This is a genomic window from Streptomyces tibetensis, from assembly GCF_040647715.1.
GTDB classification, from domain to species: Bacteria; Actinomycetota; Actinomycetes; order Streptomycetales; family Streptomycetaceae; genus Streptomyces; species Streptomyces tibetensis_A.
Window position 1 is genome coordinate 500,643 of sequence record NZ_JBEZCR010000003.1, and the last position, 57,325, is coordinate 557,967.

The 57,325-nt window shown below is 70.9% G+C and carries 49 protein-coding genes, 1 tRNA gene and 1 pseudogene (2 of these 51 only partly in view); 26 read left to right on the forward strand and 25 right to left on the reverse strand.

Annotation, left to right across the window (positions count from 1 at the left end; all coding sequences use genetic code 11):
* The 5 genes from AB0B29_RS10990 to AB0B29_RS11010 form a co-directional block, all read left to right on the forward strand.
* On the forward strand, positions 1-1,103 hold the 3' portion of the coding sequence (locus AB0B29_RS10990) for a HEAT repeat domain-containing protein (RefSeq protein WP_362236893.1). 163 nt of this gene lie to the left of the window's left edge; the window shows 1,103 of its 1,266 coding nt (coding positions 164-1,266); the start codon falls outside the window, past its left edge; it ends in the stop codon at positions 1,101-1,103.
* A 70-nt stretch (positions 1,104-1,173) separates the two neighbouring features.
* Positions 1,174-2,985, forward strand: coding sequence for an ABC-F family ATP-binding cassette domain-containing protein (locus tag AB0B29_RS10995; RefSeq protein WP_362236895.1), 1,812 nt, complete (start codon positions 1,174-1,176; stop codon positions 2,983-2,985).
* 192 nt (positions 2,986-3,177) lie between these two features.
* Positions 3,178-4,974 (forward strand): outer membrane protein assembly factor BamB family protein, encoded by a 1,797-nt coding sequence (locus tag AB0B29_RS11000; RefSeq protein WP_362236897.1) that lies wholly within the window; start codon positions 3,178-3,180, stop codon positions 4,972-4,974.
* A gap of 58 nt (positions 4,975-5,032) precedes the next feature.
* Positions 5,033-6,832 carry an outer membrane protein assembly factor BamB family protein gene (locus AB0B29_RS11005; protein WP_362236900.1) on the forward strand — a complete coding sequence of 600 codons (1,800 nt, stop codon included), beginning with the start codon at positions 5,033-5,035 and terminating at the stop codon, positions 6,830-6,832.
* A 225-nt stretch (positions 6,833-7,057) separates the two neighbouring features.
* Positions 7,058-7,738 (forward strand): helix-turn-helix transcriptional regulator, encoded by a 681-nt coding sequence (locus AB0B29_RS11010; RefSeq protein ID WP_104780177.1) that lies wholly within the window; start codon positions 7,058-7,060, stop codon positions 7,736-7,738.
* 23 nt (positions 7,739-7,761) lie between these two features.
* Here the strand turns inward: AB0B29_RS11010 and AB0B29_RS11015 are convergent, their stop codons facing one another.
* A complete protein-coding gene (locus AB0B29_RS11015) occupies positions 7,762-8,079 on the reverse strand; it encodes a hypothetical protein (protein WP_362236903.1) in 318 nt (105 codons plus the stop codon).
* Positions 8,080-8,106: 27 nt separating this feature from the next.
* Positions 8,107-9,786, reverse strand: a complete 1,680-nt coding sequence (locus AB0B29_RS11020) for a sodium:solute symporter family protein (RefSeq protein WP_362236905.1) — start codon at positions 9,784-9,786, stop codon at positions 8,107-8,109.
* A gap of 164 nt (positions 9,787-9,950) precedes the next feature.
* Between AB0B29_RS11020 and galT the strand changes: the two genes are divergently transcribed.
* From galT to galK, 3 genes are read left to right on the forward strand one after another with little or no spacing between them, the layout of a single operon-like run.
* Entirely contained in the window at positions 9,951-11,012 is a 1,062-nt protein-coding gene (gene galT / locus AB0B29_RS11025) for a galactose-1-phosphate uridylyltransferase (protein ID WP_362236907.1), read from the forward strand.
* The gene (gene galE, locus AB0B29_RS11030) at positions 11,009-11,971 is read left to right on the forward strand and encodes a UDP-glucose 4-epimerase GalE (RefSeq protein WP_362236910.1); all 963 of its coding nucleotides are present in this window, start codon (positions 11,009-11,011) and stop codon (positions 11,969-11,971) included. The genes galT and galE overlap by 4 nt, the downstream gene beginning before the upstream one ends.
* 28 nt (positions 11,972-11,999) lie before the next feature.
* Positions 12,000-13,163 carry a galactokinase gene (gene galK, locus AB0B29_RS11035; protein ID WP_362236912.1) on the forward strand — a complete coding sequence of 388 codons (1,164 nt, stop codon included), beginning with the start codon at positions 12,000-12,002 and terminating at the stop codon, positions 13,161-13,163.
* 204 nt (positions 13,164-13,367) lie between these two features.
* Here galK and AB0B29_RS11040 read toward each other — a convergent pair whose 3' ends face one another.
* The 3 genes from AB0B29_RS11040 to AB0B29_RS11050 form a co-directional block, all read right to left on the reverse strand.
* A complete protein-coding gene (locus AB0B29_RS11040; protein WP_362236915.1) occupies positions 13,368-13,637 on the reverse strand; it encodes a hypothetical protein in 270 nt (89 codons plus the stop codon).
* 204 nt (positions 13,638-13,841) lie between these two features.
* The gene (locus AB0B29_RS11045; protein WP_362236918.1) at positions 13,842-14,210 is read right to left on the reverse strand and encodes a hypothetical protein; all 369 of its coding nucleotides are present in this window, start codon (positions 14,208-14,210) and stop codon (positions 13,842-13,844) included.
* A gap of 122 nt (positions 14,211-14,332) precedes the next feature.
* Positions 14,333-14,788, reverse strand: a complete 456-nt coding sequence (locus tag AB0B29_RS11050) for a GNAT family N-acetyltransferase (RefSeq protein WP_362236921.1) — start codon at positions 14,786-14,788, stop codon at positions 14,333-14,335.
* Positions 14,789-15,096: 308 nt separating this feature from the next.
* Between AB0B29_RS11050 and AB0B29_RS11055 the strand changes: the two genes are divergently transcribed.
* On the forward strand, positions 15,097-15,864 hold the full coding sequence (locus tag AB0B29_RS11055) for a response regulator transcription factor (protein WP_362236924.1): 768 nt from the start codon (positions 15,097-15,099) through the stop codon (positions 15,862-15,864).
* Here the strand turns inward: AB0B29_RS11055 and tamR are convergent.
* Positions 15,823-16,320 (reverse strand): MarR family transcriptional regulator TamR, encoded by a 498-nt coding sequence (gene tamR, locus AB0B29_RS11060; protein ID WP_104780304.1) that lies wholly within the window; start codon positions 16,318-16,320, stop codon positions 15,823-15,825. The two genes, AB0B29_RS11055 and tamR, sit on opposite strands and share 42 nt — an antisense overlap.
* A gap of 126 nt (positions 16,321-16,446) precedes the next feature.
* Here tamR and AB0B29_RS11065 point away from each other — a divergent pair, with 126 nt between their 5' ends.
* Together AB0B29_RS11065 and AB0B29_RS11070 are read left to right on the forward strand one after the other, a co-directional pair.
* Positions 16,447-17,268, forward strand: coding sequence for a trans-aconitate 2-methyltransferase (locus AB0B29_RS11065; RefSeq protein WP_362236926.1), 822 nt, complete (start codon positions 16,447-16,449; stop codon positions 17,266-17,268).
* Positions 17,265-17,624, forward strand: a complete 360-nt coding sequence (locus AB0B29_RS11070; RefSeq protein ID WP_362236929.1) for a glyoxalase — start codon at positions 17,265-17,267, stop codon at positions 17,622-17,624. The genes AB0B29_RS11065 and AB0B29_RS11070 overlap by 4 nt, the downstream gene beginning before the upstream one ends.
* Here the strand turns inward: AB0B29_RS11070 and AB0B29_RS11075 are convergent.
* On the reverse strand, positions 17,621-18,298 hold the full coding sequence (locus tag AB0B29_RS11075) for a TetR/AcrR family transcriptional regulator (RefSeq protein ID WP_362236931.1): 678 nt from the start codon (positions 18,296-18,298) through the stop codon (positions 17,621-17,623). The genes AB0B29_RS11070 and AB0B29_RS11075 overlap by 4 nt on opposite strands.
* Positions 18,295-19,308, reverse strand: coding sequence for an acyl-CoA desaturase (locus AB0B29_RS11080; protein ID WP_362236934.1), 1,014 nt, complete (start codon positions 19,306-19,308; stop codon positions 18,295-18,297). The genes AB0B29_RS11075 and AB0B29_RS11080 overlap by 4 nt, the downstream gene beginning before the upstream one ends.
* Positions 19,309-19,601: 293 nt before the next feature.
* Between AB0B29_RS11080 and ppc the strand changes: the two genes are divergently transcribed.
* Positions 19,602-22,334 (forward strand): phosphoenolpyruvate carboxylase, encoded by a 2,733-nt coding sequence (gene ppc / locus AB0B29_RS11085; protein WP_362236937.1) that lies wholly within the window; start codon positions 19,602-19,604, stop codon positions 22,332-22,334.
* A gap of 64 nt (positions 22,335-22,398) precedes the next feature.
* Here the strand turns inward: ppc and AB0B29_RS11090 are convergent, their stop codons facing one another.
* The 8 genes from AB0B29_RS11090 to AB0B29_RS11125 all read right to left on the reverse strand — a co-directional run bounded on the left by AB0B29_RS11090 (position 22,399) and on the right by AB0B29_RS11125 (position 28,905).
* Positions 22,399-23,115, reverse strand: a complete 717-nt coding sequence (locus AB0B29_RS11090; protein ID WP_362236940.1) for an LPXTG cell wall anchor domain-containing protein — start codon at positions 23,113-23,115, stop codon at positions 22,399-22,401.
* Positions 23,116-23,253: 138 nt separating this feature from the next.
* Positions 23,254-23,745: a hypothetical protein gene (locus AB0B29_RS11095; protein ID WP_362236942.1), complete on the reverse strand. Its 492-nt coding sequence runs from the start codon at positions 23,743-23,745 to the stop codon at positions 23,254-23,256.
* A 54-nt stretch (positions 23,746-23,799) separates the two neighbouring features.
* The gene (gene pth / locus AB0B29_RS11100) at positions 23,800-24,402 is read right to left on the reverse strand and encodes an aminoacyl-tRNA hydrolase (RefSeq protein ID WP_362236945.1); all 603 of its coding nucleotides are present in this window, start codon (positions 24,400-24,402) and stop codon (positions 23,800-23,802) included.
* Between the two features lie 74 nt (positions 24,403-24,476).
* Positions 24,477-25,073, reverse strand: coding sequence for a 50S ribosomal protein L25/general stress protein Ctc (locus tag AB0B29_RS11105; protein WP_362236948.1), 597 nt, complete (start codon positions 25,071-25,073; stop codon positions 24,477-24,479).
* 187 nt (positions 25,074-25,260) lie between these two features.
* The gene (locus AB0B29_RS11110) at positions 25,261-26,241 is read right to left on the reverse strand and encodes a ribose-phosphate diphosphokinase (protein ID WP_362236950.1); all 981 of its coding nucleotides are present in this window, start codon (positions 26,239-26,241) and stop codon (positions 25,261-25,263) included.
* A 135-nt stretch (positions 26,242-26,376) separates the two neighbouring features.
* Entirely contained in the window at positions 26,377-27,825 is a 1,449-nt protein-coding gene (gene glmU / locus AB0B29_RS11115) for a bifunctional UDP-N-acetylglucosamine diphosphorylase/glucosamine-1-phosphate N-acetyltransferase GlmU (RefSeq protein ID WP_362236953.1), read from the reverse strand.
* 123 nt (positions 27,826-27,948) lie between these two features.
* Positions 27,949-28,020: transfer RNA gene (locus AB0B29_RS11120), tRNA-Gln, on the reverse strand.
* A 12-nt stretch (positions 28,021-28,032) separates the two neighbouring features.
* Complete coding sequence (locus AB0B29_RS11125) at positions 28,033-28,905, reverse strand: hypothetical protein (RefSeq protein WP_362236956.1); 873 nt, start codon at positions 28,903-28,905, stop codon at positions 28,033-28,035.
* Positions 28,906-29,073: 168 nt separating this feature from the next.
* On the opposite strand from AB0B29_RS11125, the gene AB0B29_RS11130 reads away from it, so the two are divergent.
* Positions 29,074-30,402, forward strand: coding sequence for a sensor histidine kinase (locus tag AB0B29_RS11130; protein WP_362236958.1), 1,329 nt, complete (start codon positions 29,074-29,076; stop codon positions 30,400-30,402).
* A 16-nt stretch (positions 30,403-30,418) separates the two neighbouring features.
* Here the strand turns inward: AB0B29_RS11130 and AB0B29_RS11135 are convergent, their stop codons facing one another.
* Entirely contained in the window at positions 30,419-30,913 is a 495-nt protein-coding gene (locus AB0B29_RS11135) for an SUKH-3 domain-containing protein (protein WP_362236961.1), read from the reverse strand.
* Between the two features lie 93 nt (positions 30,914-31,006).
* On the reverse strand, positions 31,007-31,654 hold the full coding sequence (locus AB0B29_RS11140; RefSeq protein ID WP_362236964.1) for a YwqJ-related putative deaminase: 648 nt from the start codon (positions 31,652-31,654) through the stop codon (positions 31,007-31,009).
* A 378-nt stretch (positions 31,655-32,032) separates the two neighbouring features.
* On the opposite strand from AB0B29_RS11140, the gene AB0B29_RS11145 reads away from it, so the two are divergent.
* From AB0B29_RS11145 to AB0B29_RS11160, 4 genes are all read left to right on the forward strand, one after another.
* Positions 32,033-33,037 carry an SMI1/KNR4 family protein gene (locus AB0B29_RS11145; protein WP_362236967.1) on the forward strand — a complete coding sequence of 335 codons (1,005 nt, stop codon included), beginning with the start codon at positions 32,033-32,035 and terminating at the stop codon, positions 33,035-33,037.
* Between the two features lie 8 nt (positions 33,038-33,045).
* Positions 33,046-36,069 carry an SUKH-4 family immunity protein gene (locus tag AB0B29_RS11150; RefSeq protein WP_362236969.1) on the forward strand — a complete coding sequence of 1,008 codons (3,024 nt, stop codon included), beginning with the start codon at positions 33,046-33,048 and terminating at the stop codon, positions 36,067-36,069.
* 192 nt (positions 36,070-36,261) lie between these two features.
* A complete protein-coding gene (locus AB0B29_RS11155; RefSeq protein ID WP_362236972.1) occupies positions 36,262-36,723 on the forward strand; it encodes a carboxymuconolactone decarboxylase family protein in 462 nt (153 codons plus the stop codon).
* Positions 36,724-36,865: 142 nt separating this feature from the next.
* The gene (locus tag AB0B29_RS11160) at positions 36,866-37,753 is read left to right on the forward strand and encodes a cellulose-binding protein (RefSeq protein ID WP_362236975.1); all 888 of its coding nucleotides are present in this window, start codon (positions 36,866-36,868) and stop codon (positions 37,751-37,753) included.
* 117 nt (positions 37,754-37,870) lie between these two features.
* Here the strand turns inward: AB0B29_RS11160 and AB0B29_RS11165 are convergent, their stop codons facing one another.
* The 4 genes from AB0B29_RS11165 to AB0B29_RS11180 all read right to left on the reverse strand — a co-directional run bounded on the left by AB0B29_RS11165 (position 37,871) and on the right by AB0B29_RS11180 (position 42,151).
* Positions 37,871-39,484 carry a cation acetate symporter gene (locus AB0B29_RS11165; protein WP_362236977.1) on the reverse strand — a complete coding sequence of 538 codons (1,614 nt, stop codon included), beginning with the start codon at positions 39,482-39,484 and terminating at the stop codon, positions 37,871-37,873.
* Positions 39,481-39,963, reverse strand: a complete 483-nt coding sequence (locus AB0B29_RS11170) for a DUF485 domain-containing protein (RefSeq protein ID WP_362236980.1) — start codon at positions 39,961-39,963, stop codon at positions 39,481-39,483. Before AB0B29_RS11170 ends, AB0B29_RS11165 begins: the two co-directional genes overlap by 4 nt.
* Before the next feature lie 165 nt (positions 39,964-40,128).
* Positions 40,129-40,638: a GNAT family N-acetyltransferase gene (locus AB0B29_RS11175; protein ID WP_362236983.1), complete on the reverse strand. Its 510-nt coding sequence runs from the start codon at positions 40,636-40,638 to the stop codon at positions 40,129-40,131.
* Positions 40,639-40,657: 19 nt separating this feature from the next.
* Entirely contained in the window at positions 40,658-42,151 is a 1,494-nt protein-coding gene (locus AB0B29_RS11180; RefSeq protein ID WP_362236985.1) for an MFS transporter, read from the reverse strand.
* 469 nt (positions 42,152-42,620) lie between these two features.
* On the opposite strand from AB0B29_RS11180, the gene AB0B29_RS11185 reads away from it, so the two are divergent.
* From AB0B29_RS11185 to mfd, 3 genes are all read left to right on the forward strand, one after another.
* Complete coding sequence (locus AB0B29_RS11185) at positions 42,621-43,409, forward strand: ABC transporter ATP-binding protein (protein WP_362236988.1); 789 nt, start codon at positions 42,621-42,623, stop codon at positions 43,407-43,409.
* Entirely contained in the window at positions 43,406-45,985 is a 2,580-nt protein-coding gene (locus AB0B29_RS11190; RefSeq protein WP_362236991.1) for an ABC transporter permease, read from the forward strand. The genes AB0B29_RS11185 and AB0B29_RS11190 overlap by 4 nt, the downstream gene beginning before the upstream one ends.
* A gap of 330 nt (positions 45,986-46,315) precedes the next feature.
* The gene (mfd, locus tag AB0B29_RS11195; protein WP_362236993.1) at positions 46,316-49,873 is read left to right on the forward strand and encodes a transcription-repair coupling factor; all 3,558 of its coding nucleotides are present in this window, start codon (positions 46,316-46,318) and stop codon (positions 49,871-49,873) included.
* 110 nt (positions 49,874-49,983) lie between these two features.
* On the opposite strand, the gene AB0B29_RS11200 is transcribed toward mfd, so the two are convergent.
* The 3 genes and pseudogenes from AB0B29_RS11200 to AB0B29_RS11210 form a co-directional block, all read right to left on the reverse strand.
* Positions 49,984-50,439: a MerR family transcriptional regulator gene (locus tag AB0B29_RS11200; protein WP_362237266.1), complete on the reverse strand. Its 456-nt coding sequence runs from the start codon at positions 50,437-50,439 to the stop codon at positions 49,984-49,986.
* A gap of 86 nt (positions 50,440-50,525) precedes the next feature.
* Positions 50,526-51,188, reverse strand: a pseudogene (locus tag AB0B29_RS11205) (SDR family NAD(P)-dependent oxidoreductase); the annotation flags it as partial.
* A 72-nt stretch (positions 51,189-51,260) separates the two neighbouring features.
* A complete protein-coding gene (locus AB0B29_RS11210) occupies positions 51,261-51,446 on the reverse strand; it encodes an antitoxin (RefSeq protein ID WP_053675779.1) in 186 nt (61 codons plus the stop codon).
* A 162-nt stretch (positions 51,447-51,608) separates the two neighbouring features.
* On the opposite strand from AB0B29_RS11210, the gene AB0B29_RS11215 reads away from it, so the two are divergent.
* The 6 genes from AB0B29_RS11215 to AB0B29_RS11240 form a co-directional block, all read left to right on the forward strand.
* Positions 51,609-52,385: an HNH endonuclease family protein gene (locus AB0B29_RS11215; RefSeq protein WP_362236997.1), complete on the forward strand. Its 777-nt coding sequence runs from the start codon at positions 51,609-51,611 to the stop codon at positions 52,383-52,385.
* A gap of 71 nt (positions 52,386-52,456) precedes the next feature.
* A complete protein-coding gene (locus AB0B29_RS11220) occupies positions 52,457-53,203 on the forward strand; it encodes an N-acetyltransferase (protein ID WP_362237000.1) in 747 nt (248 codons plus the stop codon).
* Positions 53,204-53,470: 267 nt separating this feature from the next.
* Positions 53,471-54,103 (forward strand): hypothetical protein, encoded by a 633-nt coding sequence (locus AB0B29_RS11225; RefSeq protein ID WP_362237002.1) that lies wholly within the window; start codon positions 53,471-53,473, stop codon positions 54,101-54,103.
* Positions 54,104-54,141: 38 nt separating this feature from the next.
* Positions 54,142-55,641 carry a serine/threonine-protein kinase gene (locus tag AB0B29_RS11230; protein ID WP_362237269.1) on the forward strand — a complete coding sequence of 500 codons (1,500 nt, stop codon included), beginning with the start codon at positions 54,142-54,144 and terminating at the stop codon, positions 55,639-55,641.
* 143 nt (positions 55,642-55,784) lie between these two features.
* Entirely contained in the window at positions 55,785-56,435 is a 651-nt protein-coding gene (locus AB0B29_RS11235; protein ID WP_362237005.1) for a SurA N-terminal domain-containing protein, read from the forward strand.
* Between the two features lie 246 nt (positions 56,436-56,681).
* A protein-coding gene (locus AB0B29_RS11240; protein ID WP_362237007.1) for a nucleoside triphosphate pyrophosphohydrolase crosses the window boundary here: on the forward strand, positions 56,682-57,325 show its 5' portion. 376 nt of this gene lie beyond the right edge of the window; only the first 644 of its 1,020 coding nucleotides appear in the window; the start codon lies at positions 56,682-56,684; its stop codon lies off the right edge, out of view.

Genomic DNA, 57,325 nt, shown 5'->3' on the forward strand with positions numbered 1-57,325 from the left:
TCGCCGATGCGCTGCTGCGAGCAGGTGCCGACCCCCTGCGCCGGCTGCCCGACGGGAGCACCCCGTTGACGCGGGCGGTGGAAGGCGGGTCGCGCTCGCTGACGTATGCGCTCGCCACCAGCCGGATCCCGCTCCCGGCACCGGCCCGCGCCGACATGCTGGCCCGGGCCCGGCGGTGGGCCGAAACGGGCGCTGAGGCCGAGCTGCGCCGCCTCACCGGCCTCACCGGGCCCGTCGAACGGGTACGGGTGGAGGACGACGAGGTCGGCTGGTGGTGCGAGCGGCTCACGCTCGGCCCCGTGACCGTGCGCGACGAGCACCGGGCCGTCCTCACCTCCATGGAGGCCCTGTACGGCATCCGCACCCCCTTCGACGAACTGGTCGCGCGCGCCCTCGCCCACCCCGACCGGGACCACGTCGTGTGGTGCGACGTCGTGTTCACGCTCGGCCGGCGGATCGACGAGGAGACCTGGCTGTGGAGCCGGGACCTGCTCAACCACCCCGACCGGCTGCACCGCCTGCTCGCCGCCGACCTCCTGCTCTCCCTGATCCTCGGAGACCTCGTCAAGGGCGGTCAGCCGTTCTGGGAACGGGGGCGGGAGCTCGTGCCCTGGGCGGAACAGGAGGAGGACCCGGAGGTGCTGGCGGTTCTCCTGCACGCGATGACCCACGACAGCGCCCCGGAGATCGAGGCGGTCGGCCGGTCCCGTCTCACCCACCCCGACCCGGCGGTGCGCGCGCTGGTGGCGGACACCCTGGAGTGCTCCGAGGACGGCCGTTCCCTGGCCCGCCCCGAAAGCCTCGCCCTGGTGCTCACCCTGGCCCGCGACGAGGACCCCGGCGTGCGCGAGGCCGCGTGCCGCCGGCTCGCGCACTACCGGGGGAGCGAGCCCGAGGTGGGGGACGCACTGGTCGCGCTCACCCACGACGAGACGCAACCGGTCCGCATCTGGGCCGTCTCCGGCCTGGCCTACCGCGACGATCCGCGCTGTGTGGAGGCCGAGCACCGGATCGGCCCCGTCGATCCGGAGCTGCCGTACGACGAGCGGCTGATGGACGTGTCGCGCTACCAGCACCGCCGGGAAGCGAGGGACGGCGGCTGACCGCCCCGGCCGGAGCACCCCTGCGCGCGACTACCCTGGGGGTCGATCCATCCCCCTTGGCAGGAGAGTAATGGCCGTCAACCTGGTCAATGTCGAGAACGTCAGCAAGGTGTACGGCACCCGTGCCCTGCTCGACGGCGTCTCCCTCGGCGTCTCCGAAGGGGACCGCGTCGGTGTCGTGGGCCGCAACGGCGACGGCAAGACCACGCTCATCCGCCTGCTCGCCAAGCAGGAGGACGCCGACACCGGGCGCGTCACCCACTCCGGCGGGCTCCGCCTCGGCGTGCTCACCCAGCACGACTCCCTCGACCCCGAGGCCACCGTCCGCCACGAGGTCATCGGCGACATGGCCGACCACGAGTGGGCGGGCGACGCCAAGGTCAGGGACGTGCTCACCGGCCTGTTCGGCGGGCTCGACCTGCCCGGCTTCCCCAAGGGCCTGGACACCGTCATCGGCCCGCTCTCCGGCGGTGAGCGGCGCCGGATCGCCCTGGCCAAGCTGCTCATCGAGGAGCAGGACCTGCTCGTCCTGGACGAGCCCACCAACCACCTCGACGTCGAGGGCATCGCCTGGCTGGCCCGCCATCTGCAAAAGCGCAGGTCGGCCCTCGTCTGCGTCACCCACGACCGGTGGTTCCTCGACCAGGTCTGCACCCGCATGTGGGACGTCCAGCGCGGCGCGGTCTACGAGTACGAGGGCGGCTACTCCGACTACGTCTTCGCCCGGGCCGAGCGCGAGCGCATCGCCGCCACGGAGGAGGCCAAGCGGCAGAACCTGGTCCGCAAGGAGCTGGCCTGGCTGCGCCGCGGGGCGCCCGCCCGGACGTCCAAGCCGCGCTTCCGCGTCGAGGCCGCCAACGAGCTCATCGCGGACGTACCGCCGCCCCGGGACAGCAGCGAGCTGATGAAGTTCGCCTCGACCCGGCTGGGCAAGACGGTGTTCGACCTGGAGGACATCACCGTCCAGGCCGGCCCCAAGGTCCTCCTCAAGCACGTCACCTGGCAGCTCGGTCCCGGCGACCGCATCGGCCTCGTCGGCGTCAACGGCGCCGGCAAGACGTCGCTGCTGCGGGCCATGGCCCAGGCCGCCCGGACCGACGGCGAGACCCAGCCCGTGGGCGGTCACGTCCGCGTCGGCAAGACGGTGAAGCTGGCCTACCTCTCCCAGGAGGTCGCCGAACTCGACCCGAGCACACGCGTGCTGGAGGCCGTGCAGCAGGTGCGCGAGCGCGTCGACCTCGGCAAGGGGCGCGAGATGACCGCCGGGCAGCTGTGCGAGACGTTCGGGTTCGGCAAGGAGAAGCAGTGGACGCCCGTCGGCGACCTGTCCGGTGGTGAGCGCCGCCGGCTCCAGCTGCTGCGCCTGCTCATGGACGAGCCCAACGTCCTCTTCCTCGACGAGCCCACCAACGACCTCGACATCGAGACGCTGACGCAGCTGGAGGACGTCCTCGACGGCTGGCCCGGCTCGATGATCGTCATCTCCCACGACCGGTTCTTCATCGAGCGCACCACCGACCGCGTCTTCGCGCTGCTCGGCGACGGCGCCCTGCGCATGCTGCCGCGCGGCATCGACGAGTACCTGGAGCGACGGCAGCGCATGGAGGAGGCCGCGGCCGCCTCCGCCCCCGCCGCCACTCAGCAGCAGTCCGCCGCCCCGGAGAAGAGCGCCGCCGACCAGCGCGCCGCCAAGAAGGAACTGCAGAAGATCGAGCGGCAGCTCGACAAGGTCTCCGAGAAGGAGACCAAGCTCCACGCTCAAATCGCCGAAAACGCGACGGACTTCGCGAAGGTGGCCGAACTGGATGCGGAGCTGCGGGAGTTGACCGGCCAGCGCGAGGAGCTGGAGATGCGCTGGCTGGAACTCGCCGAGGACGCGTGAAGGGTGCGTGAAGACGCATAACGGCGGCATCACGGGCCGGTTCTCCCTTGGGAACAGGGGGTGAGACGGCCCGCTCCGCTGTCGGAACCTGGTGATACAAAGAGTCGTCTTAGAACTTTATGAAGCGACTCTGAGCCCATTTCGTATCTCAGGGTGTGGCTAAAAATCAGTGATCGAACGGGGGAGCCGCTGATGACTCAGCCGCCCAGTCAGCCGCCGCACGGTGGCTTCGGAGCACCGCAGAACCAGCCACCGCAGGGCGGTGGTCACGGGGCACCGCAGACCCCGCCGCCGCCTCAGGGCCCGCCCGGGACACCGCCGCCCCCGCAGGGCCCGCCGCAGCCCGGGTACGGCTACCCGCAGCAGCCGCCGCAGCCCGGTCCGTACGGGCAGCCGGGACAGCCGGGCCCCTACAACCCCGGCCCCTACGGCCAGCCGCAGCAGCCGGGTCCGTACGGCCAGCCGCAGCAGCCCGGCCCGTACGGCCAGCCCGGCTACGGGTACCCGCAGCAGCCGCAGTACCCCGGTGCGCCCGGCACCCCGCCCGGGGGCGGCTCGAACAACCCCTTCAAGGGCAAGCCCGCCCTGATCATCGGCGCGGCCGTCGCCGCGCTGCTCGTGGTCGGCGGCACCGTGTGGGCCGTCACCGGCGACGACGGCGGCAAGGGCGGGAAGAAGCCCGTCGCCCAGAAGACCGACGACCCCAAGGCGGGCTCCTCCGCCCCGGTCAACCCCGGTGACGGCAGCGGCGACGGCGGCGAGGACCCCGAGGACCTCAACGCGGGCCGCCAGGCCGGCGAGGCCAAGGTCCTCTGGTACAAGGAGGCGCCCGACGCCCCCGGCTCCGGCGCCGACGCCGACGGCATGTGGATCACCGGCAAGACCGCCGTGAAGGCCGCCTACAAGCAGCTCTTCGCCTACAACGTCGGTGACGGCAAACCGTCCTGGGACGCCATCACCTTCCCGCAGAAGATCTGTGCGACGACCCCGCAGAAGACGTCCGACGACAAGATCGTCGTCGCGTACATGAGCGGCTCGAGCGACCGCGCCAAGTGCAACCAGCTGCAGGAGATCGACCTGGTCACCGGCGAGAAGGGCTGGAAGGAACAGGTCGCCGACGGCGCCCTGTTCGACTCCACGCTCTCCGTCGAACTGTCCGTCACCGGCAAGACGCTGATGGTGGGCCGCTCCCAGTCCGGCACGGCGTACGACGTCACCAACGGCGACAAGCTCTTCGACAAGAAGAAGTACGGCAACGCCTGCTTCCCCGCCGCGTTCGCCGGTGGCGAGAAGCTGATCGCCGTCTCCTCCTGCGGCGCCGGCACCGACAAGGAACACGACGAGGTCCAGGAGCTCGACCCGAAGACCGGCAGGGCCAAGTGGACCCAGCCGTTCGACAAGGGCTGGCGGGTCGCCCGCACCTACTCGGTGAGCCCGCTGGTCGTCTACAGCACCAACGAGGACAAGAAGGCCTGGAACATCTCCACCTTCACCTCCGGCGGCAAGTTCCGCTCGCAGGTCGGCTTCGACGAGGACTTCGCCCCCGAGTGCGGCTGGGCCATCCTGGAGCGCGACCTCACGGGCTGCCAGGGCGTGGCCGTCGACGACAACACGCTGTACCTGCCGACCAAGGCCACCACCGGCGCCAACGAGGTCGTCGCGGTCGACCTCGCCAACGGCAAGGAGAAGTGGCGCGTGAAGTCACCCGCCGACGAGTCGATGCTGCCGGTGAAGACCGAGGGCGGCAAGCTCATCGCCTATGTGGAGCCGTCGTACGACGCGGGCGGGCAGATCGTGTCCATCCCGACCGGTGGCGGCAGCCACAAGCCGTCCAAGCTGCTGCAGAACCCCGAGGGTGCCTCGGACATCGAGAACAGCTTCTTCTCCAAGGAGATCGACTGGGTCGACGGGCGCTTCTACATCTCGACGACCCGGCTGAGCGGGAACGACGACGCGAAGGAGAAGTTGATGCTCGCCTACGGCAAGTGACTCCTCCTTCTCCCGAACTCCCTTCGTCGTCCGTCCCCTTCCCCGAGGTACCCACGCCATGACCCAGCCGCCGCCCCCGCCGCCCCAGCAGCCCCCGCAGGGGGGCGGCTTCGGACCGCCCCAGGACCAGCCGCCCCAGACCCCGCAGACGCCTCCGCCGACCGCCCCGCAGATGCCGCCCCCGCCGCCGCAGGGGTACGGCTATCCGCAGGGTGCCCCGGCGGCCCAGCCTCCGCAGGCCCCGCCCGGTTACGGCTACCCCGGCCAGCAGCCGGTGCCGTACGGGCAGCCGCAGCAGGCGCCGTACGGACAGCAGCAGGCGCCTTACGGGCAGCCCGGTTACGGGCAGCAGCCCGGGTACGGCTACCCGCAGCAGACCATGCCGCACCAGCCGCAGGCCGGGCAGCCCGGCGGCGGCAAGAAGTTCAACACGCAGATGCTGATCATCGTCGCCGCGGTCGTGGCGATCGCGCTGATCATCGGCGGTGGCGTCTGGTACGCCTCGTCGGGCAAGGACGAGGGCAGGCAGAACGACACCGCCGGTCAGAGCGGCGGCACCGGCGGCACGGACGACGGCAACGGCGGCACCACCTCCGGCAAGGAGAAGGCCCCGTCCGACCCCAGCGCCAAGGTCCTCTTCCAGGTCCCGGCGCCCGAGGTGAAGAACGACAGCACGGTCGTCGTCTCCGGCTCGTGGCTCACCGACAAGGCGTACGTCAAGAGCGGCATCGCCCAGATCGTCGGCTACGACCGCGACAAGGGCAGCGAGTTGTGGAAGCTGCCGCTGGCGGGCCCGGTCTGCCAGGCCAGCCGTCACGTCACCGACGACAACCTCACGGCCGTCCTGTACCAGCCGGCGATGCCCACCAAGGCCGATCCCTCGCACGGCTGCACCCAGATCGCGCTCATCGACCTCGACGCCGGCAAGCGGCTGTGGACCAAGACGGTCAAGACCGGTGACCAGCTGATCAACTTCGACAACATCACCCTCAGCGGGAAGACCGTCGCCGTCGGCAGCACCAGCGGCGGCGCCGCCTTCGACGTATCCGGCAAGCTCCTGTGGAGCCCGAAGCCGGCCGACTCCTGCTACGACGCCGGCTACGGCGGCGGCGAGAAGCTGGTCGCGGTACGCAAGTGCGGCTCCTACGACCAGCGTCAGCTGCACATCCAGACCATCGACCCGAAGTCCGGGAAGGTGATCTCGGAGTACAAGATGGCCGAGGGCATCGAGTACGCGAGCATCGTGTCGACCAACCCGCTGGTCGTCGCCGCCGACGTCGGCGACTCCGCGGGCGACGGCAGCGGCATCTCCGACTTCTTCTCCATCGACGGCAGGACCGGCAAGCTGCGCACGCGCATCTCCGCGCCGGGCGAGCAGTTCGCGGCCCGCTGCGAGGGCATCACCCGTGTCGAGGCCTGCAGCCTGCTGGCCGTCGGCAACGACCGGCTGTACCTGCCGACCGAGGAGCACGACGGCACCGGCAAGTACAGCGAGACCAACGAGATCGTCGCCTTCGACCTCGCCACCGGCAAGCAGACCGGGCAACGGGCCGACGCGGGCGACGGCTACACGATCTCGCCGCTGCGCATGGACGGCGGCAACCTGATCGCGTACAAGCGTCCCCCGTACGACAAGGGCGGACAGGTCGTGAGCATCGACGGGGGCAGCTTCAAGGAGACACTGCTGCTGCAGAACCCGGCGACGGAGACGGTCCGCGACGTGGAGACCAGCATGTCGCCGGAGTACTCCGAGTTCCTGTACTCCGAGGGGCACCTCTACATGTCCAAGGTGTATGCGAGCAAGCGGTCGACGGTGCGGGAGAAGGAGTACCTCGCGGTCGGCTTCGGCACGGGCTGATCGCCTGGTGACCGACTTGGTTCCCTTCGGCCCCGTCCCTGTTCAGGGACGGGGCCGTTCCTGTGGGGCGCGGTCAACCTGGGACGAGGGCACTTTCGGCGATCCGGGGCGATTCTCGCCGGTAGGGGGAGCGCAACGTCGAACAAGCGTGTAGCTTCCGGGGGCATGAAGGCGGAGGAGCCGGGGGGCTTCCGTGGGGGGCTGGGGTGACTGGGGGGTTGCTCGATGGGAGTGCGGCTCATGGTGGTCGACGACCACCGATTGCTGGCCGAGGCGCTGGCTTCGGCGCTGAAGCTGCGGGGGCACCGGGTGCTGGCCGCGGCGGCGCCGGCCGCGGGGGCGGCGGAGCTGGTGATCACGCGGGCACCTGAGGTGTGCCTGCTGGGGACGGCGGCGCCGGCCGAGCCGGGGATCTTCGACCCGGTGGTGCGGATCAAGCGGGAGCGGCCGCAGGTGGCGGTGCTGGTGCTGGGGCCGGTGCCGAGTCCTCGGGGCATCGCCGCGGCGTTCGCGGCGGGGGCGTCGGGGTACGTCCGGCACGACGAGCGCATAGAGGGTGTCGAGCGGGCGATCATGAAGGCGCGGGCGGGGGAGGCGGCGGTGGCGCCGCAGCTGTTGCAGGGAGCGTTCGGTGAGTTGCTCAACCCGGCGGCCCAACCGGACGACGAGGGGCAGCGGTTGCTGTCCATGCTCACGCCGAGGGAGGTCGAGGTCCTGGTCCGTGTCGCGGACGGCGAGGACACCCGCCTGATCGCGGCGGGCATGGGCATCGCACCGTCGACGGCGCGCACGCATGTCCAGCGGGTGCTGATGAAACTGGGAGTCGGCTCCCGCCTGGAAGCAGCAGCCCTTGCGGCTCGCACGGGCTTGCTGGACCGGGCGGGTCCGGTGCGGCGGGAGCCGTGAGCTGTGTGACCGGCGCGGGTCGGCTACTCCACCCGCTCGTCACCCTCCGGCTCTACCCCCGGAGGGGCCGGCGCCGCAGGCCTCAGCTTCAGCCACGCCAGGAAGAACAGGCCGAGCAGCAGCATCCCCAGCCCGGTCCACAGGTTGATGTTCACACCTGCGGCATTGTCGATGTCCGCGTCGGACGCCGTGAACCCCGCGACCATGACGATGACGCCGTAGATCACGAACAGGCCGCCGATGATCCGCCGGATGTCGAACAGCCGCGCGGCGGTCGCCGACTTGCCCTGCAGTTCGGTGACTTCCCGTTGCAGGTCCTTCTCGGAGGAGAACTCGGACATGTGCGATCACACTCCTCGTGGGTTCGGTCAGAACGAGAACGGGATGTAGCAGGCCGCGGCCAGGACGACAGCGCCCCAGCCCAGCAGGGCCGGCTTGCGGTACCAGGCCTCGTCCCCGGGTGCGGGCGGTTCCGCCATGCCCGGCGAGCGGGTGCCGTAGACCAGCCCCTGCAGCTCCTCCGTGGGCTTCGGCGCGGTGAACAGCGACACCGCCACCATGACGACCGCACCCGCGACGAAACCCGCGATCGCCGAGACGAAGTTGGCCCCCTGGTCGGAGGGGATGTCTACGATGTCCTGCTTGTAGAGGACGAAGTAGTTGACCATCGCGGCGGTGGTGCCCGCGAGCAGCCCCCAGAAGCCCGACTTCATGGACGCCCGCTTCCAGAACATGCCGATGATGAAGACGACGAACATCGGCACGTTGAAGAAGGAGAAGAGGGTCTGCAGGTAGGCCATGATGTTGGAGAAGGAGCGGGCGAGGAACGCCGTGCCGATGGAGGCCATGACGCCGACCGCGGTGATGAGGCGGCCGAAGCGGACGTAGTACTCGTCCTCGCGGCCCCTCACCACGTACTTCGCCCAGATGTCCGTGGTGAACACGGTGTTGAACGACGACACGTTGGCCGCCATGCCCGCCATGAACGCCGCGAGCAGGCCGGTGACGGCGATGCCCAGCACGCCGTTGGGCAGCAACTGGGACATCAGGTAGGGGATCGCGTCGTTGTACTGGAGGTCGGAGCCGGACGTGCCGATCTTCGGCACCAGCACCGCGGCGACCAGGCCCGGGATCATCACCAGGAAGACGATGAAGATCTTCGGGAACGCGGCGATCAGCGGGGTGCGCTGGGCCGCCGAGAGGTTCTTCGCGGACAGCGCGCGCTGCACCTCGGCGAAGTTCGTCGTCCAGTAGCCGAAGGAGAGGACGAAGCCGAGGCCCAGGACGATCGTCAGCCAGTTCGCGCCGAGCGGGTTGTCGCTGCCGATGCCCGTACCGCCCCAGGACGTCATGAAGTCCGCGCCGTGGCTCTTGGTGAGGGAGTCGGACAGGCCGTCCCAGCCGCCGACCTTCTTCAGGCCGAGGACGGTGATGGGGATGAGCGCCGCCAGGATCACGAAGAACTGCAGGACCTCGTTGTAGATCGCCGACGACAGGCCGCCGAGGGTGATGTAGGCCAGGACGAAGAAGCCGGCCACCACGATCGCCACCCACTCCGGCCAGCCCAGCAGCGCCTCGACGACGATGGCCAGGGCGTACAGGTTGACGCCGGCGATGAGAATGGCGGCGAAGGCGAAGAGGATCGAACTGAGCAGGTGCGCCGCCCGGTCGAAGCGCATCAGCAGGAACTCCGGGACCGAGCGGACCTTGGAGCCGTAGTAGAAGGGCATCATCACCAGGCCGAGGAAGACCATGGCCGGGATGGCGCCGATCCAGTACCAGTGCGTGGTATAGACGCCGTACTGGGCGCTGTTGGCGGCCATGCCCAGGATCTCGGTGGCGCCCAGGTTGGCCGCGATGAAGGCCAGACCGGTGACCCAGGCGGGCAGGGAGCGGCCGGAGAGGAAGAAGTCGAGACTGGTCTTCACCGAGCGCCGGGCGGCGAAGCCGATGCCGAGGACGACGAGGAAGTAGATGCCGAGGATCGTGTAGTCGAGCCAGTTCGTGGGGAGTCGCAGCTCGGCCGACAGATATGTGGGGGTTTGCATGAGCCCTCGCTTCGTTGCGCGAACCGATACCTCGCCGGGTCTTCTTCTCCGCGTTCAGCAATTGAACCCGTCTTCTGATGCACTTTGTTGGATTGTGATGTTGACGCTTGGGGATGGTGGTGTTTTTATATGTTGGGTTCTGTTTGAAGGACAAGGAGTCCGGCGTGAAGAAGACCTCGACCCGGCTGGCCGACGGTCGCGAGCTCATCTACTACGACCTGCGTGACGACAGCGTGCGGGACGCGACCGACCGCCGGCCGCTGGACCGCACCGTCACCACGTCCGAGATCCGCCGCGACCCCCTCCTCGGCGACTCCGTCGCCATCGCCTCGCACCGCCAGGGCCGCACCTACCATCCGCCGGCCGACGAGTGCCCGCTGTGCCCCTCCGAGGGGGACCGCCTGAGCGAGATCCCGGACTCCTCGTACGACGTCGTCGTCTTCGAGAACCGCTTCCCCTCGCTGGCCGGCGACTCGGGCCGCTGCGAGGTCGTCTGCTTCACCTCCGACCACAACGCGTCCTTCGCCGACCTCACCGAGGAGCAGGCGGGCCTGGTGCTGGAGGCCTGGACGGACCGCACCTCGGAGCTGTCCCACCTCCGGTCCGTCGAGCAGGTGTTCTGCTTCGAGAACCGGGGCGCCGAGATCGGCGTGACCCTCGGCCATCCGCACGGCCAGATCTACGCCTACCCCTTCACCACCCCCCGCACCGCGCTGATGCTCCGCTCGGTCGCCGCCCACAAGGAGATGACCGGCGGGGAGAACCTCTTCGACACCGTCCTGGAGCAGGAACTCGCCGGCGAGCGGGTCGTCCTGGAGGGTGAACACTGGGTCGCCTTCGTGCCGTACGCGGCGCACTGGCCGTACGAGGTCCACCTGTACCCCAAGCGCCGCGTGCCCGACCTACTCGGCCTGGACGAGGGCGCGCGCACAGAGTTCCCCAAGGTCTATCTGGAACTCTTGAGGCGCTTCGACCGGATCTTCGGTGAGAGTGAGCCCCCGACGCCGTACATCGCGGCCTGGCACCAGGCACCGTTCGGCGCGCTGGAGGAGTTCGACGGGGTCGTGCGCGAGGACTTCGCGCTGCACCTCGAGCTTTTCACCATCCGCCGCACTTCCGGCAAGCTGAAGTTCCTCGCGGGTTCCGAGTCCGGCATGAACGTGTTCATCAACGACGTGCCGCCGGAGCGCGCGGCCGAGCGACTGCGAGAGGTAGCGAGTTCATGAGCGGGAAGTACCTGGTGACAGGCGGTGCGGGATACGTCGGCAGCGTGGTCGCGCAGCACCTGCTGGAGGCCGGCCACGAGGTCGTCGTCCTCGACAACCTCTCCACGGGCTTCCGCGAGGGCGTCCCCGCGGGCGCCTCGTTCGTCGAGGGCGACATCCGCGATGCCGCCAAATGGCTGGACTCCTCCTTCGACGGTGTGTTGCACTTCGCCGCGTTCTCGCAGGTCGGCGAGTCGGTCGTCAAGCCGGAGAAGTACTGGGACAACAACGTCGGCGGCACCATGGCGCTGCTGGCAGCGATGCGCGAGGCGGACGTCCGCACGCTGGTCTTCTCCTCGACGGCGGCGACGTACGGCGAGCCGGAGCAGGTCCCGATCGTCGAGTCGACGCCCACGTCCCCCACGAACCCGTACGGCGCCTCGAAGCTCGCCGTCGACCACATGATCACGGGTGAGGCGGCGGCGCACGGGCTGGGCGCGGTCTCCCTGCGCTACTTCAACGTGGCGGGCGCCTACGGCGAGTACGGCGAGCGCCACGACCCCGAGTCGCACCTGATCCCGCTGGTCCTCCAGGTGGCGCAGGGCAGGCGCGAGTCGATCTCGGTCTTCGGTGACGACTACGCGACGCCGGACGGCACCTGCGTCCGCGACTACATCCACGTCGCGGACCTGGCCGAGGCCCACCTGCTGGCCCTGAAGGCCGCCGCCCCCGGCGAACACCTGATCTGCAACCTCGGCAACGGCAACGGCTTCTCGGTCCGCGAGGTCATCGAGACCGTCCGCCGGGTCACGGGCCACCCGATCCCCGAGGTCGTGGCCCCCCGCCGGGGCGGTGACCCGGCGGTCCTGGTGGCCTCGGCCGCCACCGCCCGCGAGAAACTGGGCTGGAACCCGTCCCGCGCGGACCTCGCGGGAATCGTCGCGGACGCGTGGGACTTCGCGCAGCGGCGCGGCAACTAGTACGTACGGAAAGGGTCAGGGGTCAGGCATGAGCGAGGCTGTGGCGCAGACGGTCGCCTCCCGGTTCAGCGAGCTGTACGGAGCCGAGCCGCACGGTGTGTGGGCGGCACCGGGCCGCGTCAACCTCATCGGCGAGCACACGGACTACAACGACGGCTTCGTCATGCCGTTCGCCCTGCCGCACACGGCGGTGGCGGCGGTGGCACGCCGCGACGACGGGATCCTCCGCCTCCACTCGGAGGACGTCGACTCAGGCGTGGCCGAACTCCGCCTGGACGACCTGTCCCCCGAGTCGGACAAGACCTGGACCGCGTACCCGGCGGGCGTGGTCTGGGCCCTGCGCGAGGCCGGCCACGCGATCACGGGTGCGGACATCCACCTGTCCTCCACGGTCCCGTCGGGCGCGGGCCTGTCGTCGTCGGCGGCCCTGGAAGTCGTCGTCGCCCTGGCCCTGAACGACCTGTTCTCCCTCGGCCTGCGCGGCTGGCAACTGGCCCGCCTGTGCCAGCGCGCGGAGAACGTCTACGTCGGTGCGCCCGTCGGCATCATGGACCAGACGGCGTCGGCCTGCTGCGAGAGCGGCCACGCCCTGTTCCTCGACACGCGTGACCTCTCCCAGAAGCAGATCCCCTTCGACCTGGCGGCCGAGGGCATGCGCCTGCTGGTCGTGGACACCCAGGTCAAGCACTCCCACAGCGAGGGCGAGTACGGCAAGCGCCGCGCCGGCTGCGAGAAGGGCGCGGCCCTGCTGGGCGTCGACGCGCTCCGGGACATCCCCTACGCCGACCTGGACGCGGCCCTGGCCCGCCTGGGCGACGAGGAGGAGGTCCGCCGTCTGGTCCGCCACATCGTCACGGAGAACGCGCGCGTCGAACGGGTCGTCTCCCTCCTCGAATCCGGCGAGACCCGCGCGATCGGACCGGTCCTGATCGAGGGCCACGCCTCCCTCCGCGACGACTTCCGCATCTCCTGCCCGGAGCTGGACCTGGTCGTCGACACGGCCCTGGCGTCCGGCGCCCTGGGCGCCCGCATGACGGGCGGCGGCTTCGGCGGCTCGGCGATCGTCCTCGCGGAGGAGCAGGACGTGGACGCCATCACCAAGTCGGTGACGGAGGCGTTCGCGTCGGCGGGCTTCACGACCCCCCGCGTCTTCGAAGCGGTCCCGTCCCCGGGCGCCCACCGCCTCCCCTGACCGACCCCACGAAAGCGGCGCCCTCGTTCCCTCGAGGGCGCCGCCTTTTCGTCATCCGTGTCAGCGGTTGACGGGTTCCCGGATCGAGGTGCAGGCTCGCGGGCTTGGCCGCGGTGGTCGCCCACAGTCCCGTACCGGGCAGACTCGCCGTGACGGAGACGGGTTCGAAGGCGCCCCTGTCCAGCCAGACCCAGGTGGGCGCGTTCACCGTCGACCTGGCTTCGTCGGCGGCACGACGGTCCGCTGATGCGCGAGCCCGGCGAGGGTTTCGGTGTCGATGGCCTGAGGAACGCCGGGGTTCTTGCCGTTGTCGACCCGAAAGGGGTCGCGTGTGCAGGCTTTGGCCGCCGGGTCGTCCTTCATCTCCGGGTTCTTCACCGCCACCCACCACATGCCCTCGTCGTTCCTGGCGACGTTGAAGTCCTTGGCCTTCCAGTACGGCTCGTACCAACAGGCCGGCGGCTCCCAGTCCACGGCAGTGGAGGTGACCGGACCGCTGCCCTTCGCCTTGGTGCCCTTTCACGGTGATGCTGACGCGAGACTCCAGGGCCGGACCTGAGGAGTCGCCGGATGTCTTCTTCTGCTGGGCGCCGACAGTGTCGAACCCTCCAGCCGTAGCCGGAAACGTCCCGAGCCCGGTCAGCGCTGTGGTCAGCGCCGCCAGCCCCAGGTACCGCGTCAGGGCTGGCACTTCTGCGACCCCCGGTCCTCGGTGAGATCCCAGGTCTGCCAGACGCCTTCCTCGTTCTTCTTCAGGCCGAGGTTGTAGAAGACGTAGCTGTTGGGCGTGGTCTTGGTGCCCTGCAGCTTGTTCGTCTCGCGATCCTTGAGGTCGGCCTTGCTCTCGTCGACGCAGTACGTCAAAGCCGCCGACTTCTTGTCGAACACCGTCACCTTGCGGTCGAAGTAACGCAGGGTGCCGGCCCAGCTGGTCTTCTTGTCGATGGCACCCTTCGCATACTCGTAGACGCCGACCAGCGCGTTGTCCGTGTAGTAGAAGGCCATGCCCGACTTCTTCAGATCGCCGTACGCCATGGCCTGCCACACGGTGCTGACGGTTCGTTCGTTGTCCGCCAGAATCGCGTCCTTGACGGAGTCGCCGGTCTGCTATCGGTCGTGAACGGCGGGGCATGTGCGAGGCTTTCGCTCATGCAACTCGGCCCGCAGGCTCAGCCGAGCCTCTTCGTCAGCATGTACTCCGTCACCCCCGGCGGATAGTCCGGTACCGCGCACACCACCTGGTAGCCCTGCTTCACATAGAACTGCGGTGCCTGGAAGTCCCATGTCTCCAGCCGGGCCGCGGTGCAGTCGCGGGACGTCGCCGCCATGTGTTCCGCCTGGGCGAGGAGCCGAGCGCCCAGGCCCCTTCCGCGGTGGCGTTCGTCGACCCACAGGTACGTCACGTGCAGCCACGTCGCCCAGGTGTAGCCGACCAGTCCGCCGGCGAGATCGTCGCTGCCGTTCACAGCCCACACGTGCAACGGGACGTCCCGCTCGCCGGGGGTCCCGCGCAGCGCGCGCAGGACCGGAGAGGCAGCGGTGTTCGTGTCCCGCAGGCGTGTGCGGAGCAGATCACGTCGGGCCTTGTCGACTTCTGTCTCAAGACGGAACATGCGGCACACCATAAACGCGTCGGACGGTCAGTTCTGCAAATAACCTTCCGCTCCGGGCCCCCGTCCGTACCCTGATGAACAGCACCGGTGGGGGCCGGTGCCGATCAGGGGGCGAGACAGCCGGGTACGACGCCCGGGGTGGGGGTGGCGGTACTGCACGGCGGCGGCCGTGCGGCTGCGGCGACCCGGACGGGCTGCTGCGGCACCGACGGACCGTCGGACGGGGCAGCTCCGGACACCCCGGCGCCGTCCCCGCGGGGTGTCATCCTCCGAGGCTGGGGTATCCCCTGCTCTTCGGGAGCACTGGGGAAGGGGGTTACGTGGTTCGCATCCGAGTCCTGGTCGTCGACGACCATCGCATCTTCGCCGAGTCACTCGCGGCGGCCCTGGCCGCCGAGCCCGACGTCGACGTCTCCGCGGCCGGCAGCGGCCCGGCCGCGCTGCGCAGCCTGGAGCGGGCGGTCGCCGAGGGGCGGCGGTTCGACGTGCTGCTCGTGGACGCCGACCTGGGCGGCAAGGTACCGGGCGCCCGCCCGGCCGTGCCCGTGCAGGAGGGCAACGAGGACGGGCTCGTCGACGGGATCTCCCTCGTGACGGGAGTGCGCTCCGCGCAGCCGAACGTACGGATCGTGGTGCTCGCCGAGAAGGACGACCCGCGGCGGGCGGCGCTCGCGCTGCAGGCCGGGGCTTCCGGCTGGGTCGCCAAGGACTGTTCCCTGTCCCGGCTGCTCACCGTCATCCGCGGGGTGCTGCGCGACGAGACGCATCTGCCGCCCGCGCTGCTGACCGGCGTCCTACGGGAGCTCACCGCCGCCCGCAAGCACCGCACCGAGAGCGAGCGCCTCGTCGAGTCGCTCACTCCGCGTGAGCGGGAAGTGCTGCGGTGCATGGTCGCGGGGCTGGGGCGCAAGGCCGTCGCCGAGCGCCTGTTCCTGTCGCCGCACACCGTGCGGACCCACATGCAGAACGTCCTCGGCAAGCTCGGCGTGCATTCCACCCTCGCCGCCGTCGCCCTGGCACGGCGGGCCGGCGTCGGGCCCGTGGACCTAGCCGGGGATGTTGTCGAACGGGGCGGTCAGCTGGCGTAGCAGCGCCGCCAGCTCGCCGCGCTGAGCCCGGGAGAGCTCCGCGAGGATCGCGCGCTCCTGGTCCAGCAGACCCGCCAGGGCCTGGTCCGCGCGGTCCCGGCCCTCGTCCGTCAGCCGGACCAGGACGCCGCGGCGGTCACTGGGATCGGGGAGCCGCTCCACCAGGCCCTTCTTCGCCAGGCGGTCGATGCGGTTGGTCATCGTCCCGGAGGTGACCAGCGTCTGGGTGAGGAGCTGTCCCGGCGAGAGCTGGTAGGGGGTGCCCGCCCGGCGCAAGGCCGTCAGGACGTCGAACTCCCACGGCTCGAGGTTGTGCTCCGAGAACGCCAGCCGCCGTGCCCGGTCCAGATGCCGGGCCAGCCTGCTCACACGGCTGAGCACCTCGAGCGGTTCCACGTCGAGGTCCGGGCGCTCCCGGCGCCACGCTGCGACCAGCCGATCGACCTCGTCCTCCATGACGATCAGTGTAGTGGTTGTGTCGACGTAGAGTCTCTTGACGTCTAGTTTCTTGACATCAAGATACATGGAGGTCACGCTGGGTGTGCGTCCCGTACCGTCACCACCAGGACACCAGGAGGACCCGTGCCCGCAACCGCCCCCACCTGGGACCCGGCCCAGTACCTCCGTCACGCCGATCACCGCGCCCGCCCCTTCTCCGACCTCCTCGCCCGCGTCCCCGACCTGCCCGGGGACCCGGCCCGCATCGCCGACCTCGGCTGCGGCCCCGGCAACGTCACCACCCTGCTCGCCGCCCGCTGGCCCACCGCCCGGATCACCGGCTACGACAACTCCCCCGAGATGCTCGACAAGGCCCACGTCGAGCACGAGGGACCCACACCCGGGGGCGGCCGTCTCGACTTCGCACAGGCCGACGCACGGACCTGGACACCCGGCGAACCCCACGACCTGATCATCAGCAACGCCACGCTGCAATGGGTGCCCGGGCACGTCGAACGGTTCGCCGACTGGGTGACCGGGCTCGAACCCGGCGGCACCCTCGCCTTCCAGGTGCCGGGCAATTTCGACGCCCCCAGCCACCGCCTCATGCGCGAACTCGCCGCATCACCGCGCTGGCGCACCCGGCTCGCCGACACCCTGCGCCACGGCGACGCCGTCCACACCCCCGAGGCCTACCTGGAGCGGCTGACCTCCCTCGGCTGCGCGGCCGATGTGTGGGAGACGACGTACATCCACCTGCTCCAGGGCGAGGACCCGGTGCTCGACTGGGTGAAGGGGACCGGGCTGCGGCCGGTGCTGACCGCGCTCGCCGACGAGCCCGAGGCACGGGAGGCCTTCGTCGCCGAGTACCGGGCGGCCCTGCGCGACGCCTACCCGGCCGGTCCGCACGGCACGCCATTCCCCTTCCGCCGGGTGTTCGCCGTCGCACGCAAGGAGAGCCGATGATCACCGCCCTCGACCACGTCCAGCTCGCCGCCCCGCCCGGGAGCGAGGAACGGCTGCGGGCGTACTACGTCGGCGTCCTCGGCATGACCGAGGCGCCCAAACCGCAGGCGCTCGCCCGGCGCGGTGGGTGCTGGTTCCGGGCCGGGGCGGTGCAGCTGCACCTGGGGATCGAGGAGGACTTCCGGGCGGCCCGGAAGGCCCACCCCGGGCTGCGGGTGACGGACATCGAGTCCTACGCCGCCCGGCTGCAGGCGAGCGGAGTGGCCGTCCGGTGGGACTCCGCCCTGCCCGGGCACCAGCGGTTCTACGCACAGGACCCGGTCGGCAACCGCCTGGAGTTCCTCGACCCCCGCTAGGCCTTCCGGCGCCCTATCAGGTGCGGCTTGGCCTCCATGCCGTCCAGGCCGTGCCAGGCCAGGTTCACCAGGTGCGCGGCCACCTCGGCCTTCTTCGGCCGGCGCACGTCCAGCCACCACTGGCCGGTCAGGGCGACCATGCCGACCAGTGCCTGGGCGTACAGCGGGGCCAGCTTCGGGTCGAAGCCGCGGCTCTTGAACTCGCGGCCCAGGATGTCCTCCACCTGGGTGGCGATGTCCGAGATCAGCGAGGCGAAGGAACCCGTCGACTGCGGGATGGGGGAGTCACGGACCAGGATGCGGAACCCGTCCGTGTACTCCTCGATGTAGTCCAGCAGGGCGAACGCGGCCTGTTCGCACAGTTCGCGCGGGTGACCGGCCGTGAGTGAACTCGTCACCATGTCCAGCAGGCACCGCATCTCACGGTCCACCACGACCGCGTACAGCCCCTCCTTGCCGCCGAAGTGCTCGTACACCACCGGCTTGGACACCCCGGCCTTCGCCGCGATCTCCTCCACCGACGTGCCCTCGAAACCCTTCGCCGCAAAGAGCGTGCGACCGATCTCCAGCAGTTGCTGACGGCGCTCGGCACCGGTCATCCGGGTGCGACGCGCTCGCCGCGGCTTGTCGTTGCTGGGGGTGCTGCTCGAGTCGGTCGCCACAGCGACCATCATGCCGCCTCGACGGGCTCCTTCCCGCGTGGGGAGCCGCCTTCCCCGGTGTTACGGCGCGAATCGATACGGGAGCGTGACGGCCACCGCACGTCGTACGCCCAGCCCGCCATCTCGAACCAGCGGATCAGGCGGGCGCTCGAGTCGAGCTGCCCCCGCATCACGCCGTGCCGGGCCGACGTCGGGTCGGCATGGTGCAGGTTGTGCCAGGACTCGCCGCAGGACAGGATCGCCAGCCACCACACGTTGCCCGAGCGGTCACGCGACTTGAACGGGCGCTTGCCGACCGCGTGGCAGATCGAGTTGATCGACCAGGTCACGTGGTGCAACAGGGCCACCCGGACCAGTGAACCCCAGAAGAACGCCGTGAACGCGCCCCACCAGGACATCGTCACCAGACCGCCGATCAGCGGCGGCAACCCCAGAGACACCACCGTCCACAGGACGAACTGGCGGGAGATGTTGCGGAGCGTCTTGTCCTTGATCAGATCCGGCGCGTACTTCTCCTGCGACGTCTGCTCCTCGTCGAACATCCACCCGATGTGCGCCCACCACAGGCCCTTCATCAGGGCCGGGAGCGTCTCACCGAAACGCCACGGCGAATGCGGGTCGCCCTCCGCGTCGGAGAACTTGTGGTGTTTGCGGTGGTCGGCCACCCAGCGCACCAGCGGCCCCTCGACCGCCATGGAACCCGCGATCGCCAGCGCGATCTTCAACGGCCGCTTCGCCTTGAAGGAGCCATGGGTGAAGTGACGGTGGAAGCCGATCGTGATGCCGTGGCACCCGAGGTAGTAGAAGAAGACCAGCAGACCGAGGTCCAGCCAGCTCACCCCCCAGCCCCACGCCAGCGGCACGGCCGCCAGCAGCGCGAGGAACGGGACGGTGATGAAGAGGAGGAGGGCGATCTGCTCGATGGACCGCTTCTGCTCGCCGCCCAGCGTGGCCATGGCGGCGTCGGTGTCCTGACCGGGCGCCTTCGGGGCGTCCTCGATCACGTCGGAACTACTGGTCATACGCGTCCCCTGGGGGGTATGTGGATGGAGAAGGAGTGGCCGGGGCACGTGAACCGCGACGTGCTTCCTACGGTTCCGTAACCTACGGCATCGTAAGTATGGCAGTGCGTCGCTCGGCGGCAAGAGCCCGCGAGCCTGCGCGTCTCGGCCGACACCTATCCTGGAGTCGGTCGGACAGCGCGGTCCGCTCTGATTTCTTCCCGGATGTCCGATCCGTAAGCGGCGCCCGCCGCGCGAGACGCCGTCCGGGTTCCCCTCCCAGACGAGCTTCAACACTGCAAGGAGCCGCACCTGTGAGCAGTGCCGACGACCAGACCACGACGACGAGCAGCGAGCTGCGAGCCGACATCCGCCGGCTGGGCGACCTCCTCGGCGAGACCCTCGTCCGCCAAGAGGGCCCCGAGCTGCTGGAACTCGTCGAAAAGGTCCGCCGCCTCACCCGCGAGGACGGCGAGGCCGCCGCCGAGCTGCTGCGCGGCACCGAACTCGACACCGCGGCCAAGCTGGTCCGCGCCTTCTCCACCTACTTCCACCTGGCCAACGTCACCGAGCAGGTCCACCGCGGCCGCGAGCTGCGCGCCCGCCGCGCCGCCGAAGGCGGACTCCTCGCCCGTACGGCCGACCGGCTCAAGGACGCCGACCCCGAGCACCTGCGCGAAACGGTCGCCAACCTCAACGTCCGGCCCGTCTTCACCGCCCACCCCACCGAGGCCGCCCGCCGCTCGGTGCTGAACAAGCTCCGCCGCATCGCCGCGCTCCTGGAAACCCCGGTCATCGAATCCGACCGGCGCCGCCTGGACACCCGCCTCGCCGAGAACATCGACCTCGTCTGGCAGACCGACGAACTGCGCGTGGTGCGTCCCGAGCCCGCCGACGAGGCCCGCAACGCCATCTACTACCTGGACGAGCTGCACGTGGGCGCCGTCGGCGACGTCCTGGAGGACCTCACCGCCGAACTGGAACGCGCCGGGGTCAAGCTCCCCGACGACACCCGCCCCCTCACCTTCGGCACCTGGATCGGCGGCGACCGCGACGGCAACCCCAACGTCACCCCCCAGGTGACCTGGGACGTCCTCATCCTCCAGCACGAACACGGCATCAACGACGCCCTGGAGACCATCGACGAACTCCGCGGCTTCCTGTCCAACTCCATCCGCTACGCCGGCGCCACCGAGGAACTCCTGACCTCCCTCCAGGCCGACCTGGACAACCTCCCCGAGATCAGCCCCCGCTACAAGCGCCTCAACGCCGAAGAGCCCTACCGGCTCAAGGCCACCTGCATCCGCCAGAAGCTGGAGAACACCAAGAAGCGCCTCGCCGAGGGCACCCCCCACGTGGCCGGCCGCGACTACCTCGGCACCAGCGAACTCCTCGACGACCTGCGGATCATCCAGCGCTCCCTGCGCGAGCACCGCGGCGGACTCTTCGCCGACGGGCGCCTCGCCCGCACCATCCGCACCCTCGCCGCCTTCGGCCTCCAGCTCGCCACCATGGACGTCCGCGAACACGCCGACGCCCACCACCACGCCCTCGGCCAGCTCTTCGACCGGCTCGGCGAGGAATCCTGGCGCTACGCCGACATGCCCCGCGACTACCGCGCCAAGCTCCTCGCCAAGGAACTGCGCTCCCGCAGGCCCCTCGCCCCCACCCCGGCCCCCGTCGACGCCCCCGGCGAGAAGACCCTCGGCGTCTTCGGCACCGTCAAGCGCGCCCTCGAAGTCTTCGGACCCGAAGTCATCGAGTCCTACATCATCTCCATGTGCCAGGGCGCCGACGACGTCTTCGCCGCCGCCGTCCTCGCCCGCGAAGCAGGCCTCATCGACCTGCACGCCGGCTGGGCCAAGATCGGCATCGTGCCGCTCCTCGAAACCACCGACGAGCTCAAGGCCGCCGACACCATCCTCGAGGACATGCTCTCCGACCCGTCCTACCGGCGCCTCGTCGCGCTGCGCGGCGACGTCCAGGAGGTCATGCTCGGCTACTCCGACTCCTCCAAGTTCGGCGGCATCACCACCAGCCAGTGGGAGATCCACCGCGCCCAGCGCCGCCTGCGCGACGTCGCCCACCGCTACGGCGTACGCCTGCGCCTCTTCCACGGCCGCGGCGGCACCGTCGGCCGCGGCGGCGGCCCCACCCACGACGCCATCCTCGCCCAGCCCTGGGGCACCCTCGAAGGCGAGATCAAGGTCACCGAACAGGGCGAGGTCATCTCCGACAAGTACCTCATCCCGTCCCTGGCCCGGGAGAACCTCGAACTCACCGTCGCCGCCACCCTCCAGGCCTCCGCCCTGCACACCGCACCCCGCCAGTCCACCGAGGCCCTCGCCCGCTGGGACGCCGCGATGGACGTCGTCTCCGACGCCGCCCACGCCGCCTACCGCCGCCTCGTCGAGGACCCCGACCTGCCGACGTACTTCCTCGCGTCGACGCCGGTCGACCAGCTCGCCGACCTGCACCTGGGCTCCCGGCCCTCCCGCCGCCCCGGCTCCGGCGTCTCCCTCGACGGCCTGCGCGCCATCCCCTGGGTGTTCGGCTGGACCCAGTCCCGGCAGATCGTCCCCGGCTGGTTCGGCGTCGGCTCCGGCCTCAAGGCCCTGCGCGAAGCCGGCCTCGACACCGTCCTCGACGAGATGCACCAGGAATGGCACTTCTTCCGCAACTTCATCTCCAACGTCGAGATGACCCTCGCCAAGACCGACCTGCGGATCGCCCAGCACTACGTCGACACCCTCGTCCCCGACGAACTCAAGCACGTCTTCGCCACCATCAAGGCCGAGCACGAACTCACCGTGCGTGAGGTGCTGCGTGTGACCGGCGAAGAGGAACTCCTCGACGCCACGCCCGTCCTGAAGCAGACCTTCGCCATCCGCGACGCCTACCTCGACCCGATCTCCTACCTCCAGGTCGCCCTGCTCAAGCGGCAGCGCGAAGCCGCCGAAGGCGCCGAGCAGCCCGACCCGCTCCTCGCCCGCGCCCTGCTCCTCACCGTCAACGGCGTGGCAGCCGGCCTGCGCAACACCGGCTGACCCACCCCGGACACGACCGTGCCCCCGAGCCCGTACAGGCTCGGGGGCACAGCCATGTCCCACGTCAGCCGCGACCGGCCCGCCGACGCCGCAGCACCAGGTAACCGCCCGCCGCCACCAGCGCCGCCGCGGCCCCCGACAACACACCCACCGGGGCACCGTTGCCCGTCTCGGCGAGATCACCGTCCGCACCGCCCTGCGGAGACGGCGACGACGCCGGCACCCCACCGGCCGACGAACCCGGCGACGACGACGCACCCGGCTCACCCGACGGCTCACCGGACGCACCCGACGACGGCGAGGCAGACGCACCCGACGACGGCGAAGCAGAAGCCGAAGCCGAAGCCGACGGCGTCGCACCACCCGGCCCCTGCTCGTCCTCGCAGTCCGACCAGAACACCTTGTGCTTGGCGGACCCCTTCTCCCCCTCGAAGTTCCAGAACAGCTTGTAGTGCCCGTCGGGCAGCGACAGATCCCCGGTCCGGCCGTGACCCTCGGCGTCCAGCGTCAGCGCACCGGACTCCACCGTCTCCCCCTTGTTCTCGCTCGGGGGAATCGCATCGATGTGCCAGTCGACCTTCTGCCCCCCGTCGAAACCGAAGGCATCCAGGTAGAAGGCGCACACATGCGGCTCGTTGCGCCGCAACTCCTCACCCGTAGCGGCGTCATGGATCTTCACCGTGCCGTTGTCGCCGGGGGGAGTGGCGTGGGCGGCCGGAGCGAGCAGCAGGACCACGGAAGCGGAGGCGCAGACAGCGCCGAAACGAGAGAGGTTTCGCATGGCAAGGTCGTCCATCTTCGAGAAGTGACCGGGAAGATGTGGAGGGGGCGGCTCAGCTTCCAGCCCCGCCCGAACGCCCGTCAATCACGAACAGACAACGTTCCGTTCCTCCACAGACGTGGAGAACACCGGAACCCCTCAGACGGCCACGAAAGCCGCCGTCAACAACGCCACCCCCGACAGCCCCAGCCCCCACGCGAGCCGCGTCCGCAGCAGACCACCCGCCACCACGACCGACGCCAGCAACAACGCCCCACCGAACGGAACCCACGCGTACAGCACCCCCGCCGGACCCGAACGCACCGCGTCAACACCACCGGGCTTCACGACCACCGCGTAGGTCCGCCCCCGCTCCACCGCCACCGACCTCTCCAGCACCACCCGCGCCCGCGGCTGCGAACCCTGCGACAACGGCGTGAACCGGCCCCAGCACGTGTCCGGCCCACACCGCGCCACCTCGACCGTGCCCGCCTCCCGGCCCTTCGTCAGCATCACGTGCTGCGCCGTCCCCCACGACGCCCACACCCCCGCGATCAGGATCAGCACCGCGACCGTACCCATCACCGCGAACCGCCCGAACCGCAGCACGACGGCCGAAACCCGGGACGAAGAGGGGGCAGTGGCAGGCATGGCCGGGATCATTGGCCATGCCTGAACGGCCCGTCAACCTCGGTGGGTGACAAGTCAGGAGTTGTACGTGCTTTGCGCCCGCTCCAGCCCCTCGATCACCAGAGCCTCCACCGCATCCGCCGCCCGGTCCACGAAGTAGTCCAGCTCCTTGCGCTCCGCCGACGAGAAATCCTTCAGCACGAAATCCGCCACCGGCATCCGCCCCGGCGGCCGCCCGATCCCGAACCGCACCCGGTGATACTCCGCACCGAACGCCTTCGTCATCGACTTCAGCCCGTTGTGCCCGTTGTCCCCGCCACCCAGCTTCAGCCGCAGCACCCCGTAGTCGATGTCCAACTCGTCATGCACCGCCACCACATGATCCACCGGCACCTTGTAGAAATCCCGCAGCGCGTTCACCGGCCCACCCGACAGGTTCATGTACGACATCGGCTTCGCCAGAACCACCCGCCGGTTCAACGGCCCAGGCGGCCCGATCCGGCCCTCCACCACCTGCGCCTGCGCCCGCCCGGCCCGCTTGAACCTCCCCCCGACCCGGTCCGCCAGCAGATCGGCCACCATGAAACCCACGTTGTGCCGATTCCCCGCATACTCCGGCCCCGGATTGCCCAGCCCCACGATCAGCCACGGAGCGGCCGCATCGGTCGTCACGTCCATGTCTCCTTTTTACATACGCGTCGGCCGCTGCCCCGCACGGGAACAGCGGCCGACGAAAACGACGAGCCAGAGGATCAGGCCTCGGCGGCCTCTTCCTCAGCGGCCTCCTCGCCCTCAGGGGCCTCCTCGGCCTGCGCGGCCAGCACCTGGAGGACGACGGTGTCGTCCTCCACGGTCAGCGTGGTGCCCTTCGGCAGCTTGATGTCCTTGGCGAGGATGGAGTCACCCGCCGCCAGACCCTCGATGGAGACCGTCACGGACTCCGGGATGTGGGTCGCCTCGGCCTCGACGGGCAGCGCGTTCAGCACGTGCTCCAGCAGGAAGCCACCCGGGGCCAGCTCGCCCTCGGTGTGCACCGGGATCTCGACCGTGACCTGCTCGCCGCGCTTCACCAGCAGCAGGTCCACGTGCTCCAGGAAGCCCTTCAGCGGGTCACGCTGCACCGACTTCGGAATCGCCAGCTCGTTCGACTTGCCGTCGATGTCCAGCGCGATCAGCACGTTCGGCGTACGCAGCGCCATCAGCAGGTCGTGACCCGGAAGGGTCAGGTGCAGCGGGTCCGAACCGTGCCCGTACAGGACACCCGGAACCTTGTCTTCACGACGGATACGGCGCGCGGCACCCTTGCCGAACTCGGTGCGCGTCGCGGCGGAGATCTTCACCTCGGACATAGTCACTCCTCGTAGAAGTAGATACGGACGTGGTCACCCGGCCACGAACGGCCTGCTACGAAGAGCGCGTCGATAACGGACAACCGCATCCCCAACGGGAACGGCCTCCCTCGCCGAGCAACTGCAGCAGTCTACTCGGACAGGGAGGCCGCACCAAAAGGATCTACGCCGGCACCACGCAGGGGGCCTACTGCTCGTCGAACAGGCTCGTCACCGAACCGTCCTCGAACACCTCACGCACCGCGCTCGCGATCGTCGGCGCGATCGACAGCACCGAGATCTTGTCCAGATCCCCGCCCAGCTCACCCGGCGTCGGCAGGGTGTTCGTGAACACGAACTCACTCACCCGCGAGTTCTTCAGCCGATCCGCGGCCGGACCCGAAAGGACACCGTGCGTCGCCGTCACGATCACGTCCTCCGCACCGTGCGCGAACAGCGCGTCCGCCGCGGCACAGATCGTCCCACCGGTGTCGATCATGTCGTCCACCAGCACACACACGCGGCCCTTCACCTCACCCACGACCTCGTGGACGGTGACCTGGTTCGCGACGTCCTTGTCACGCCGCTTGTGCACGATCGCCAGCGGCGCACCCAACCGGTCGCACCAGCGGTCCGCGACCCGCACCCGGCCCGCGTCCGGCGACACGACCGTCAGCTTCTGGCGGTCCACCTTCCGCCCCACGTAGTCCGCCAGCAGCGGCAGCGCGAACAGGTGGTCCACCGGACCGTCGAAGAAGCCCTGGATCTGGTCCGTGTGCAGATCCACGGTCAGGATCCGGTCCGCACCCGCGGTCTTCATCATGTCCGCGATCAGACGCGCCGAAATCGGTTCACGCCCACGGTGCTTCTTGTCCTGCCGCGCGTAACCGTAGAACGGCACGATCACCGTGATGGAGCGGGCCGACGCACGCTTCAGCGCGTCGATCATGATCAACTGCTCCATGATCCACTTGTTGATCGGAGCCGTGTGGCTCTGGATCAGGAAACAGTCCGCGCCACGCGCCGACTCCTGATAACGCACATAGATCTCACCGTTGGCGAAGTCGAAGGCCTTCGTCGGGACAACCCCGACACCCAGCTGTTGGGCGACCTCCTCCGCAAGCTCGGGGTGGGCGCGGCCGGAGAAGAACATCAACTTCTTCTCGCCGGTCGTCTTGATCCCGGTCACAGCACTGTCTCCTCAGAGGTGTCGCAGCTGGGTGTCGAGAGACCTCGCAGCCGGCTTGCCGGAGGCCGTCTCAGCTGGTGGGGGTGCGGGTGTGCACTTATCACCGTACGCCGTGTTTGAGGCAACGGTTTCCGGTCAGCCCTCGCCGGCCGACTCCCGGGAAGCCGCCTCAGCCGCCTTCGCAGCCGCGCTCCCCGGACGCTTCCGAGCCACCCAACCCTCGATATTCCGCTGCTGACCACGGGCCACGGCCAACGAACCCGCCGGCACATCCTTCGTGATCACGGACCCGGCAGCGGTGTACGCACCGTCCCCCACCGTGACAGGCGCCACAAACATGTTGTCCGAGCCCGTCCGGCAATGCGAACCGATGGTCGTGTGGTGCTTCTCCTGCCCGTCGTAGTTCACGAACACGCTCGCGGCACCGATGTTCGTCTGCTCACCGATCGTCGCGTCCCCCACGTACGACAGGTGCGGCACCTTCGTCCCGTCCCCGATCGACGCGTTCTTCGTCTCCACGTACGTCCCGATCTTGCCCTTCACACCCAGCCGCGTCCCCGGACGCAGATACGCGTACGGCCCCACCGACGCGTCCGCACCCACCTCGGCACCCGACGCCACGGTGTTGTCCACCCGCGCACCCGCACCCACCCGGGTGTCCGTCAGCCGCGAGTTCGGCCCGACCTCCGCACCCTCGGCCAGATGCGTCGCGCCGTGCAGCTGCGTACCCGGATGCACGACGGCGTCCCGCTCGAAGGTCACCGTCACGTCGATCCAGGTCGTCGCCGGATCGATCACCGTCACACCGGCCAGCATCGCCTCGGTGAGCAACCGGTCGTTCAGGATCCGCCGCGCCTCCGACAACTGCACACGGTTGTTGATCCCCGCGATCTCACGGTGGTCACCGGCCACCGACGCCCCCACCCGGTGCCCCGCCTCACGCAGGATCCCGAGCACGTCCGTCAGGTACTCCTCGCCCTGGCTGTTGTCCGTCCGCACCTTCTTCAGCGCGTCCGCCAGCAGCTGACCGTCGAACGCGAACACACCCGAGTTGATCTCACGGATCGACCGCTGCGCGTCGGTGGCGTCCTTGTGCTCCACGATGGCCGTGACGGCCCCCGTGGCGTCGTCCCGGACGATCCGCCCGTACCCCGTCGCGTCCGGCACCTCGGCGGTCAACACGGTGACGGCATTGCCGTCGGCGGAGTGCGTCTCGGCGAGGGCCCGCAGCGTCGCACCGGTCAGCAGGGGCGTATCCCCGCACACGACGACGACCGTCCCGTCGACGGCACCGCCCAGCTCCTCCAGGCCCATCCGCACGGCGTGCCCGGTGCCGTTCTGCTCCGCCTGCACGGCGGTACGGACGTCCGGGGCGATCTCGCCGAGATGCGCGGTGACCTTCTCACGGGCGTGGCCGACCACGACGACCAGATGCTCGGGCTGCAGCTCGCCGGCGGAGGCGAGGACATGACCCACGAGACTGCGACCGCAGAGCTCGTGCAGGACCTTGGGTGTGGCCGACTTCATACGGGTGCCCTCACCCGCTGCAAGAACGACGACGGCTGCCGGGCGGTTGGCGCTCACGGGATGCCCTTCGGCTGTGGATGGGGTGGGGTGACATCCGCAGGATACCGGGGGGTTTTGTGGGGGTGGGGGGTGTGGGGCCCGACCGGCATCGCATCAGGCAGGACCCGAACTGAGTGTGTGCTCCCCTGCCAGGACTCGAACCTGGAACAAATCATCCAAAGTGACCCGTGTTGCCAATTACACCACAGGGGACTATAAACCCGGCTAATCGGACATCTCGCCGATCGGCTGGGTGGCTCCCAACACTATGCCGTACCAAGAGCCTTCGATGCGACGGTACAGGTCGGCGCTCCCCCGCACCTTGATCACGAGGCAACCTCGGTACGCCTCGCCAGTGTTCTTGCGGACGGTCTTGGGGTTGTGCTTCTTCAATGTCGTCTTGTTGAACGCGGAGCGCTCGGCGTCGACCAGGTCGGCCCAGAATTGCTCGGCCCCGGGAACGTCGGCGGTCTCGTGGATCATCACTGCGTACCTGACGCGCTCGCGCTCCACGCCCAACAGGTCGAGCCAGGCGAGGAAGACCCGGATCATCCCAGGGTCACTGTTGACGAAGCAGACGTTTTCTCGGCGGTCGTACGGCTTGTCCTTGCTGCCCTCGGCCCAGTACAGGCCGACGCCCAGGAGGAACAGCTCGCGCGGTGACAGTGTGCCTACCGCCTGCTTGGCGGCCTCCTTGGTGTGCTGCCGTTCCTCGTCCCGTAGGCGCAGCGTGGCTTCCCAACCGCGCCTCGCGATGGCCGACGCCTCCTCGGGGGTCCGCTTCCGCTCCGGCTTCGGTAGATCCCGTACCCACAGCGAGATCGAACTCCTCGAGCACCCCAGCTCCACTTCGATCTGGTCGTACGTCCAGCCCTGGAGGCGGAGTTCCCTCGCCTTCTCCCTCAGGTCGTCCTTTGCGTTCGGGCGCTTCGTCCAGGCCGGGGGCGGTTCTCCCTTCACCAGTTGGTTGAGGATGTCGTTGTTGTAGATCTTCAGCTCGTCGCGGATCTGGCGGAGGCTGAGGCCCTGGCGGCGGAGTGCCACCGCCTGCTCCCGCAGCCCCTCGAAGTCGGCGTACTTGCCGGGCGCATGTGTCATACGCATACCGTCCGGCCGGAATGCATCCCTCCGGGGTCGAACGGTGTGCGATTCAGCAGTTCGAGGGATATCGGGTGGTATCGCAGCCGAACGGTCACGGAGTGTGGTGCGGGTCAGTCCCGGAAACTCACCGGAAAGCGGGCGGGGGGCGCCTTTAGGCTGGGAGGCATGACCGCGACGGGGGAAGACCATGTGACGGCCCGGGGAGGGCCCTGGTGGTGGGCCAGGCGGCGTAGTGCCGTGTTCGATGTGGGTCTGGCCGTGGTGTCCGCGCTGGAGTGTGCGCTGGAGGGGATCCCGTTCGCCAGGGACGTGGCGGTCCCGGTGGCGGTGGGGGTCGTCTTCGGGTTGCTGGCCGGTTCCGTACTGCTCGTGCGGCGGCGGTGGCCGATCGCCGTGGTGCTGGTGTCGATCGCCATCACGCCGGCCGAGATGGGCTTCCTGATGGGGATCGTCGGCCTGTACACGCTGGCCGCGGCGGAGCTGCCCCGGCGGATCATCGGCTCGCTGGCGGGGATGTCGCTGGTGGGGACGCTGATCGTGACGTTCGTGAAGACGCAGCAGGACATGTCGCGGGGGGATCTGGAGATAGGGGACTGGTTCGTCCCCTTCGCTGCGATCACGATGTCGCTGGGCTTCACGGCGCCTCCGGTGCTGCTGGGGCTGTATGTGGGGGCGCGGCGGCGGCTGATGGAGAGCCTGCGGGAGCGGGCGGACAGTCTGGAGCGGGAGCTTCAGTTGCTGGCTGAGCGGGCGGAGGAGCGGGCCGAGTGGGCCCGGAACGAGGAGCGGACGCGGATCGCGCGGGAGATGCACGATGTGGTCGCGCATCGGGTGAGTCTGATGGTGGTGCATGCGGCGGCGTTGCAGGCGGTGGCCCGGAAGGATCCGGAGAAGGCGGTGAAGAACGCCGCGTTGGTGGGGGACATGGGGCGGCAGGCGCTGACGGAGCTGCGGGAGATGCTCGGGGTACTGCGCAGCGGTGGGGACGGGCCGTCGCGTGAGCCGTCGGTGTCGGTGTCGGCGTCGGTGCGGGCGGCGTCGGTGCCTTTGGCTGCGGTGGGGGTGGCCGCGGCTGCTGCGGCTTCGCGGGCGGCGGACGACGAGGGGCCGTGTCTGGCGGAGATCGAGGAGCTGGTGGGGCAGTCGGCTGCGGCGGGGATGGTGGTGGCGTTGTCGGTGGAGGGGGATGTGCGGTCGTATGCGCCGCTCGTGGAGCAGACGGCGTATCGGGTGGTGCAGGAGGCGTTGACGAACGTCCACAAGCACGCGGCCGGGGCGAAGACGTATGTGCGGTTGGCGCATCGGGTGTCGGAGATCGCGATGCAGGTGGAGAACGAGCCGCCTGAGGAGGCGGCGTCGTCGGCCGGGTTGCCGTCCGGGGGGAACGGGCTGGTGGGGATGAGGGAGCGGGTTTCGGCGCTGGGCGGAGTGTTCGTGTCCGGGCCGACGGATGCGGGGGGTTTTCGGGTGTCGGCGGTGATTCCGGCGTCGTAGCCCGTTCCGGTCGGCGTCAGCCGGTGGTGAGGCGTGGGGGTGCGGTGCCAGCGATGAGGGTGGCGAGGGCTTGGTCGATGTCGGCGCCGAGGTACCAGTCGCCGGTGTGGTCGAGGGTGTAGACGCGGCCGTCGGTGTCGATGGCGAGGAGGGCTTGGCTGTCGGTTTCGGCGCCGAGGGGGCAGACGTCGGTGCCGAGGGCGCGGCCGAGGTCGCCGAGGGTGCGGGCCATGTGGAGGCCGTGCAGGGGGTCGAGGTGCAGGGTGGCGGGGGCGACCTGGCGGCCGGGGCCGGTGGGTGTGATGTGGAGTCCGCCGAATTCTGCCCAGGCTTCGACGGCTGCGGGGAAGACGGTGTGGCGGTGGCCCGCGGGGGAGGTGTGGTCGCGCAGGGCGTCGGCCCAGATCTCGGCTTGTTTGATGTCCCAGCGTCCGGGTTGCCAGCCGGCGGCGCGCAGGGCGGCGTCGACGGGTACGGCGAAGCGGGTGGTGGAGGTGCGGTCGGTGTGCATCTGCCCTTCGTCTCGTCGAGGCCATGGGGTGGCGCGGGTGCGTGGGGGCGCGCGCCGGTTCGGTGACGGTGCGGTGTGGGGGGTGGGGGGGCGTCAGTTGTTCTGGGACGCCGGGTCGACTATGCGGACGCCGAAGTGGGCGCTGAGCGCGGTGCAGGCGCGGCAGGGGGTTGCGAAGCTGCCGTGGAGGGGGTCGCCGTCTTCGCGGATGCGTCGGGCGGTGAGTTTGGCCTGCTTGAGGGCTTTGCGTGCTTCGCCGTTGGTCATGGGTTTGCGTGCGGCGCGTTTGCTGCGGGCGGCGTCGGCGGCGGCGATGTGGCGGGAGATGAGGATGGTTTCGGCGCAGCGGCCGGTGTAGCGGTCGCGTTGGGCGCTGGGGAGGGTGTCGAGGAAGTCCTGGACGAGGGGGTGCAGGGCGGGGGGTGTGTCGGCGCGGGCGGCGGTGCCGGTGAGGGTGGTGCCGCGGACGGAGAGTGCGGCGGCGACGGTGGGGAGGATGCCGTCGCGGCGGTGCCGGAGGGCGGGGGCGTGGGTGGTTTCGGTGGTGCTCCAGCCGATGCGGGGGTCGCCGCCTCTGGGGTCGCCGTTCCGGGGGTCGCCGTTTCTCGGGTCGGCGTTGCGGCGGTCGGCGTTTCGCGGGTCGCCGGCCAGGGGGCCGGTGTCGCGGCTGTCGCCTCGGGGGTCGCCGTTTCGTGGGTCGGCGGACCTGCCGGTGTGTGGTCCCGTCTGCGTCGCGTTCATGATCGTCTTCCCCTCCGTGCATCCCCCCGGGGGTCACAGACTGCCAAATGCCGTGGCTGGTGCGGAAGCTGGGGCGCGGCGACACGCCCGTAGCGGGTTGTGCCGTCACGGTGGGGTGACGGCTGGTCACGGAAGCGGAAGGGGGCGCCGAGCGGTGCCGGTGACCGGTGTCGTCGTACCGCATAGGCTGTCGGCACCGTGGGCGATGCGGTGATCCGTTCGGGGTTCGATGCAGTGAACCGGAGGGTGATCCGCGAGGTCGGCGCGTGCGGTGAAGTGCAGAGAAGTCGAAACAGCAGACGTGACAGTCGATACGGGTCGTAGTGCACCGAGGGTGGTCAATACGGGTCGTACAGAGTGCCGCAGGGGGCAACCGCCATGACGACAGGTCGGCTCGGGCAGCAAGCCGCGCCGCCGAACGCGGCCTACGCCGGGCAGGTCGTGCATTTCCCGGATCCGGTCCGGGCGGCCCGTCACCCGAGAGGGGTACGGGTCGACGAGCACGGTTACCCCGACTTCTCGGCTTACGCGCGGGCGGCCGCGGAGATCGCGGAGCCTCCGGAGGGTTTCGGCGTCGACGAGTTGCGGCTGACGGACTACGTGTCGGCGAACACGGCGTTGTCGGCGTCGGGGCACGAGCTGTGGGACACGGTGCCGGCGGTGGCGACGCCGCACGGCTGGACGTGGCATCACGTGGTGGGCACCCGGCGGCTGGAGCTGGTCCCGGTCGAGGTGAAGGCGCTGCTGCGGCATCACGGGGGTGTGGCGACGTCGGGCGTGGACCATGCCAAGCGGGGCACGCGGCCGTTGCAGGAGACGCGTCCGGCGCACTTCGGGCTGCCGAAGTCGGGTGTGGCGGTGACGGAGTCGCAGGTGCAGGGCGTGGAGGAGGACCTCGGCTACCGGTTGCCGGGTGCGTACCGGTCGTTCCTGAAGGCGGCGGGTGGTTGCGCGCCGGTGGGGGCCGCGTTGGACGCGGAGCTGGGGCTGCTGGTGGACCAGCCGTTCTTCACGGTGCGCGACGAGGCGGCGGTCAACGACCTGGTGTATGTCAACAAGTGTCTGCGTGACCATCTGACCAAGGACTACCTGGGGATCGCGTTCGTCCAGGGCGGGCTGCTGGCCGTGAAGGTGAAGGGCGAGCGGATCGGTTCGGTGTGGTTCTGCGCGTACGACGACGCGCGGGACGTGGATCCCTCGGTGCCGCCGGCGGAGCGGGTGGAGCGGTTGTTGCTGCCGTGCGGGGACGACTTCGACGTCTTCCTGTCGCGGCTGGCGGGCGATCCGCCGGAGTTGGAGACGGTGGCGAACTTGATGGTGGACGGCGGGTTCGCGCGTGTGGTGCCGGTGGGTGCCGTGTCGTCCTCGGCTGTGGGGGAGTGAGACCGGCGATGGTGACCTTCGCGCAGGCGCAGGAGCGCGCCGAGGAGTGGATCAACGGGGATGTGCCGTCGTACCAGCATCGTGAGGTGCGGGTGCGGGAGTTCGACCTCGGGTTCGTGGTGTGGGCCGAGGACCGGGCGGACGGGCCGCGCTCGGACGGTGGCGCGCAGCGGCTGGTGATCGCACGGGACAGTGGCGAGGCGACGCTGTGGCCCGGGTTGCCGGTGGGTGAGGTGATCCGCCGGTACGAGGAGGAGTACGGCCGTGCGGGCGCGGTGGACGAGTCGGCCTCGGCCGCGCCTGCGGCAAGGGTGGATCTGAACCAGACGTCGTTCCTGCTGACTCCGCCGGAGTGGTTGCAGGACGCGGCGGACAAGCTGGGGATTCCGGATCGGCGGGGTGCGGGCGCTGGGGCCGGGGCTCAGGCGGCTTCTGCTGCGGGGGAGCCGGGGTCCGGCTCTGCTGCCGGTCCTGGTTCCGGTTCTTCGGTCGGCGGGGGTGTTGTGACTCCTGCGCAGGGTGCGCCCGCCGCGCCGGGGAGCGGTGCGTCGTGGCCGGTGGCCGGGGGTGAGGACCCGGCGGCCGACGCGGGTGCTTCCGGGGCTCCGGTGGCGCCGGGTGGGCCGGGCGCGCCGGAGGGCGCGACGCCCTGGGCCGGTACGGACACCACGGCGGACGCGGGCGACGACCGTTCCGTGCCGCTGCCGGCGACGGTTTTCGCGCCGCCGCTGGGAGAGGCCGAGGGCGATGTTCCGCCGCCTTCGACGACGCCCGAGGCCAGGACGACTCTGATGTCGGGTGGCAGTCAGCTGCCACCGACGGCGCTGTCGCCCGCGGTCGACGACCCGAACGCCCAGGGCCCGGGGGCTGCGCCCGCGCCTGGCGGCCCGGGGTACGGCTATCCGGCAGCGCCGGGAGGTGCTCCGGGAGTGCCGGGGGTGCCGCCGGGTGGTGTGCAGCAGGGAGGTGCTGCGGGAGTGCCGGGGGTGCCGCCGGGTGGTGTGTCGCAGGGCAGTACGCCTCCGCCGGCGCCCGGTGTACAGCCGTACGGGTATCCGCAGCAGCCGGGGAGTGTGCCACCGCAGGGGAGCACCCCGCCGCAGGGGATCACGCCGCCGCCGGCCGCCGGGCCGGGGGCCGCTGCGAACGCCGGGGACATCGCCGACGCCGCGACCAGCAAGGCGGCTCCGCCGCCCGGGCGCCGCGGTGCGGGTCCGTCCACCCCGCCCCCTCCGGGCGCCCCGGGGACGCCCGGTGTTCAGCGGGGCAGTACGCCGCCGCCGTCCGGGCCCGGGGCATCGGCCACTCCCGCGGGCGGGTACGTCCCCACGCAGATGGTGTCGGCGCTCGGGCCCGACGGTCCCGGCGGCCCCGGGGACTCTTCTGGTACGGGCGTGCCGATGCCGCCGCCCGGGGCCCCTGGCACTCCGGGAGCGCCCGGCGTTCCGCAGGCCGGCCCAGGCGGCCCTGGCGCTGCCGGCACGCCCCATCAGCCCGGAACGCCCCATCAGTCCGGCACCCCGAACCCACCCGGGCCTCCGGGCGCGCCGCAGCCTCCGGGCGTCCCGGGCGGTACGCCGCCCGGCGGTGTCCACCACGCCGCCACGATGCTCGCCGACCCCGGTCGGATGGGCCCGGGCGCGCCGCAGCCTCCGGGACCGCCGGGAGCACCCGGCGCTCCTGGCGCGCCCCAGCCTCCGGGTGCTCCCCATCCGCCTGGAGCGCCCGGCGTTCCGCGGCCCCCTGGTGCCCCGGGCGCCACGCCGCCCGGCGGACCGGGGCCCGTGCACCATGCGGAGACCATGCTGGCCGCGCCCCCGGCGGGCGGGCCCGGCGTGCCTCCGCCGCCGCAGGCCCCCGGCGCACCACCGGCCGCCCCGGGTGCTGCACCCGGCGCCCCGGGCACGCCCGGCGCGCCCCCGGTGCCGCCGGGGATGCCGGGGGCGGTGCCGCCCGGCATGCCTCCTGGTGCCATGCCCCCGGGCGCGATGCCGCCGCCCGGCCCGCCCGGGCCCGGGCAGCCGCCGGCGTACGGCTATCCGCAGCAGCCCACCGGGCAGCCGACCGTCGGCCCCGGCTACCAGGCCGTGCTGCGCTACCGCGCGCAGGACGGTTCCGAGCAGCAGCTGATCCGGCGTTCGGCGCCCGGCACGCCGCACCCGGAGTGGCAGATCTTCCATGAGCTGCGGGCCATGAACGTGCCCCCGGACCAGGTGCTGGAGCTGCACACCGAACTGGAGTCGTGCGAGCTGCCGGGGGCGTACTGCGCGCGGATGATCCGCGAGCAGTGGCCGCAGGCGCGGATCACGAGCATCGCGCCGTACGGCACGGATCACGCGAGCCGGCAGCAGGGCATGCAGCAGCTGCTGGCCCACCAGGGCGAGTTGCACCAGGTGGCGGACGGCCCGGCGCGTCCGGCTCCGGTGCGTGCTCCGCTGCCGCCGGTGCAGGCGGCTCCGCCGATCCCGCCGGAGGCGATCGGGCAGGAGCTGGGGGCCGCGTTCGGGCCGGGGGTGTTCCGGTTCGAGCAGGCTGCCGTGTCGCGGCAGGGTGTGCCGCCGATCGTGGCGCACACGCTGGTGGCGGCCGGACTGCCGATGGACATGGGCCCGTTCTTCTGGGCGCAGGCCCAGCCGGGGCGGCCCGTCCCGACGCTGGCGGAGCTGGCGGCCGAGCGCGGTGTGCAGCCGGCCTCGGACGCGGGTTCCTATCTGGTGATGGGCAGCGACTTCGGCAAGGCGATCTGCGTGCAGTACGGCACGGCGAACATCGTCGCCGTGCCGGTGGAGGCCGGGCCGGGCGGGGCGCCGGTGCCGCCGCAGTTCGTGAACACCGGGCTGCCGGAGTTCGCGCGCTGCCTTGCCCTGCTGGGGCGGATGTGGCGGCTGCGCTTCGGGCTGAACCAGGAGCAGGCGGGCCGTTGGACCGTCGACTTCCAGGCCCAGCTTGCCGCGCTCGACCCGGCGGCGCTGGGGTCGCCGGAGAGCTGGTGGTCGGTCCTGCTGGAGGAGATGTGGGACGGACTGCTGTGACGCGTCGCCGCTGACGTGCCGTATGGAGCCGGGTTCGGTCGCTCACACGACCGGGCCCGGCTCTTGCGCGCCCGCCGGGGCCGGCTTCTCGTGCCCGCGGTGAAACGTTCTCGCGCCGGGCTGTCACACTTCCTGCCGCCGTTCCGTCAGTGCAGTGACAGCGATGCACCGCCGACTCAGGAGGCAGAGATCATGCAGGCACGGATGACGAACCCGGCGTATGTCCTTTCCGGTGCGATGAAGGGCATCGGCACCCTCTTCCAGGCGATCGGTGAGGGCGGTCTGGCGCAGGACGTGGCGGAGATCGTCGGGCTGCGCGCCAGTCAGATCAACGGCTGCGGGGCCTGCGTGCACGGTCACGTGGCCAACCTCCGCAAGAACGGGGTCGGCGAGGAGCGCATCGCGTCCGTCGCCGCCTGGCGGCACGCGCCCTTCTTCTCGGACGCCGAGCGGGCCGCGCTGAAGCTGACGGAGGCGATGACGCGGCTTTCGGACCTCTCGGGGGAGTCGGTCCCGGACGCGCTGTGGGACGAGGTGGCCGACCACTTCGACGAGAAGGAACTCTCCGCGCTGATCCTCACCGTCGCGGTCACCAACATGTTCAACCGCATCAACACGACCATTCAGGAGCCCGCGGGCACCACCTGGGGCTGAGCGGCGTACGGCCAGGTCGTGGTTCCGTGACCTCTGTGCGGAGTGTCGCGTTATGAACGCTTCCGCCTGATCCACCAAGATGTGCGCGAAATCATCCGATTTCTAACGTGGCGTCACATCGGTGTGGTGGAGAGGGGTCCGGATGAGCGGCACGACGGGGTCACCGCACGGCTTCACGGCCGTGCGGGGGCGCGGCTACCGTCCCGAGCAGGTAGACCGGTGCGCCGAGGCCCTTTCCGCGGACCGGGACGCGGCCTGGGAGAGGGCGGCCCGGCTGACGGTGCTCGCCCGGCAGATGGACGAGGAACTGGGTCGGCTGCGCGAGGCCGTGGGCCAACTGGCCCCACCGCACTACGACACGCTCGGCGAGCGGGCCCGGCAGCTCTTCGAACTCGCCGGACAGGAGGCCGAGTCCGTACGGGAAGGGGCACGCGTCGAGGCGGCGCGCCTCCTGGACGGGGCGCGGGAGTCCGCGGCCGACGTGCGCGAGTCCGCCCGGACGCACGCCGATGAGGTACGCGCCGATGCCGACGAACGCGTCCGGCATCGGCTGCTCGCCGCGCAGGCCGAGGCCGACGAGATCCGGGGCGCGGCCCGGCGTGAGGCGCAGGAGGAGCGGGGCGAGGCGCTGGCCGCGCTGCGGGAGATGCAGCAGCGCACCTCCGGGATGCTGGCCGAGCAGGACAAGGAGCATGCCCAGCGGTGGGCGGAGGCCGAACGGGCGGAAGCGGCCAGGGCGGCCGCCCTCGACACCGAGTACGAGCAGGAGATGAGGGCCGCTCACGACGCGTTGTGCGAGGCGGAGCAGGCCTACGCCGACGTGGAGGCGTCCGCCCAGGATCTGGAGGACGAGGCCCAGGCCCGTGCGGCGGAGCTGCTCGCCCGGGCTCGCGAGCACGAGGAGACCCTGGAGGAGGAAACGGACCGGCTCCTCGGTGAACACGCCGAGCAGCGAGACCACGTTCTGGCCCACATCGACCACATCCACGCCAGCCTGACGGACTGGGCGGGACAGGTGGCGGCGGAGTGATGCCGCGCGTCGTCGCATGAACCGCCGTCGGGGCCGGGCGGGTCGCCGTTCCGCCGCCCGGTCCCGCCCGGGCGGCGGAACCGTACGTACGCCGCTTCGGCCGCCGGGACGTCCGTGTCAGTGGTCCCTGCGGGCCGCGCCTGCCAGGATCCAGCCCTCCACCGCCTCGTACTGGTGGCGCTGTTCCTCCGACTGCCGGTGGCCGGAGACCACCGTGCCCAGCCAGCCGCAGGCGAAGCCCAGGGGTATGGAGAGCAGGCCGGTGGTGGTGAACGGGAACCAGTTGAAGTCGGCCTCGGGGAAGGCCGAGACGGGTGAGCCGGAGACCAGGTTGGTGCCCGGCATCAGCAGCAGGACGGCCAGGGAGCCGCCGATGAGGGTGCTGAGCAGGCCCGTTCGGGTGTAGCGGCGCCAGAACAGGCTGTAGACCAGCGCGGGCGCGATGGCCGAGGCGCCCAGGCAGAAGGACAGGGTCACCAGCGGTTGCAGGCTGCGATGCTGGACCTGGGTGGCCAGCAGGATCGCGGGGAGACCCACGGCCAGGGCCGACAGCCGCGCCACGGTCATCTCGCGGCGCGGTGACATCTCCTGCACCCGGGCCGCGAACACGTCGTGCGCGAGGGAGTTGGCGCAGGCCAGGATCATGCCGGCGACGGAGGCGAGCAGCGTGAGGAAGACCGCCGTCGTGACGGTCGTGAACAGGAACGTCTCCGCCGCCGACACATCCGCTCCGAACGCCGCCTGCGATCCCAGCAGATACGCCGTGTTGCCCTGCGGGTCGACCTGCGCGATCAGCTCCCGTCCGACCAGCGCGGTCGCGCCGAAGCCGACGACCGTGATGACGAGGACGAACAGGGCCACACCCGACACCGCCCAGGACATCGAGCGCCGTACCTGCCGGGCACTGGAGGCCGTGTACATGCGCATGGTGACGTGCGGCAGCACACCACCGCCGAGGACGACCGTCAGTTGCGCGGTGATCATGTCCAAGTCGGGGCTGGGACCGCCGGCGAACTGCAGGCCCGAGGAGAGGAACCCCGCGCCCACGCCGCTGTTGTGTGCGGCCGCGCCGAACAGGGCGCCCGGGTCCCAGTCGAACCGGTTCAGGATCAGCACGGCGACCACCAGGCCGGAGCCGAGCAGCATCACGATCTTCAGGATCTGGATGAGGGCGGTGCCCTTCATGCCGCCGATCGCCGCGTAGCTGATCATCAGCGCGCCCACACCGATGATGCAGCCCGTCTGCAGTGACTCGCCGGAGAAGCCGAGGATGAACGCCATCAGCTGCCCGGTCCCCGCCAACTGCACGAGCATCAGCGGCAGCAGCGCCGCCAGGGTCACCCCGCAGGCCGCGATGCGGACGCCGCGTCCGGGCATGCGCCGGGTCAGCGCGTCGCCCATGGTGAACCGGCCCGCGTTGCGCAGCGGTTCCGCCAGCAGGAACATCAGCAGCATCAGAGACAGGGCCGTACTCAGCGCCAGCACCACCCCGTCGTAACCGAACAGCGCGATGACACCGCCGGTGCCGAGGACGGTCGCTGCGGAGATGTAGTCGCCGGCGATCGCCAGGCCGTTGCGCATGGGCGACAGGGAGCTGTAGCCGGTGTAGAACTCGTCCAGGTCGTCCCGGTCGGGGCCGGTCATCACGCACAGCAGCAGCGTGATCGTGGCGACGGCGGAGAAGCCGACCAGGGACATCGTCTGGGCGTTACCGCTGAAATCGGTGGTCATCGGGCCCCCTCCCGCTTCGCGTCCAGCTCGGCCAGCTTGCGTATCCGGTCCGCTATCGGGTCGACGCGACGGCGGGCCGTCTGCTCGTACAGGGCGATCGCCAGCCAGGTCACGGGGACCTGGATGAGCGCGAGCAGCAGTCCGGTGGGCAGGCCGTCGGTGACGGTGCTCGTCATGAACGACGGCGCGAACGCCGACAGGATCAGGAAGAGGGTGAAGTAGCCGAGCGCCGTGAGCGTGGCCACGCGCCGCTGCCAGCGGTAGGCGCTGCGCAGGACCCGCAGGTCGCTGTGGTGTCCGAGCGCGGCGTGGCGCTGGGGACGCCGTCCGGCCGGTTCGGGCGCCTCCTGCGGGGCCCAGGGGTAGGTGTCGTACGTGTACGGGTCGTAGGGCGCGGGCGGATCGGGTGGCCGGTACCGGTGGGACGGGGACGGATCGGGTGGTCGGTACCGGTGGGGCGGGGACGGGTCGTGGGACATCCCGGTTCTCCTTGCGAGGTGGGATCCGGTGCGGCGGGCCGCAGGGAGGTGGGGGGCGGGAGCCACGCACGCTACTTCGGAGTAGGGGTCCTACGCGAGGGTTTCGGCAAACTGATCGGTCGGTATGCGCTTACCTTTCCGGCCTCGGGGGTTACCCGCGTTGACTCAGTCGTTCGTCCGGGTCGTCCCGAGGAGCCGGAGCTCGTAGCGGACCCCCGGCCGTCCACCCACCGTCGTGTTCTCCACCCGGACGAAACCGCTGCGGACCAGGACCCTCATGGAGGCCGGGTTGTCGAGGGTCGTGCGCGCGGTGAGGGACGTCAGGCCGTAGTCGGTCGCCGCCAGCCGGCACACCTGCGCGACGGCCGCCGTCGCCACGCCCCGGCCGGCGGCCTGTTCGCCGATGCGGTAACCGAGTTCGGCGCTGCCGCCCACCAGGTCCATCAGGTTCACCCGGCCGATCAGCTCACCGTCCTCCCCGAGGACCACGTGGAAGCGGCACACGCGCGCGTGCTGCTCCTCGAGGAGCGCCCGGAGGCGGGCGGCGAACCCCTCCGGCGTGAAGAAGGCGTCCCCGCGGTCCGGCACCGTGCGGGCGAAGTACGCCCGGTTCTCCCGCTCGAAGGCCAGCAGCGCGTCCGCGTGATCCGCCCGCAGGGGCTCCAAGGTCACCATGGCGGGAGGATACGGAGGCTCAGTCCGTCAGCACCGGGAATTTCCGGGGCGCGAGGAACAGCAGCACCAGGAACGCCAGGGCCGCCGCGCACGCCGCCCCCAGGTAGACCGCGTGCACCGCCTCGGCGATCGCCCGCCTGGTCGCCTCCGGCGCGCTGCCCGAGTCGAGCGCGCGCGTCACCGAGTCCAGGTCGCCCGCGCCGCCGAGCCGCGCGGCCAGCACCCCGTTGGCGACCGCGCCGAACACCGACGCCCCGATGGTCTGGCCGGTCTGGCGGCAGAACAGCACGGACGCGGTCGTCGTGCCGCGCTCCGCCCATCCCACCGTCGACTGCACCCCGACGATCAGCGGCAGCTGGAACAGGCCCAGCGCGGCCCCCAGCAGCAGCATCAGCAGCGTCGGCTGCCACGCCTGCCCGGGGTAGGGCAGGAAGGGGAACGCGAACAGGATCAGCGCGGCCGTGCCGATGCCCAGCATCGCCGTGTTGCGGAAGCCGATCCTGCGGTACACGTGCTGGCTCAGGGCCGCCGACACCGGCCAGCTCAACGTCCATACGGACAGGACGAATCCGGCGGCCACGGGTGCGAGGCCCAGCACCGACTGGGCGTAGGTGGGCAGGAAGACCGACGGCGCGACCATCAGCAGCCCCAGCGCGCCCAGGGCCAGGTTGACCGCGGCGATCGTGCGGCGCCGCCACACCCAGCCCGGGATGATCGGGTCCGCCGCCCGGCGCTCCACCAGCACCACGACCGCGACCAGGGTGAGTCCCGCGCCGAACAGCGCCAGGGAGGGCGCCGACAGCCACGGCCACGCCACCCCGCCCTGTACCAGTGCCGTGAGCAGAACGCCGCCGCAGGCGAACACCGCGAGCGCGCCCGCCCAGTCCACGCGCGCGTGCGCGGTGGTTTCCCGCTCCGGCTCGTGGAGGTGACGGACGATCAGCCACAACGCGACCGCGCCGATCGGCAGATTGATCAGGAAGATCCACCGCCAGTCCGCGTACGCGGCGAGCACCCCGCCCAGGCCCGGGCCGGCGACCGCGGACACCGCCCACACCGTGGAGAGCTTCGACTGGATCCTGGGGCGGTCCTTCAGCGGGTACAGGTCGGCGGCGAGCGTCTGCACCGTGCCCTGCAGCGCGCCGCCGCCCAGGCCCTGCACGACGCGGAAGGCGATGAGCGCCCCCATGTTCCACGCCAGCGCGCACAGCAGGGACCCGAGCAGGAAGACCACCGAGCCGGCTATGAGGACCGGTTTGCGGCCGAAGGTGTCGGAGAGCTTGCCGTACACGGGCAGGGTGACGGTCACGGCCAGCAGATAGCCGGAGAACAGCCAGGAGAAGACGGAGAAGCCGCCGAGGTCCCCGACGATCTGCGGGACGGCGGTGGAGACGATGGTCGCGTCGAGCGCCGCCAGCGCCATCGAGAGCATCAACGCCGCGACGACGGCTCCGCGCCGGCCGGTCGCGGCGGGACGTGCGGCCTCCCGCGCCGCGGAACTGGTGCTGCCCACCCGGTGCCTCCCCCTCGCCCCGGCCGCGCCCGCGCCACGGGTCCCGTCGTATGTCTGCCCCTTGCAGCTATCTGCCGCGGAAAGCTTCCCACTTGACCCCGACGCAGCGGGAGGGTGCAGCCTGAGTGGGCCGACGGGTGGAGCGAACCCTGAGACGGCCTCCACCCTCCGGTGGAGTGCCCCTAGGGGTACCTCCGTACTACGACCTGGGGAGGGTTCGTACCGACGGAGGACGAGAGGGCCGGGGGGCCTTCCTTAACCTGGCTTTACGCCGCCGGGGGGCGGTCCGGAACACCGGCGGGGGTGGGGTTTTCCACAGCACAAGACTGCGCTGAACACCAGGGCGCGGTACCCCTCCCCGCCACGAGACTGAAACGCGTCGGACGGATTCCTGATCAGGCACCGCGCACAGCGGCTGCCGACCGGGCGACCGTCTTCACCATCTGCTGACCGATATAGGAGACATACCGTGACTTCGGCTGTGACCATTCCCAGGCACGGGGGTACTGGAGGGCGTACGGCCGTAGCCGCGCGGGCGCGGCAGGTCGTGAAGGCGTACGGATCCGGGGAGACCCGGGTCGTCGCCCTCGATCACGTCGACGTGGACATCGCACGCGGCCAGTTCACCGCGATCATGGGCCCCTCGGGGTCCGGCAAGTCCACCCTCATGCACTGCCTCGCCGGACTCGACACCGTGACGGGCGGCCAGATCTACCTCGACGAGACCGAGATCACCGGTCTGAAGGACAAGAAGCTCACACGGCTGCGCCGGGACCGGATCGGGTTCATCTTCCAGGCGTTCAACCTGCTGCCGACGCTCAACGCGATCGAGAACATCACGCTGCCCATGGACATCGCGGGCCGCAAGCCGGACAGGGAGTGGCTGACGCGGGTCGTGGAGACCGTGGGGCTGGCCGACCGCCTCAAGCACCGCCCCACCCAGCTGTCCGGCGGCCAGCAGCAGCGCGTCGCCGTTGCGCGGGCCCTCGCCGCCCGGCCGGAGATCATCTTCGGGGACGAGCCGACCGGAAACCTCGACTCCCGCGCCGGCGCCGAGGTCCTCGGCTTCCTGCGCCGGTCCGTCGACGAGCTGGGCCAGACCATCGTGATGGTCACCCACGACCCGGTGGCGGCCAGTTACGCGGACCGGGTGCTGTACCTCGCCGACGGCCGCATCGTCGACGAGATGTACAAGCCGACCGCGGAGGCCGTCCTCGACCGCATGAAGGACTTCGACGCCCGGGGGCGCACGTCATGACCGTCATGAAGACCTCGATGCGCAACTTCTTCGCGCACAAGGGGAGGATGGCGCTCTCCGCGATCGCCGTCCTGCTGTCGGTCGCCTTCGTCTGCGGCACGCTCGTCTTCACGGACACCATGTCGACCACGTTCGACAAGCTCTTCGCGGCCACCTCCTCCGACGTGACGGTGAGCGCCAAGGGCGCCTCCGACACCGGTGAGACGACCGCCGACAACGGCAAGCCGCCGGTCATGCCGGCCTCCGTGCTGGGCGAGGTCCGCAAGGCGCAGGGCGTGAAGTCCGCCGAGGGAACGGTGTTCTCCACCTCGGTGACCGTCGTCGACGGTGACAAGGACAACCTGTCGCCCTCCAGCGGCGCCCCGACCATCGTGGGCAGCTGGAACGCCAACGACGCCCGCACCATGAAGATCACCTCCGGGGCGGCGCCCAAGGGCCCGGAGCAGATCATGGTCGACGCCGACACCGCCGACAAGCACGACCTGAAGCTCGGTGACGAGATCGGCGTGATCAGCGCCGTCGGCACCCACACCGCGAAGGTCTCCGGCATCGCCGACTTCACCGTCACCAACCCCGGCGCCGCGATCTTCTACCTCGACACCAAGACGGCCCAGCAGACCCTGGTCGGCGAGAGCGGCGTCTACACCAACGTCAACGTCACCGCGGCCGCCGGCGTCAGCGACGCGCAGCTGAAGAAGAACGTCACGGCCGAACTCGGCGCCGGTTTCCAGGTGAAGACGGCCAAGGAGACCGCCGACGCCAACCAGAAGGACGTCGAGGGCTTCATGAACGTCATGAAGTACGCGATGCTCGGTTTCGCCGGGATCGCCTTCCTCGTCGGCATCTTCCTGATCATCAACACCTTCTCCATGCTGGTCGCCCAGCGCACCCGGGAGATCGGCCTGATGCGGGCCATCGGCTCCTCCCGCAAGCAGGTCAACCGCTCCGTGCTGGCCGAGGCGCTGCTGCTCGGCGTCGTCGGATCGGTGCTCGGCGTCGGCGCGGGCGTCGGCCTCGCCATCGGCCTGATGAAGCTCATGGGCCAGATGGGCATGGAACTGTCCACCGACGACCTCACCGTGGCCTGGACGACCCCGGTGGTCGGCCTCGTCCTCGGCGTGGTGGTCACCGTGCTGGCCGCCTACCTGCCCGCCCGGCGCGCCGGCAAGATCTCCCCCATGGCCGCCCTGCGCGACGCGGGAGCCCCCGCCGACGCCAAGGCCGGCTGGATCCGCGCCGCGATCGGCACCGTCCTCACCGGCACCGGCGGCTTCGCCCTCTACCTCGCGTCGGCGGCCGACAAGGCCACGGACGGCTCGATGTGGCTCGGTCTCGGCGTGGTGCTGTCGCTGATCGGCTTCGTCGTCATCGGCCCGCTGCTCGCCGGCGCCGTGGTCCGTGTCCTCGGCGCCGCCCTGCTGCGGATGTTCGGCCCCGTGGGCCGCATGGCCGAGCGCAACGCCCTGCGCAACCCGCGCCGCACCGGCGCGACGGGCGCCGCCCTGATGATCGGCCTCGCCCTGGTGGCGTGCCTGTCCGTGGTCGGCTCCTCCATGGTGGCGTCCGCCACCGACCAGCTCGACAAGACCGTCGGCGCGGACTTCATCATCCAGTCCGACAGCGGCCAGCTGGTCACCCCGCAGGCGGTCAAGGCCGTGAAGTCGTCGCCGGACCTGGCGCGGGTCACCGAGTACAAGTGGAGCAAGGCCGACTTCACCACCCCTGACGGCAAGACGCTCAAGGACACGGCGATCACGGCGGCCGACCCGTCGTACGCGACCGACCTGCGCACCGAGACGGTCGCCGGCAAGCTCCCCGACGCCTACAAGCCCGACTCGATGTCGGTCCACGAGAAGTTCGCCAAGGACCACGGCATCCGCCTCGGCTCCACGATCAAGGTCGCCTTCAAGGACGGCTCCGCGGCCGACCTGACGGTCCGGGCGATCACCAGCAGCGACGTCGTGATCGACGCGGGCGCGATGTACACGTCCATCTCGACGATGGCCAAGTACGTCCCGGCCGACAAGATGCCGCTGGACTCGCTGGTCTTCGCCAGCGCCGCGGAGGGGCAGCAGGAAGCCGCCTACACGTCCCTGAAGTCGGCGCTGCGCGACTACCCGCAGTACACCGTGCGCGACCAGACCGACTACAAGGACGCCCTGAAGGACCAGATCGGCCAGCTGCTCAACATGATCTACGGCCTGCTGGCCCTGGCGATCATCGTCGCCGTCCTGGGCGTCGTGAACACCCTGGCCCTGTCGGTCGTGGAGCGCACCCGCGAGATCGGCCTGATGCGGGCGATCGGCCTCTCCCGCCGCCAGCTGCGCCGCATGATCCGCATGGAGTCGGTCGTCATCGCCCTCTTCGGCGCCCTGCTGGGCCTCGGACTGGGCATGGGCTGGGGCGCCACGGCACAAAAGCTGCTGGAGCTGGAGGGCCTCATGGTCCTGGACATCCCCTGGCCGACGATCATCGGCGTCTTCATCGGCTCGGCGTTCGTGGGCCTGTTCGCGGCACTCGTCCCGGCGTTCCGGGCGGGCCGGATGAACGTCCTCAACGCCATCGCGACGGAGTAGCGGACCGTCACCGAGAACCACCGCACACGGGGGTTGCGGGGGACCCGGCGCCGGGGAGTCCAGTCCAGGGCTACCCGGCGCCGGGGTGTTTCGAGGACCCGCGAGCCCGGCTTCCCCCTCGACTGCTCCGGGCCGCGGGTGGGCATGGGGCCCGGGGGCCCAGGGGGCGGAGCTCCCTGGGTGCTTGCGACACCGCCGAGCACCTCACACAGGGGCGTCATCCACAGGCCCCGACACCGAGCCGCGCAGCGTCGTACGCTGGAGACCCCCCGGCCCGCGGCGCGCGTCGGGCCCGTGGTGTTGCCCACCTCCCTGGACGGAAAGCCCCGAATGAGCCTGCACGGTCTGCTCGACGCCGTAGTCAAGGACGCCGCCCTCGCGGAAGCGATCAGGGCGGCCGCAGACGGCAACCGCATGCACGTCGACCTGGTCGGCCCCCCTGCCGCCCGACCCTTCGCCCTCGCCGCCCTGGCCCGTGAGACGGCCCGCCCGGTGCTGGCGGTCACGGCGACGGGCCGTGAGGCGGAGGACCTGGCCGCGGCCCTGCGCTCCCTCCTCCCGGCCGAGGGGGTCGTGGAGTACCCGTCCTGGGAGACGCTCCCGCACGAGCGGCTCAGCCCCCGCAGCGACACCGTCGGCCGCCGCCTGGCCGTGCTGCGCCGCCTGGCCCACCCCCGCCCCGACGACCCCGAGACCGGCCCCGTCTCGGTCGTCGTCGCACCCGTCCGGTCCGTGCTCCAGCCGCAGGTCAAGGGCCTCGGCGACCTGGAGCCGGTCTCCCTGAGAACCGGGCAGAGCGCGGACCTCGGCGAGATCGTCGAGGCCCTCGCGGCAGCCGCCTACGCGCGCGTGGAGCTCGTCGAGAAGCGCGGCGAGTTCGCCGTGCGCGGCGGCATCCTCGACGTGTTCCCGCCCACCGAGGAACACCCCCTGCGCGTCGAGTTCTGGGGCGACGACGTCGAGGAGATCCGCTACTTCAAGGTCGCCGACCAGCGCTCCCTCGAAGTCGCCGAGCACGGCCTGTGGGCCCCGCCGTGCCGCGAGCTGCTGCTCACCGAGGACGTCCGCACCCGTGCGGCCGCCCTTGCCGAACAGCACCCCGAGCTCGGTGAACTGCTCGGCAAGATCGCCGAGGGCATCGCCGTCGAGGGCATGGAGTCCCTCGCGCCCGTCCTCGTCGACGACATGGAGCTGCTGCTCGACGTACTGCCCAAGGGCGCCATGGCCGTGGTGTGCGACCCGGAGCGGGTGCGCACGCGCGCGTCGGACCTCGTGGCCACCTCGCAGGAGTTCCTCCAGGCCTCCTGGGCGGCCACCGCCGGCGGCGGCGAGGCCCCCATCGACGTCGGCGCGGCCTCCCTGTGGTCCATCGCGGACGTCCGGGACAGGGCCCGCGAGCTGGACATGATGTGGTGGTCGGTGTCGCCGTTCGCCGCCGACGAGGAGCTCACCGAAAGCTACGGCGCCGACGCGGCGGGGGACACCCTCAAGCTGGGCATGCACGCCCCCGAGACCTACCGCGGCGACACCGCCAAGGCCCTCGCCGACACCAAGGGCTGGCTCGCCGACGGCTGGCGCACCGTGTTCGTCACCGAGGGCCACGGCCCAGCGGCCCGTACGGTCGAGGTGCTGGGCGGCGAGGGCATCGCGGCCCGCCTCGACGCCGACCTCGCCGAGATCTCCCCGTCCGTCGTGCACGTGGCGTGCGGCTCGATCGACCACGGCTTCGTCGACCCGGCCCTCGGCCTCGCCGTCCTGACCGAGACGGACCTGTCGGGCCAGAAGGCGTCCGGCCGCGAGGGCGCCCGCATGCCCGCCCGCCGCCGCAAGACCATCGACCCGCTCACCCTGGAGCCGGGCGACTACATCGTCCACGAGCAGCACGGCGTGGGCCGCTACATCGAGATGGTGCAGCGGACCGTGCAGGGCGCCACCCGCGAGTACCTGGTCGTCGAGTACGCCCCCGCCAAGCGCGGCCAGCCCGGCGACCGGCTCTACATCCCCACCGACCAGCTGGAGCAGATCACCAAGTACGTCGGCGGTGAGGCCCCCACCCTGCACCGCCTCGGCGGCGCCGACTGGACGAAGACCAAGGCCCGCGCGAAGAAGGCCGTCAAGGAGATCGCCGCCGACCTCATCAAGCTCTACAGCGCGCGCATGGCCGCCCCCGGGCACGCCTTCGGGGCGGACACCCCCTGGCAGCGCGAACTGGAGGACGCCTTCCCCTACGCGGAGACGCCCGACCAGCTCACCACCATCGCCGAGGTCAAGGAGGACATGGAGAAGACGGTCCCCATGGACCGCCTGATCTGCGGTGACGTCGGCTACGGCAAGACCGAGATCGCGGTCCGCGCCGCCTTCAAGGCCGTCCAGGACGGCAAGCAGGTGGCCGTCCTGGTGCCCACGACCCTGCTCGTACAGCAGCACTTCGGGACGTTCAGCGAGCGGTACGCGCAGTTTCCGGTGAGCGTGAAGGCGCTGTCCCGCTTCCAGACCGACACCGAGGCCAAGGCGGTCCTGGAGGGGCTGCGCGAGGGCTCGGTCGACATCGTCATCGGCACCCACCGCCTGTTCTCGTCGGAGACGAAGTTCAAGGACCTCGGCCTGGTCATCGTCGACGAGGAGCAGCGCTTCGGCGTCGAGCACAAGGAACAGCTGAAGAAGCTCCGCGCGAACGTCGACGTGCTGACGATGTCCGCGACGCCCATCCCCCGGACCCTGGAGATGGCGGTCACCGGCATCCGCGAGATGTCGACGATCACCACCCCGCCGGAGGAGCGCCACCCGGTGCTCACCTTCGTCGGCCCCTACGAGGAGAAGCAGATCGGCGCCGCGATCCGCCGTGAGCTGCTGCGCGAGGGCCAGGTCTTCTACATCCACAACCGCGTCGAGTCGATCGACCGCGCGGCGGCCCGGCTGCGTGAGATCGTCCCCGAGGCGCGCATCGCCACGGCCCACGGCCAGATGTCGGAGCAGGCGCTGGAGCAGGTCGTCGTCGACTTCTGGGAGAAGAAGTTCGACGTGCTGGTGTCCACGACGATCGTGGAGTCCGGCATCGACATCTCCAACGCCAACACCCTGATCGTGGAGCGCGGCGACAACTTCGGACTCAGCCAGCTCCACCAGCTGCGCGGCCGGGTGGGGCGTGGCCGTGAACGCGGCTACGCCTACTTCCTCTACCCGCCCGAGAAGCCGCTGACCGAGACCGCGCACGAGCGGCTCGCGACCATCGCCCAGCACACGGAGATGGGCGCGGGCATGTACGTGGCCATGAAGGACCTGGAGATCCGCGGCGCGGGCAACCTCCTCGGCGGCGAGCAGTCCGGGCACATCGCGGGCGTCGGCTTCGACCTGTACGTGCGGATGGTCGGCGAGGCCGTGGCGGACTACCGGCGTCAGCTGGAGACCGGTGAGATCGAGGAGGAGCCGCCGCTCGAGGTCAAGATCGAGCTGCCCGTCGACGCGCACGTTCCGCACGACTACGCGCCCGGCGAGCGGCTGCGCCTCCAGGCGTACCGCGCCATCGCCTCCGCCAACTCGGAGGAGGACATCAAGGCGGTCCGCGAGGAACTCGTCGACCGCTACGGCAAGCTGCCCGAGCCGGTGGAGAACCTGCTGCTCGTCGCCGGTCTGCGCATGCTCGCGCGGGCGTGCGGGGTGGGCGAGATCGTGCTGCAGGGCAACAACATCCGGTTCGCGCCCGTGGAGTTGCGCGAGTCGCAGGAGCTGCGGCTCAAGCGGCTCTACCCCGGGACGGTCATCAAGCCGACGGTCCACCAGGTGCTGGTGCCGCGCCCGAAGACCGCGAAGGTGGGCGGCAAGCCGCTGGTCGGACGGGAACTGCTGGCGTGGGTGGGCGAGTTCCTCACGTCGGTGCTGGGGTCCTGATGCCGGGGCGGGCGCCGCGCACCTGGTGACGCGGCGGCGCTGACACGCCGGTGACCGGGCCGCGGGGCAGTTGGGCGTTGCCGACGTCCCCCTGCTCCGCTGAGCCGCCGTCAGGCCACCGGTCGTACGGAGGTGCCGGGGGCCCGGTGCGCAACCGCGGGGTCCGTCGGCGCGCTGCCGACGGACCTGTGGGGGGCCACGGGTTGTGCGGATGTGCCGCAGCCCGCCCGGCGCAGGGCTTCCGCGAGCCGGTCGCGGACGGCGATCTGCGCCGCGATACGGGCCTCCAGCACCGCGAGACGGTCGGCGGCCACCCGCAGCCCCTTCCCGGAGGCGGGACCGGCCGTGACGTCGCCGTCCAGGCACGGCAGGAACACTCGTGCGTCGTCGAGCGTCAGCCCCACGTCGAGCAGTTGCCGGATGTTGCGCACGCGCACCGCCGCACCGGCGTCGTACAGGCGATAGCCGTTCGCGGCCCGTTCGGAGGCGATGAGACCCGCCTGCTCGTAGTGACGCAGGGCGCGAGGTGTCGTGCCGGTCGCCTCGGCGAGTTCACCGATCCGCACACGGGGCGCCGCGCTGCGCCGACCGGCGTCGCCGCCCACCAGCGCGGCATGCGCGTGATCATCGACTTCTGCCATGCGCGTCAGTCTCAGGTGACGACCGCGCCGCCGTCCACCGGAAGGATCACGCCGGTGATGAACGAGGCCTGCGGCGAGGCCAGCCGTGTGATCGCCCACGCCACCTCCTCGGGGCGGCCGACCCGCCCGAGTGGCGTGTGAGCGAGCTGCCACGTCCTGATCGCGGCCTGCTGCTCGGGAGTGTGGCCGGCGTGGTCCCCGATGGGTGTGTCGATCGCGCCCGGGGCCACGGCGGCGACCCGGATCCCGAGGGGCGCGAGCTCGATGGCCCAGCTGCGGGTGAGCACCTCCAGGGCCGCCTTTCCGGCGGCGTACAGGGAATTGCCCGGCCAGCCGCGCTGCCCCACCGCCGTGGTCACGTTCACGATGACACCGCGGCTCGCCTCCAGCGCCGGGAGCGCTGCCTGGGTGAGCAGGACGGGGGCGAGGAGGTTCGTGGCGAGGAGGGGCTCGGCGGTGGCGCGTGTGTAGGTGCGCAGCGACCGGGCGTCGACGATCCCGGCGTTGTTCACCAGCACGTCGATACGGCCGTGCCGGTCGAGTGCCGTACGGACGACGGTCTCGGGTCCGTCGGCGGCGGTGATGTCGGCGACGAGCGGGCTGATGAGGGCCGGTGCATGGCCGGCGGTCTCCATGAGGGGCCCCTCGCGGCGGCCCACCACCACGACGTGTGCGCTGCCCGGACATGGGAAGCCGCCCGCGGGAGATGCGTCTGGATCTCCGCGGACGGCCTCGGAGGGGAGGCCTTACTGCTGTTCGGGCCGGTCGCGGTCGCGGTCCATGCCCAGCGAGCCCTCGACGCGCTGCTGGCCGGAGTCGACCTGGTCCTCGTACTTGCCGCCGGTCCTCTCGTTGATCCGCTGTTCCGCGGTGTCAGAGCCCTGCTTGCCCTTGTGCCGCGCCTGACTCTTGAACTTGTCGAAGATGCCCATGCAAAGCTCCCTCCGGAAGTCAGTCAGAACCGACGATACGCGCGATATGCGAAGAATGCGCCTTGAGGGCCGATGTGGTCTGAACCTCTTCCTCGCTACCGTGGGACCGGGCACGGGCCGCCCGTGCCGGAGCGGAACAGGCAGACAGAGGAGGGGCGCAGGGTGAGACGTCTGAGGGGCGGGGCGGCACTGGCTGTCGCGATGGTGTTCACCGGTTCGGCACTGGCCGGCTGCGAGGGCTTGGTCCCGCCCGCGGACGGCGGTGGCGCCTCCGGTTCCGGGGCCCCGGCCGCCGGCGACGGCCGGGCCGTGAACCCGCTGGACAACCCGGACGGGACCGAGCCGGGGCTGGCGGCCATCACTTCCGGCGCGGACAAGAAGAGGGCGCGTGCCCTGATCGAGAAGGTGGCGACGAAGGGGCGCGGCCCCAGGACGGGCTACGAACGGGACAAGTTCGGCTACGCCTGGATGGACTCGGCGCCGCGCGACGTCCCCTTCTCCCACAACGGCTGCGACTCGCGCAACGACCTTCTGAAGCGGGACGGAGAGGACCTGCGCTTCCGGGCGGGATCGGACTGCGTCGTCACCTCGATGACACTGCACGACCCCTACACCGGGAAGGTCATCGAGTGGACCAAGTCCCATGCGATCAAAGTCCAGATAGACCACGTCATGCCGCTGTCGTACGACTGGCAGATGGGTGCCTCGCGCTGGACCAAGGACAAGCGGGAGTCCATCGCCAACGACCCGCTCAACCTCGTCCCGGTGGACGGCCCGACCAACGGCTCGAAGGGGGACTCCGGCCCGGCGTCCTGGCTGCCCCCGAACAAGCAGATCCGCTGCGCCTACTCGGTCCGCTTCGCCCAGGTGTCGCTGAAGTACGAACTCCCCGTGACGGCGCCCGACAAGGAGATGATGCTGAAGCAGTGCGGCGGGTGAGGCCCCTCACCTGCCGTTGTCCGCCCGGTAATTCGGTTCCTGGCGTCGCCGCGCCTGCCTACCGTGATCACATGCAACCGAAGATATCGAGCCTCGCCGACCGCCCGGACATGCTGGAGCGGGTCGTCGGGATGGCTGACAGCTGGCCGGAGTTCGTGATCCAGGACCTCGTGGGCGCCGCCCACTTCCCGCGGATCGCCGCCGAACTCCCGGAGTACGTCCTGTTCGCCGAGGACGAGCAGGGCGAGATCGTGGCGAACGCCTACAGCGTGCCCTTCGCCCTCGGAGCCGAGCACCGCGGTGGCCGGCTGCCGGCCAACGGCTGGGACGCGGTACTGGTGTGGGCGTTCTCCGACCTTCGGCGCGGAGTCCGGCCGGACACCGTCAGCGCGATCTCGGTCTCCATCGCCCCGCAGGCACAGGGCCGCGGCCTGTCCGCGGTGATGCTCTCGGCCATGCGCGACAACGCCCGGGCCCGCGGCTTCCACGAGGTCGTCGCCCCGGTCCGCCCCAACGCCAAACACCTGGAACCGCACACGCCGATGGAGGAGTACGCCCATCGCGTACGCCCCGACGGCCTGCCCCAGGACCCGTGGCTGCGCGTCCACGCCCGGGCCGGAGCCACCATCGACTCGGTGGCACCGGCATCCATGACGGTGGCCGCCCCGCTCGCGGACTGGCGCCGCTGGACGGGCCTGCCCTTCGACACCGACGGCGACATCGAAGTGCCGGGCGCACTCGTGCCGGTGCGCTGCGAGACGGAGCGCGGATACGCGGTGTACGTCGAACCCAACGTGTGGATGCGACACCCCGTGTAAGTGACTTCCGCCGTAGGTGACTTCCAGTCGTAGGCGGCATCCGTCGTAGGACATGACGCACGGGACGGCCGCACGGCCGCACGGCGCACGACCGGTTCGGGGCGGGCCGTCGGGGGCGGGCTGTTCACACGAAGTGATCAGCATGACAACGGTTCGGTACAACCCGTGACCGGTTGTCCGTGTCGGGCTATACGCTCGGAATCCCCTACAGGGGGCTCAGTCACTCGCACGTCCGTCCCCATCGGCCACACCGGTCCAGGAGCAGTCATGTACGGCCACGGCGCGGCGCCGCCTCCTCGCAGCGCGGCAACGGTCATCTCCCTGCGCGTGCTGTTCGCCGCAGCCGGTTTCCTCACGTGCGGCGTGCTGGCCTGCGTCCCGCTGTTCCGGGTGGCCGTCCTGCGCGGCCGGGCCTTCGACTGGGTGCTGGCCTGGGTGAGCCTGCCGCTGTCCATCGCCTGCTTCGCCGTGATCGGCTCGCTGCCGGAGGACGACGCCCGCACCGACATCGCGCTGGCCCTGATCCTGCTGCTCGGGGCGGGTGCCGCCATCTACTTCCTGGTCGTGGACATCGGCCACCACGGCGAGCGGCGGACGTTCGCCGGTTACACGTCGCCCCACGCGCCGACCGTCCCGACCGCTGCGCACACCCCGTACGGCTACCCGCACCCCGCGCCGCCCTACGCCCCCACCTCCACGCCCGTCCCGCAGCCCCCCGCACCCCACGCCCCCGCCCCGCACGACACGCCCCCGGCCCCGATGCAGCCACCCTCGTCCCCCCGGCGCCCGGCCCCCGCCCGTATCGACCAGGTCCGCGCCGAGCTCGACGAGCTCAGCGACTACCTGCGCCGGCACGAGGGCGAGGGTCACAGGGACGGCCATCACGAGGACGGAAGGTGACCGCGGCGGCAGGACGAGTCGTCGCCGGCCGCTACGAACTGGCCACCGTCCTCGGGCAGGGCGGCATGGGCCAGGTCTGGACGGCGTACGACCAGCGGCTCGACCGGCGTGTGGCGGTGAAGCTGCTGCGCCCCGACAAGGTCGCAGGCCAGGACGCGGAGGAACTGCGCCGCCGTTTCGTGCGCGAGTGCCGGGTGACCGCCCAGGTCGACCACCCCGGTCTGGTCACCGTGCACGACGCGGGCAGCGAGGGCGAGGAGCTGTTCCTCGTCATGCAGTACATCGACGGCGCCGACCTCGCGGGCCACCTCGCCGAGCACGCCCCGTACCCCTGGCAGTGGGCGGTCGCGGTCGCCGCGCAGCTGTGCGCCGTGCTGAGCGCCGTGCACGCCGTGCCGATCGTCCACCGCGACCTCAAGCCGCGCAACGTGATGGTGAAGCAGGACGGCAGTGTCACCGTCCTCGACCTCGGCGTCGCCTCCGTGATGGACGCGGACACCACCCGGCTCACCCACACCGGCACCCCCATCGGCTCGCCGGCCTACATGGCCCCGGAGCAGGCCATGGGCGGCGCGGTCGGCCCGTACACCGACCTGTACGCGCTCGGCGTGGTCCTGCACGAACTGCTCAGCGGTGACGTGCCGTTCTCCGGCTCCACGGCCCTCGGCGTCCTGCACCGGCACCTGTACGAACCCCCGCTGCCCGTCCGCCGCATCCGCCCCGAAGTGCCCGAGGCCCTGGAGGCCCTCGTCCTGCGCCTGCTCGCCAAGGACCCGCAGCACCGGCCCGCCTCCGCACAGGAGGTCTACGAGCACCTGGAGCCGCTCCTGCCGGCGCGCGGCACGCCCACCGGAGCGGCCCTGGACCCCACCCGCCCCTTCCTGCGCCCGCACGCCCCCTGGCCGGATCGTGCGCGCACCCCGGCGCCCCAGCCCGCGCCGCCCGCCGCACCCGTCGCCGAGACCACGGGCATGACGGACATCGTCCGCGCCGTCGACGAGGTCAAGCGGCTCCTCGGCGAGGGCCGCATCACCCAGGCCGTCGACGTCCTCGGCGCGATCCTGCCCGTCGCGGCGGAGCAGCACGGCGCGCACTCCCCGGTCCTCCGCACGCTGCGCAAGCAGTACGCCGCGACGCTCCTGGACGACGGCCAGTACCGGCGCGCGCTGCCCGAGCTGCGCCGCCTCGCCGACGAACGCGCCGCCGAGGCGGGCCAGGCCGACCCGCAGGCCCTGCGCTTCCGCTACGAGGCCGCCCAATGCCTCGAACAGCTGGGTGAACCGGCCGCGGCGCTCGCCGAGTACCGGGCGGTGCTGCCGTACTACGAGAACCAGTACGTCGCCGCCGGCGGACCCGAGCTCGCGCACGACGTCCGGCGCCGGATCGGGCACCTCCAGCTCGCCCTCGGCGACCGCGGAGCCGCCCACGACACCCTGGCCCGGCTGCTGCACGACGTGGAGCGCACCCACGGCCCCGGGCACCCGCTGGGGGCGGAGATCCGCAGGACGCTCCAGTGGCTGGGGCAGGTCCGCGGCTGACGACCGCCCCGGGACGGTGCGCGGCGGTGCCGGAAGTCCCGGTGAATCGTTGGTCGAATGGGTTGGCCAGAGCCTGGTCACTGCCTACCATCGATCACCGCAAGACTTTGTGCACCGTCGCACAATCTCCTCAGGAGGTCTCCTTGCACCGCCGCCGTCGCACCGCGCTCCTCCTCACCGCCGCGATCGCCGCCGCGGCGCCCCTGCTCACCGCCTGCGGCAACGACGCGCATCCCGGCGCGGCAGCCGTGGTGGGCGGCCAGCGGATCACCGTCTCCCAGCTGGAAGAGCGGGTCGGCGAGGTACGCGCGGCCCAGCGGGCGGCCGTCCAGGACGAGGCCCAGTACCAGCAGGTCATCGCCAGGACCGGCACCCTCACCCGCGACACCCTGCACACCATGGTCCTGGACCGGGTACTGCACCGCGCCGCCGAGGACGCCGGAGTGACCGTCTCCCGCAAGGAGGTCCAGGTGATGCGGTCCGGTCTGGAACAGCAGGCCGGCGGTGCCAAGGGGCTGGAGACGACCTGGCTCCAGCAGTACGGCGTCCCGCCCGAGCGCCTCGACGACAACCTCCGCCTCCAGCTGGAGGCCCAGAAACTCGCCGAGAAGCTGGGCACGAACACCGACCGTCCCGAGTTCTGGAAGGCCCTCTCCGACGCCTCCAAGGACCTGAACGTCGACCTCAACCCGCGCTACGGCACCTGGGACGTCCAGAAGAGCAGGCCTGCCGAGGCCAAGACGCCTTGGGTACGGGACGTCACGGCGGCGCAGACGCAGCAGCAGGGCATGTAGAGCAGCTACGGGCGGCCCCGGGGGCAGACAGGGACGACCCGCCCCGTGGGCACCGCCCCCCGGGCCTGTGGACGGCTCCCGTCGGCGGACACCAGCCCCGGCCCTGTGGACAACCCCGCTCGGCGGGCGCCCGCCACCGGCCCTGCGGGCCCCCCTCCGGCCCTGTGGATATCCCCCGGAGGGCACCTGCCCCCGGCCCTGTGGACAACTTCGGGCACGGTCGCCGGCGTGGGATAGCTTCGAACCGTGAACGCCAACAGCCCCGAAGCCACCCCGGGCCCCGAGCGGACCGCTCCCGACGCGGCCGTCGCCCCCGGCCGCATCGTCCTGCTCACCACCAGCCACCGCGTCGCCCCCGGCCTGCTCTCCTGGCCGGCCTGGCAGGCCCTGCACCAGGCCGACCGGGTGCTGTGCGCGGACGGCACGCATCCGCAGCTGCCGTATCTGCGCGAGGCGGGGATCACCGTCGCCGAGGCGTCCCCGACCGCGCAGGAGCTGCTCGACGCCTGCGCCGGGGGACACACGGTGGTCGTGGTGGCGACGGGCGAGGGGGAACCGGCCCTCACGGACGGCCTGGCCCGCCTCGCCGGCACCGGCCGTGTGGCCATGCCCGAGCTGGAGCTGCTGCCCGCCTCCTACGACCTCCCCGGCGCCCGTCTCCTCGACCTCGTCCAGGTCATGGACCGCATCCGCGTCGAATGCCCCTGGTCCTCCCGGCAGACCCACGAGGGCCTGGCGAAGTACGGCATCGAGGAGGCGTACGAGCTCGTCGAGGCGATCGAGGAGGGCGACCGTGACGAACTGCGCGAAGAGCTCGGCGACGTCCTCCTCCAGGTCGTCTTCCACGCCCGCATCGCCGAGGAGGGGCGGCCGGAGGACGGGACGGAACC

What these genes read in the sequence shown, in the direction of transcription:
- AB0B29_RS11140 (WP_362236964.1), bottom strand. Translation starts at nt 31,654, where the DNA reads ATGAACGCGACGCAGACGGGACCACACACCGGCAGGTCCGCCGACCCA.
- AB0B29_RS11075 (WP_362236931.1), bottom strand. Translation starts at nt 18,298, where the DNA reads ATGATGGTCGCTGTGGCGACCGACTCGAGCAGCACCCCCAGCAACGAC.
- AB0B29_RS11160 (WP_362236975.1), top strand. Translation starts at nt 36,866, where the DNA reads ATGAGCGGCACGACGGGGTCACCGCACGGCTTCACGGCCGTGCGGGGG.
- AB0B29_RS11190 (WP_362236991.1), top strand. Translation starts at nt 43,406, where the DNA reads ATGACCGTCATGAAGACCTCGATGCGCAACTTCTTCGCGCACAAGGGG.
- AB0B29_RS11220 (WP_362237000.1), top strand. Translation starts at nt 52,457, where the DNA reads ATGCAACCGAAGATATCGAGCCTCGCCGACCGCCCGGACATGCTGGAG.
- galE (WP_362236910.1), top strand. Translation starts at nt 11,009, where the DNA reads ATGAGCGGGAAGTACCTGGTGACAGGCGGTGCGGGATACGTCGGCAGC.
- AB0B29_RS11165 (WP_362236977.1), bottom strand. Translation starts at nt 39,484, where the DNA reads ATGACCACCGATTTCAGCGGTAACGCCCAGACGATGTCCCTGGTCGGC.
- AB0B29_RS11080 (WP_362236934.1), bottom strand. Translation starts at nt 19,308, where the DNA reads ATGACCAGTAGTTCCGACGTGATCGAGGACGCCCCGAAGGCGCCCGGT.
- AB0B29_RS11005 (WP_362236900.1), top strand. Translation starts at nt 5,033, where the DNA reads ATGACCCAGCCGCCGCCCCCGCCGCCCCAGCAGCCCCCGCAGGGGGGC.
- AB0B29_RS11015 (WP_362236903.1), bottom strand. Translation starts at nt 8,079, where the DNA reads ATGTCCGAGTTCTCCTCCGAGAAGGACCTGCAACGGGAAGTCACCGAA.
- tamR (WP_104780304.1), bottom strand. Translation starts at nt 16,320, where the DNA reads ATGGAGGACGAGGTCGATCGGCTGGTCGCAGCGTGGCGCCGGGAGCGC.
- AB0B29_RS11070 (WP_362236929.1), top strand. Translation starts at nt 17,265, where the DNA reads ATGATCACCGCCCTCGACCACGTCCAGCTCGCCGCCCCGCCCGGGAGC.
- AB0B29_RS11105 (WP_362236948.1), bottom strand. Translation starts at nt 25,073, where the DNA reads ATGTCCGAGGTGAAGATCTCCGCCGCGACGCGCACCGAGTTCGGCAAG.
- AB0B29_RS11135 (WP_362236961.1), bottom strand. Translation starts at nt 30,913, where the DNA reads ATGCACACCGACCGCACCTCCACCACCCGCTTCGCCGTACCCGTCGAC.
- pth (WP_362236945.1), bottom strand. Translation starts at nt 24,402, where the DNA reads ATGGACGTGACGACCGATGCGGCCGCTCCGTGGCTGATCGTGGGGCTG.
- AB0B29_RS11130 (WP_362236958.1), top strand. Translation starts at nt 29,074, where the DNA reads ATGACCGCGACGGGGGAAGACCATGTGACGGCCCGGGGAGGGCCCTGG.
- galK (WP_362236912.1), top strand. Translation starts at nt 12,000, where the DNA reads ATGAGCGAGGCTGTGGCGCAGACGGTCGCCTCCCGGTTCAGCGAGCTG.
- AB0B29_RS11125 (WP_362236956.1), bottom strand. Translation starts at nt 28,905, where the DNA reads ATGACACATGCGCCCGGCAAGTACGCCGACTTCGAGGGGCTGCGGGAG.
- AB0B29_RS11145 (WP_362236967.1), top strand. Translation starts at nt 32,033, where the DNA reads ATGACGACAGGTCGGCTCGGGCAGCAAGCCGCGCCGCCGAACGCGGCC.
- mfd (WP_362236993.1), top strand. Translation starts at nt 46,316, where the DNA reads ATGAGCCTGCACGGTCTGCTCGACGCCGTAGTCAAGGACGCCGCCCTC.
- AB0B29_RS11000 (WP_362236897.1), top strand. Translation starts at nt 3,178, where the DNA reads ATGACTCAGCCGCCCAGTCAGCCGCCGCACGGTGGCTTCGGAGCACCG.
- AB0B29_RS11095 (WP_362236942.1), bottom strand. Translation starts at nt 23,745, where the DNA reads ATGCCTGCCACTGCCCCCTCTTCGTCCCGGGTTTCGGCCGTCGTGCTG.
- AB0B29_RS11050 (WP_362236921.1), bottom strand. Translation starts at nt 14,788, where the DNA reads ATGGTGTGCCGCATGTTCCGTCTTGAGACAGAAGTCGACAAGGCCCGA.
- AB0B29_RS11150 (WP_362236969.1), top strand. Translation starts at nt 33,046, where the DNA reads ATGGTGACCTTCGCGCAGGCGCAGGAGCGCGCCGAGGAGTGGATCAAC.
- AB0B29_RS11090 (WP_362236940.1), bottom strand. Translation starts at nt 23,115, where the DNA reads ATGCGAAACCTCTCTCGTTTCGGCGCTGTCTGCGCCTCCGCTTCCGTG.
- AB0B29_RS11175 (WP_362236983.1), bottom strand. Translation starts at nt 40,638, where the DNA reads ATGGTGACCTTGGAGCCCCTGCGGGCGGATCACGCGGACGCGCTGCTG.
- AB0B29_RS11210 (WP_053675779.1), bottom strand. Translation starts at nt 51,446, where the DNA reads ATGGGCATCTTCGACAAGTTCAAGAGTCAGGCGCGGCACAAGGGCAAG.
- AB0B29_RS10995 (WP_362236895.1), top strand. Translation starts at nt 1,174, where the DNA reads ATGGCCGTCAACCTGGTCAATGTCGAGAACGTCAGCAAGGTGTACGGC.
- AB0B29_RS11155 (WP_362236972.1), top strand. Translation starts at nt 36,262, where the DNA reads ATGCAGGCACGGATGACGAACCCGGCGTATGTCCTTTCCGGTGCGATG.
- AB0B29_RS11020 (WP_362236905.1), bottom strand. Translation starts at nt 9,786, where the DNA reads ATGCAAACCCCCACATATCTGTCGGCCGAGCTGCGACTCCCCACGAAC.
- AB0B29_RS11010 (WP_104780177.1), top strand. Translation starts at nt 7,058, where the DNA reads ATGGGAGTGCGGCTCATGGTGGTCGACGACCACCGATTGCTGGCCGAG.
- AB0B29_RS11170 (WP_362236980.1), bottom strand. Translation starts at nt 39,963, where the DNA reads ATGTCCCACGACCCGTCCCCGCCCCACCGGTACCGACCACCCGATCCG.
- AB0B29_RS11225 (WP_362237002.1), top strand. Translation starts at nt 53,471, where the DNA reads ATGTACGGCCACGGCGCGGCGCCGCCTCCTCGCAGCGCGGCAACGGTC.